This window comes from Mesorhizobium sp. M1217 (assembly GCF_040318275.1).
In the GTDB taxonomy this organism is placed as follows: domain Bacteria; phylum Pseudomonadota; class Alphaproteobacteria; order Rhizobiales; family Rhizobiaceae; genus Mesorhizobium.
Genome location: NZ_JAMYMA010000002.1, coordinates 446,094 through 501,513 on the forward strand (window position 1 = coordinate 446,094; position 55,420 = coordinate 501,513).

57 protein-coding genes (2 of these 57 only partly in view) are annotated in these 55,420 nt (G+C 63.3%); 18 read left to right on the plus strand and 39 right to left on the minus strand.

Going from position 1 to position 55,420, the window contains the following annotated elements; genetic code table 11:
- The 6 genes from NKH37_RS04900 to NKH37_RS04925 form a co-directional block, all read right to left on the minus strand.
- Positions 1 to 441, minus strand: the 5' portion of a protein-coding gene (locus NKH37_RS04900; RefSeq protein ID WP_023722699.1) for a succinate dehydrogenase iron-sulfur subunit. The gene continues 339 nt to the left of window position 1, outside the view; 441 of the gene's 780 nt are visible here — the first part of the coding sequence; its start codon is at positions 439 to 441; the stop codon falls past the left edge of the window.
- A 9-nt stretch (positions 442 to 450) separates the two neighbouring features.
- Positions 451 to 1,212 carry a suppressor of fused domain protein gene (locus NKH37_RS04905; protein WP_353004056.1) on the minus strand — a complete coding sequence of 254 codons (762 nt, stop codon included), beginning with the start codon at positions 1,210 to 1,212 and terminating at the stop codon, positions 451 to 453.
- Positions 1,212 to 3,050, minus strand: a complete 1,839-nt coding sequence (gene sdhA / locus NKH37_RS04910; RefSeq protein WP_353004057.1) for a succinate dehydrogenase flavoprotein subunit — start codon at positions 3,048 to 3,050, stop codon at positions 1,212 to 1,214. The genes NKH37_RS04905 and sdhA overlap by 1 nt, the downstream gene beginning before the upstream one ends.
- 3 nt (positions 3,051 to 3,053) lie before the next feature.
- Positions 3,054 to 3,449, minus strand: coding sequence for a succinate dehydrogenase, hydrophobic membrane anchor protein (gene sdhD, locus NKH37_RS04915; RefSeq protein WP_352845345.1), 396 nt, complete (start codon positions 3,447 to 3,449; stop codon positions 3,054 to 3,056).
- Positions 3,446 to 3,871, minus strand: coding sequence for a succinate dehydrogenase, cytochrome b556 subunit (gene sdhC / locus NKH37_RS04920; protein ID WP_023722703.1), 426 nt, complete (start codon positions 3,869 to 3,871; stop codon positions 3,446 to 3,448). Before sdhC ends, sdhD begins: the two co-directional genes overlap by 4 nt.
- A 242-nt stretch (positions 3,872 to 4,113) precedes the next feature.
- Complete coding sequence (locus tag NKH37_RS04925) at positions 4,114 to 4,485, minus strand: hypothetical protein (protein ID WP_353004059.1); 372 nt, start codon at positions 4,483 to 4,485, stop codon at positions 4,114 to 4,116.
- 252 nt (positions 4,486 to 4,737) lie between these two features.
- On the opposite strand from NKH37_RS04925, the gene NKH37_RS04930 reads away from it, so the two are divergent.
- Positions 4,738 to 5,097, plus strand: a complete 360-nt coding sequence (locus NKH37_RS04930) for a hypothetical protein (RefSeq protein ID WP_353004062.1) — start codon at positions 4,738 to 4,740, stop codon at positions 5,095 to 5,097.
- Here the strand turns inward: NKH37_RS04930 and NKH37_RS04935 are convergent.
- Positions 5,081 to 6,301: a GGDEF domain-containing protein gene (locus tag NKH37_RS04935; protein ID WP_353004065.1), complete on the minus strand. Its 1,221-nt coding sequence runs from the start codon at positions 6,299 to 6,301 to the stop codon at positions 5,081 to 5,083. The two genes, NKH37_RS04930 and NKH37_RS04935, sit on opposite strands and share 17 nt — an antisense overlap.
- Positions 6,274 to 7,569 (minus strand): GGDEF domain-containing protein, encoded by a 1,296-nt coding sequence (locus tag NKH37_RS04940; protein WP_353040828.1) that lies wholly within the window; start codon positions 7,567 to 7,569, stop codon positions 6,274 to 6,276. The genes NKH37_RS04935 and NKH37_RS04940 overlap by 28 nt, the downstream gene beginning before the upstream one ends.
- A gap of 161 nt (positions 7,570 to 7,730) precedes the next feature.
- On the opposite strand from NKH37_RS04940, the gene NKH37_RS04945 reads away from it, so the two are divergent.
- Positions 7,731 to 8,042 carry a hypothetical protein gene (locus NKH37_RS04945; protein ID WP_353004070.1) on the plus strand — a complete coding sequence of 104 codons (312 nt, stop codon included), beginning with the start codon at positions 7,731 to 7,733 and terminating at the stop codon, positions 8,040 to 8,042.
- 58 nt (positions 8,043 to 8,100) lie between these two features.
- Here the strand turns inward: NKH37_RS04945 and leuC are convergent, their stop codons facing one another.
- From leuC to rplS, 5 genes are all read right to left on the minus strand, one after another.
- Complete coding sequence (leuC, locus tag NKH37_RS04950; protein WP_352468076.1) at positions 8,101 to 9,510, minus strand: 3-isopropylmalate dehydratase large subunit; 1,410 nt, start codon at positions 9,508 to 9,510, stop codon at positions 8,101 to 8,103.
- 263 nt (positions 9,511 to 9,773) lie between these two features.
- The gene (locus NKH37_RS04955; protein ID WP_353004072.1) at positions 9,774 to 10,409 is read right to left on the minus strand and encodes a class I SAM-dependent DNA methyltransferase; all 636 of its coding nucleotides are present in this window, start codon (positions 10,407 to 10,409) and stop codon (positions 9,774 to 9,776) included.
- Between the two features lie 51 nt (positions 10,410 to 10,460).
- On the minus strand, positions 10,461 to 11,276 hold the full coding sequence (locus NKH37_RS04960) for an amino acid ABC transporter permease (protein WP_023722712.1): 816 nt from the start codon (positions 11,274 to 11,276) through the stop codon (positions 10,461 to 10,463).
- A 76-nt stretch (positions 11,277 to 11,352) separates the two neighbouring features.
- A complete protein-coding gene (locus tag NKH37_RS04965) occupies positions 11,353 to 12,150 on the minus strand; it encodes a transporter substrate-binding domain-containing protein (protein WP_031195240.1) in 798 nt (265 codons plus the stop codon).
- Between the two features lie 258 nt (positions 12,151 to 12,408).
- Complete coding sequence (gene rplS / locus NKH37_RS04970) at positions 12,409 to 12,948, minus strand: 50S ribosomal protein L19 (protein ID WP_352494058.1); 540 nt, start codon at positions 12,946 to 12,948, stop codon at positions 12,409 to 12,411.
- A gap of 367 nt (positions 12,949 to 13,315) precedes the next feature.
- Here rplS and NKH37_RS04975 point away from each other — a divergent pair, with 367 nt between their 5' ends.
- Positions 13,316 to 14,068 (plus strand): sulfite exporter TauE/SafE family protein, encoded by a 753-nt coding sequence (locus NKH37_RS04975; RefSeq protein WP_352481045.1) that lies wholly within the window; start codon positions 13,316 to 13,318, stop codon positions 14,066 to 14,068.
- Here NKH37_RS04975 and trmD read toward each other — a convergent pair.
- Complete coding sequence (trmD, locus tag NKH37_RS04980) at positions 14,050 to 14,748, minus strand: tRNA (guanosine(37)-N1)-methyltransferase TrmD (RefSeq protein WP_031195242.1); 699 nt, start codon at positions 14,746 to 14,748, stop codon at positions 14,050 to 14,052. The two genes, NKH37_RS04975 and trmD, sit on opposite strands and share 19 nt — an antisense overlap.
- On the minus strand, positions 14,745 to 15,344 hold the full coding sequence (gene rimM / locus NKH37_RS04985; protein ID WP_023722717.1) for a ribosome maturation factor RimM: 600 nt from the start codon (positions 15,342 to 15,344) through the stop codon (positions 14,745 to 14,747). Before rimM ends, trmD begins: the two co-directional genes overlap by 4 nt.
- A gap of 115 nt (positions 15,345 to 15,459) precedes the next feature.
- Between rimM and NKH37_RS04990 the strand changes: the two genes are divergently transcribed.
- Both NKH37_RS04990 and NKH37_RS04995 read left to right on the plus strand, forming a co-directional pair.
- On the plus strand, positions 15,460 to 16,398 hold the full coding sequence (locus tag NKH37_RS04990; protein ID WP_036245843.1) for a tyrosine recombinase XerC: 939 nt from the start codon (positions 15,460 to 15,462) through the stop codon (positions 16,396 to 16,398).
- A gap of 84 nt (positions 16,399 to 16,482) precedes the next feature.
- Positions 16,483 to 17,550 carry a TraB/GumN family protein gene (locus tag NKH37_RS04995; RefSeq protein ID WP_023722719.1) on the plus strand — a complete coding sequence of 356 codons (1,068 nt, stop codon included), beginning with the start codon at positions 16,483 to 16,485 and terminating at the stop codon, positions 17,548 to 17,550.
- Positions 17,551 to 18,485: 935 nt separating this feature from the next.
- Here the strand turns inward: NKH37_RS04995 and lpdA are convergent.
- The 9 genes from lpdA to mdh all read right to left on the minus strand — a co-directional run bounded on the left by lpdA (position 18,486) and on the right by mdh (position 29,197).
- Complete coding sequence (lpdA, locus tag NKH37_RS05000; RefSeq protein WP_352910344.1) at positions 18,486 to 19,892, minus strand: dihydrolipoyl dehydrogenase; 1,407 nt, start codon at positions 19,890 to 19,892, stop codon at positions 18,486 to 18,488.
- Between the two features lie 17 nt (positions 19,893 to 19,909).
- Positions 19,910 to 20,659 carry an SDR family oxidoreductase gene (locus NKH37_RS05005; protein ID WP_023722722.1) on the minus strand — a complete coding sequence of 250 codons (750 nt, stop codon included), beginning with the start codon at positions 20,657 to 20,659 and terminating at the stop codon, positions 19,910 to 19,912.
- Positions 20,656 to 21,183, minus strand: a complete 528-nt coding sequence (locus tag NKH37_RS05010; protein WP_352481048.1) for a hypothetical protein — start codon at positions 21,181 to 21,183, stop codon at positions 20,656 to 20,658. The genes NKH37_RS05005 and NKH37_RS05010 overlap by 4 nt, the downstream gene beginning before the upstream one ends.
- Positions 21,184 to 21,206: 23 nt before the next feature.
- Complete coding sequence (gene odhB / locus NKH37_RS05015; protein WP_353004074.1) at positions 21,207 to 22,505, minus strand: 2-oxoglutarate dehydrogenase complex dihydrolipoyllysine-residue succinyltransferase; 1,299 nt, start codon at positions 22,503 to 22,505, stop codon at positions 21,207 to 21,209.
- A gap of 48 nt (positions 22,506 to 22,553) precedes the next feature.
- The gene (locus NKH37_RS05020) at positions 22,554 to 25,541 is read right to left on the minus strand and encodes a 2-oxoglutarate dehydrogenase E1 component (protein WP_353004077.1); all 2,988 of its coding nucleotides are present in this window, start codon (positions 25,539 to 25,541) and stop codon (positions 22,554 to 22,556) included.
- Positions 25,542 to 25,665: 124 nt separating this feature from the next.
- Positions 25,666 to 26,568, minus strand: a complete 903-nt coding sequence (gene sucD, locus NKH37_RS05025; protein WP_352719356.1) for a succinate--CoA ligase subunit alpha — start codon at positions 26,566 to 26,568, stop codon at positions 25,666 to 25,668.
- A gap of 49 nt (positions 26,569 to 26,617) precedes the next feature.
- A complete protein-coding gene (locus NKH37_RS05030) occupies positions 26,618 to 26,989 on the minus strand; it encodes a cupin domain-containing protein (RefSeq protein WP_023723110.1) in 372 nt (123 codons plus the stop codon).
- A 4-nt stretch (positions 26,990 to 26,993) separates the two neighbouring features.
- A complete protein-coding gene (sucC, locus tag NKH37_RS05035) occupies positions 26,994 to 28,187 on the minus strand; it encodes an ADP-forming succinate--CoA ligase subunit beta (RefSeq protein WP_352481052.1) in 1,194 nt (397 codons plus the stop codon).
- Between the two features lie 41 nt (positions 28,188 to 28,228).
- Positions 28,229 to 29,197 carry a malate dehydrogenase gene (gene mdh, locus NKH37_RS05040; protein WP_023723107.1) on the minus strand — a complete coding sequence of 323 codons (969 nt, stop codon included), beginning with the start codon at positions 29,195 to 29,197 and terminating at the stop codon, positions 28,229 to 28,231.
- Between the two features lie 232 nt (positions 29,198 to 29,429).
- On the opposite strand from mdh, the gene NKH37_RS05045 reads away from it, so the two are divergent.
- The gene (locus tag NKH37_RS05045) at positions 29,430 to 29,858 is read left to right on the plus strand and encodes a GNAT family N-acetyltransferase (RefSeq protein WP_352817272.1); all 429 of its coding nucleotides are present in this window, start codon (positions 29,430 to 29,432) and stop codon (positions 29,856 to 29,858) included.
- An 87-nt stretch (positions 29,859 to 29,945) separates the two neighbouring features.
- On the opposite strand, the gene zapE is transcribed toward NKH37_RS05045, so the two are convergent.
- Both zapE and NKH37_RS05055 read right to left on the minus strand, forming a co-directional pair.
- A complete protein-coding gene (gene zapE / locus NKH37_RS05050) occupies positions 29,946 to 31,142 on the minus strand; it encodes a cell division protein ZapE (RefSeq protein WP_353004080.1) in 1,197 nt (398 codons plus the stop codon).
- 82 nt (positions 31,143 to 31,224) lie between these two features.
- Complete coding sequence (locus NKH37_RS05055) at positions 31,225 to 31,764, minus strand: protease inhibitor Inh/omp19 family protein (RefSeq protein ID WP_023723103.1); 540 nt, start codon at positions 31,762 to 31,764, stop codon at positions 31,225 to 31,227.
- A gap of 281 nt (positions 31,765 to 32,045) precedes the next feature.
- Here NKH37_RS05055 and NKH37_RS05060 point away from each other — a divergent pair, with 281 nt between their 5' ends.
- Positions 32,046 to 33,056 (plus strand): MBL fold metallo-hydrolase, encoded by a 1,011-nt coding sequence (locus NKH37_RS05060; protein ID WP_353040830.1) that lies wholly within the window; start codon positions 32,046 to 32,048, stop codon positions 33,054 to 33,056.
- Here NKH37_RS05060 and NKH37_RS05065 read toward each other — a convergent pair.
- Positions 33,053 to 34,312: a flavin-containing monooxygenase gene (locus tag NKH37_RS05065; RefSeq protein ID WP_353004085.1), complete on the minus strand. Its 1,260-nt coding sequence runs from the start codon at positions 34,310 to 34,312 to the stop codon at positions 33,053 to 33,055. The genes NKH37_RS05060 and NKH37_RS05065 overlap by 4 nt on opposite strands.
- Before the next feature lie 289 nt (positions 34,313 to 34,601).
- Between NKH37_RS05065 and NKH37_RS05070 the strand changes: the two genes are divergently transcribed.
- The 7 genes from NKH37_RS05070 (at position 34,602) to NKH37_RS05100 (ending at position 40,786) form a co-directional block, all read left to right on the plus strand.
- Positions 34,602 to 34,763, plus strand: a complete 162-nt coding sequence (locus tag NKH37_RS05070; RefSeq protein WP_031195454.1) for a DUF1328 family protein — start codon at positions 34,602 to 34,604, stop codon at positions 34,761 to 34,763.
- A gap of 74 nt (positions 34,764 to 34,837) precedes the next feature.
- The gene (gene dapF / locus NKH37_RS05075) at positions 34,838 to 35,722 is read left to right on the plus strand and encodes a diaminopimelate epimerase (RefSeq protein ID WP_352588012.1); all 885 of its coding nucleotides are present in this window, start codon (positions 34,838 to 34,840) and stop codon (positions 35,720 to 35,722) included.
- Positions 35,722 to 37,023 (plus strand): tRNA (N(6)-L-threonylcarbamoyladenosine(37)-C(2))-methylthiotransferase MtaB, encoded by a 1,302-nt coding sequence (mtaB, locus tag NKH37_RS05080; RefSeq protein WP_353004087.1) that lies wholly within the window; start codon positions 35,722 to 35,724, stop codon positions 37,021 to 37,023. Before dapF ends, mtaB begins: the two co-directional genes overlap by 1 nt.
- 11 nt (positions 37,024 to 37,034) lie before the next feature.
- Positions 37,035 to 38,798 carry a signal recognition particle-docking protein FtsY gene (ftsY, locus tag NKH37_RS05085; RefSeq protein WP_352588007.1) on the plus strand — a complete coding sequence of 588 codons (1,764 nt, stop codon included), beginning with the start codon at positions 37,035 to 37,037 and terminating at the stop codon, positions 38,796 to 38,798.
- Between the two features lie 60 nt (positions 38,799 to 38,858).
- Complete coding sequence (locus tag NKH37_RS05090) at positions 38,859 to 39,524, plus strand: septation protein A (protein ID WP_352817258.1); 666 nt, start codon at positions 38,859 to 38,861, stop codon at positions 39,522 to 39,524.
- A 67-nt stretch (positions 39,525 to 39,591) separates the two neighbouring features.
- The gene (locus NKH37_RS05095; protein WP_352494042.1) at positions 39,592 to 40,212 is read left to right on the plus strand and encodes a pyridoxamine 5'-phosphate oxidase family protein; all 621 of its coding nucleotides are present in this window, start codon (positions 39,592 to 39,594) and stop codon (positions 40,210 to 40,212) included.
- A gap of 40 nt (positions 40,213 to 40,252) precedes the next feature.
- Positions 40,253 to 40,786 (plus strand): NADPH-dependent FMN reductase, encoded by a 534-nt coding sequence (locus NKH37_RS05100; RefSeq protein ID WP_353004164.1) that lies wholly within the window; start codon positions 40,253 to 40,255, stop codon positions 40,784 to 40,786.
- A gap of 282 nt (positions 40,787 to 41,068) precedes the next feature.
- On the opposite strand, the gene NKH37_RS05105 is transcribed toward NKH37_RS05100, so the two are convergent.
- Both NKH37_RS05105 and NKH37_RS05110 read right to left on the minus strand, forming a co-directional pair.
- Entirely contained in the window at positions 41,069 to 41,278 is a 210-nt protein-coding gene (locus NKH37_RS05105) for a tautomerase family protein (RefSeq protein WP_353004090.1), read from the minus strand.
- Between the two features lie 32 nt (positions 41,279 to 41,310).
- The gene (locus NKH37_RS05110; protein WP_352494040.1) at positions 41,311 to 42,228 is read right to left on the minus strand and encodes an SMP-30/gluconolactonase/LRE family protein; all 918 of its coding nucleotides are present in this window, start codon (positions 42,226 to 42,228) and stop codon (positions 41,311 to 41,313) included.
- 256 nt (positions 42,229 to 42,484) lie between these two features.
- Between NKH37_RS05110 and NKH37_RS05115 the strand changes: the two genes are divergently transcribed.
- On the plus strand, positions 42,485 to 42,652 hold the full coding sequence (locus NKH37_RS05115) for a hypothetical protein (protein WP_023721879.1): 168 nt from the start codon (positions 42,485 to 42,487) through the stop codon (positions 42,650 to 42,652).
- A gap of 32 nt (positions 42,653 to 42,684) precedes the next feature.
- Here the strand turns inward: NKH37_RS05115 and NKH37_RS05120 are convergent, their stop codons facing one another.
- From NKH37_RS05120 to ccmA, 5 genes are all read right to left on the minus strand, one after another.
- A complete protein-coding gene (locus NKH37_RS05120) occupies positions 42,685 to 43,260 on the minus strand; it encodes a DsbE family thiol:disulfide interchange protein (RefSeq protein ID WP_353004093.1) in 576 nt (191 codons plus the stop codon).
- On the minus strand, positions 43,257 to 43,424 hold the full coding sequence (gene ccmD, locus NKH37_RS05125; protein ID WP_352494038.1) for a heme exporter protein CcmD: 168 nt from the start codon (positions 43,422 to 43,424) through the stop codon (positions 43,257 to 43,259). The genes NKH37_RS05120 and ccmD overlap by 4 nt, the downstream gene beginning before the upstream one ends.
- Before the next feature lie 102 nt (positions 43,425 to 43,526).
- On the minus strand, positions 43,527 to 43,904 hold the full coding sequence (locus NKH37_RS05130; protein WP_352481064.1) for an Imm50 family immunity protein: 378 nt from the start codon (positions 43,902 to 43,904) through the stop codon (positions 43,527 to 43,529).
- Positions 43,904 to 44,569, minus strand: coding sequence for a heme exporter protein CcmB (gene ccmB, locus NKH37_RS05135; protein ID WP_352481065.1), 666 nt, complete (start codon positions 44,567 to 44,569; stop codon positions 43,904 to 43,906). The genes NKH37_RS05130 and ccmB overlap by 1 nt, the downstream gene beginning before the upstream one ends.
- A gap of 196 nt (positions 44,570 to 44,765) precedes the next feature.
- A complete protein-coding gene (ccmA, locus tag NKH37_RS05140; RefSeq protein WP_353004095.1) occupies positions 44,766 to 45,374 on the minus strand; it encodes a heme ABC exporter ATP-binding protein CcmA in 609 nt (202 codons plus the stop codon).
- Positions 45,375 to 45,657: 283 nt separating this feature from the next.
- Between ccmA and acnA the strand changes: the two genes are divergently transcribed.
- Positions 45,658 to 48,348, plus strand: coding sequence for an aconitate hydratase AcnA (gene acnA / locus NKH37_RS05145; protein ID WP_353004098.1), 2,691 nt, complete (start codon positions 45,658 to 45,660; stop codon positions 48,346 to 48,348).
- A gap of 75 nt (positions 48,349 to 48,423) precedes the next feature.
- Here the strand turns inward: acnA and NKH37_RS05150 are convergent, their stop codons facing one another.
- The gene (locus NKH37_RS05150) at positions 48,424 to 49,086 is read right to left on the minus strand and encodes a ceramidase domain-containing protein (protein WP_023721887.1); all 663 of its coding nucleotides are present in this window, start codon (positions 49,084 to 49,086) and stop codon (positions 48,424 to 48,426) included.
- Between the two features lie 175 nt (positions 49,087 to 49,261).
- Between NKH37_RS05150 and NKH37_RS05155 the strand changes: the two genes are divergently transcribed.
- Complete coding sequence (locus NKH37_RS05155) at positions 49,262 to 50,011, plus strand: DUF1223 domain-containing protein (protein ID WP_023721888.1); 750 nt, start codon at positions 49,262 to 49,264, stop codon at positions 50,009 to 50,011.
- A gap of 598 nt (positions 50,012 to 50,609) precedes the next feature.
- Positions 50,610 to 50,996: a DUF2794 domain-containing protein gene (locus NKH37_RS05160; RefSeq protein ID WP_353004100.1), complete on the plus strand. Its 387-nt coding sequence runs from the start codon at positions 50,610 to 50,612 to the stop codon at positions 50,994 to 50,996.
- A 4-nt stretch (positions 50,997 to 51,000) separates the two neighbouring features.
- Here the strand turns inward: NKH37_RS05160 and NKH37_RS05165 are convergent, their stop codons facing one another.
- The 4 genes from NKH37_RS05165 to NKH37_RS05180 form a co-directional block, all read right to left on the minus strand.
- Complete coding sequence (locus tag NKH37_RS05165; RefSeq protein ID WP_352494036.1) at positions 51,001 to 51,570, minus strand: GNAT family N-acetyltransferase; 570 nt, start codon at positions 51,568 to 51,570, stop codon at positions 51,001 to 51,003.
- 167 nt (positions 51,571 to 51,737) lie between these two features.
- Positions 51,738 to 52,517, minus strand: coding sequence for a Bax inhibitor-1/YccA family protein (locus NKH37_RS05170; RefSeq protein ID WP_254817871.1), 780 nt, complete (start codon positions 52,515 to 52,517; stop codon positions 51,738 to 51,740).
- 219 nt (positions 52,518 to 52,736) lie between these two features.
- Positions 52,737 to 55,286, minus strand: coding sequence for an ABC transporter permease (locus NKH37_RS05175; protein WP_352481069.1), 2,550 nt, complete (start codon positions 55,284 to 55,286; stop codon positions 52,737 to 52,739).
- Positions 55,286 to 55,420, minus strand: partial view of an ABC transporter ATP-binding protein gene (locus tag NKH37_RS05180; RefSeq protein ID WP_023721893.1) — the 3' portion only. 576 nt of this gene lie beyond the right edge of the window; 135 of the gene's 711 nt are visible here — the last part of the coding sequence; the start codon falls outside the window, past its right edge — the gene reads right to left on this strand; its stop codon occupies positions 55,286 to 55,288. The genes NKH37_RS05175 and NKH37_RS05180 overlap by 1 nt, the downstream gene beginning before the upstream one ends.

Sequence of the window (55,420 nt, forward strand, 5' to 3'; positions counted from 1 at the left end):
CGACACCGTCTTCAACCACGGCTCGATCGAGGCGTGCTGGGCGTAGAAATTGGTGAGGTCGGGCACAAGGTCCTTGACCACTTGCATGTGCGGCAGCGGGTAGACCTTGATCGCGCCGGAAATGTCGTCGCAGCCCTTGGTGCAGGCCAGCGTGTTCGACCCGTCGATGTTCATGGCGCAGGAGCCGCAAATGCCTTCGCGGCAGGAACGGCGCAGCGTCAGCGTCGGGTCGATCTTGTTCTTGATCCAGAGCAGCGCGTCGAGCACCATCGGCCCGCAATCGTCCATGTCGACGAAATACGTGTCCATGCGCGGGTTCTCGTCATCGTCCGGCGACCAGCGATAGATGCGGTATTCTCGCAGATTGGTCGCGCCCTCCGGCTTCGGCCAGGTTTTTCCGGCCATGATCTTCGAGTTTTTCGGAAGCGTGAGTTCGACCATTGGGGACCTCTAGAAAAGCCCGAGAAATCTCTTGCGCGGAACGACGCTAGGACGATTTGGCGCAATGACCTCGTTCACACCGGCGCGATCAAGAAGCGGGGCAAGCGACTCCACTCCCTTGTTCAGAGCAATCATAAGTTCGTCCGCGTAGAGCGGCAGGATGCAAAAGAAGTTGATCTTGTTGCCGTCCTTTGTCGGAAGGGTGTTCGATCCGGAAATCCAGCAGATGTTCGCGTCAACTAGCAAAGATGCGCAAAGCCTGGTGCTGGAATGGTACGGTTCCCGCGACTCTGCCGACACGAATGTATGCGACGCCCAAACCCATGAGCCATACTCATGCGGCAGACGAGCCAGGAACTTGAGAAGGCGAATCGGCCAATACTTCGCTCCCTCCTTCAGTTGATCTTCCGGAACCATCCCATCTTCGGATGCTTTAAACCAATCGGCTGGCAGCACGATGAACAGTTCGGCGAACTCGAAGTCAGATCGCGGTTGAAGGCCCTCGGGAACATTCATCGGCAGATCGCTCATGCCGCTGGTAACGAAGGTCCAGTTGTTGCGATTGTCGTTCGGAGGAAAAATCAAAATATCGAGATGAATCTTGTCCGACAATATCTCGTGGAATACCCCGGCTTGCTGACCCAGGAAACCTCCCAGAAAGGGCTCGATCTCTTCAATGTACCGACCAGCGTAAAGAGGCGCGTGCCAATCGCCGGCATCATCGGCCTTGTGCCTATAAATGCGAGCACCGCTGGGCAACTGCTCGCCCATCAATACACCCTGGCCTTCGGCGCGATCTTGGCCGGATTGATGCCGCCGTCTGCTTCCTTGAGCAGCGTCTCGGTGTGCACGGGCCGGTAGGTGAGCGCCACCTCGCCGGCCTCGTTGAGCCGGGCCAGCGTATGCTTGCGCCAGTTCGCGTCGTCGCGCGCCGAAAAGTCCTCCCGCGCGTGCGCCCCGCGGCTTTCCTTGCGCGCTTCGGCGCCGTAGACGGTGGTGATGGCGTTGGCCATCAGGTTTTCCAGCTCCAGCGTCTCGACCAGGTCGGAGTTCCAGATCATCGAGCGGTCGAACACCTTGACGTCGCCGAGTTCACCCCAGATCTGCGAAATGCGCCTGCAGCCGCTTTCCAACGATTCCTGGGTGCGGAACACCGCCGCGTCCTCCTGCATCGCCTTCTGCATCTTTTCGCGCAAAACCGCTGTCGGCGTCGAACCGTTGGCGTGGCGCAGCCGGTCGAAGCGGTCCATGATCTTTTCGACCGAGGCTTCGTTGGGCGACGGGATCGCGACGTTGCGGTCGATCACCTTGCCGGCCCGGATCGCCGCCGCACGGCCGAACACCACCAGGTCGATCAGCGAATTCGAACCCAGCCGGTTGGCGCCGTGCACCGAGGCGCAGCCGGCCTCGCCGACGGCCATCAGCCCGGGCAACACCTGGTCCGGGTTCAGAGCGGTCGGGTTGAGCACCTCGCCCCAGTAATTGGTCGGCACGCCGCCCATATTGTAATGGACGGTCGGCAGCACCGGGATCGGTTCCTTGGTCAGGTCGACGCCGGCAAAAATCTTTGCCGACTCTGAAATACCCGGGAGCCTTTCGTGCAAAACGGCCGGATCGAGATGGTCGAGGTGGAGAAAAATATGGTCCTTCTTCGGGCCGACGCCACGGCCTTCGCGGATCTCCAGCGTCATGCAGCGCGAGACCACGTCACGCGAAGCCAGATCCTTGGCTGACGGCGCGTAGCGTTCCATGAAGCGCTCGCCCTCGGAATTGACGAGATAGCCGCCCTCGCCGCGCGCGCCCTCGGTAATCAGGCAGCCGGCGCCGTAGATGCCGGTCGGGTGGAACTGCACGAACTCCATGTCCTGCAGCGCCAGGCCGGCGCGTGCGGCCATGCCGCCGCCATCGCCGGTGCAGGTATGCGCCGAGGTGGCCGAGAAATAGGCGCGGCCATAGCCGCCGGTCGCCAGCACCACCATCTTGGCCGAAAAACGGTGGATGGTGCCGTCGTCGAGGTTCCAGGTGACGACGCCGGTGCAGGTGCCGTCCGGCTCCATGATCAGGTCGAGCGCGAAATACTCGATGAAGAACTGCGCATTGTGCTTCAGCGACTGACCGTACAGCGTATGCAGCATGGCGTGGCCGGTGCGGTCGGCGGCAGCGCAGGTGCGCTGCACCGGCGGCCCTTCGCCGAAATTCATCATCATGCCGCCGAACGGCCGCTGGTAGATTTTCCCGTCCTCGGTGCGGCTGAAGGGAACGCCGTAATGCTCGAGTTCATAGACCGCCGCCGGCGCCTCGCGCACCATGTATTCCTGCGCGTCGGTATCACCCAGCCAATCCGAGCCCTTGACCGTGTCGAAGAGATGCCACTGCCAGTTGTCGGGGCCCATATTGGCGAGCGAGGCGGCGATGCCGCCCTGAGCGGCGACCGTGTGCGAGCGCGTCGGGAAAACCTTGGTGATGCAGGCGGTGCGCAGGCCCTGCTCGGCCATGCCGAGCGTGGCACGCAGGCCAGCACCGCCGGCGCCGACGACCACGACGTCGAATTTGTGGTCGACATAGCTATAGGCGGAAGCCGTATTGGCGTTCTTCGCGTCCTTGGCCAAAAATCAGCCTCCAAATGCCAGTTTAAGCAGGGCGAAGACCGAAGCGACGCCGACGACTACGGGAAAGAATGTGTTGAGCGCGAGCAGCGCCAACCTGGTGCCCTCGCCATGCACATAGTCTTCGATGATCGCCTGCATGCCGAGCCGCATGTGGTAGAGCACCGACAACAGCACCAGCGCCAGCACCAGTGCCACGAACGGATTGGCAAGTGCGGCGCGCACCTCGAGATAGCTGGCGCCGTTGAGTGCGATCAGGAAGCCGACGAAGAACAGGACCAGCGGGATGTTAGAGATCGCCGTCAGCCGCTGGCGCCAGAAATGACCGGTGCCCTCGCGGGCCGAACCCAGGCCGCGGACCTTGGCCAGCGGCGTGCGCATATCGGTGTTTTTGCCTGTCATGTCAGGCTCCCCCGCGCCATGTAGCCGGCGATCCAGATCAGCAGCGTCAGCGTGACCGAGCCGGCCAGCGTCGCCCAGGCGATCCTCGAGGCCGTATGCTTTTCCAGCCCTGCCCCAGTGTCCCAGATAAGATGGCGCACGCCGCCCAGCATGTGGTGCATCAGCGCCCAGCTGTAGCCGAACAGCACCAGCCTTCCCAGCCACGAGCCGAAGGCCCAGTTGACGGCATTGAAGGTCGCCTCCGAGCTCGCCGCCGCCATCAGCCACAGCGCGACGAGAAGCGTGCCGAAATAGAGCGCCCCGCCGGTGATGCGGTGGACGATCGACATGGTCATGGTGATCGGCGGCCGATAGACGGTCAGGTGCGGCGAAAGCGGCCGTTCACGTCTGGTAAATTCGCGGGTGGCTGGTGATTTGCTCATGGCTCCCCCAGTTCGGCGTCTCTGGAGCCTCAGGTGGAAATGCGGCATTGCCGCTTCCGGTTGCGACTTCGGACAGCCGGTTTCTAATGCTCTTTTTGCACCGCGTCAAAGCCGGAAAACCGTTTTGAAAACGTAATTTAGTCTGATGAAAGCGAAGGTTTCAGCTTCAATCGATTAGGGCTGTGGCCTTGAGCCGGCACAATGTCGCTGCACTGCAAAATATGGCTGCCGCACCGGGTCGATCAGCGTTTACAGGCCAGCGGTGAGGCAGCGCCCTTCATCACCAGCGCGTCACGCCCGTCGATCACGATTGCGTCATGCGCCTCGCCGTAACGGCTGGTCTGATTGGCCGGTGAGGCCGGCAGCTCGGCGCTGGTGCCGTCCGGGCTGAGCACACGCACCGACGTGCCGAGATTCTCGATGGTCATCATGCTCCCGTCGGCGCATTTGTAGGTCGCCGTGCGCGGCTGCGGTGTCGATTCGGTTGGAGCGATCGCGACAGAAGCGGCCACTGTATTCCCGAGCTTGGGCGCACTGGTCTGCGGCGTGCAGGCGGCGGCAGCCAGCAGCGAGGAGACGGCCAGCGCTATCCGAAACGTGCGGCGTAATCTCATATGCTGCTTCCCCGCGCCTCGAAACCGGCCGCGATGCCCCGGCAAGCCGCCGGATTTCATGCTTTTTAAGTCGCGCTCGATGCCGGCGATGGTGGGAACAAGCATGGCCGAATGATGGCCGGGTGGCCGTTCGAATATTAACCATGTTTTCCGAGACCTCGCGGCAGCGGCGGTTGCCCTCTTAACAAAGGTTAATAAAAGGTTAATTTCTGATTCGAGGAGGCTTGCCTCTCAGCAATGGAGCAGCTCGCCATGCATTCGAATTCAGCAGGATCGCGCCTTCCCTGGTTCCTATTGGCGGCGCTCGCCGTCGGCGTCGTCGCACCGGCATTCGCCGGAACGCGCCATCATGACCGCGTCTATGCCGATTCCTTCGGCAATCTCGTCATCGACAGCGCCGCCGGCTACAAGCGTATCCTCGTTGGCGAGGGCAAGCTGGCCAAGGAATTGTCCGACTACACCAGCGCCGGCCAGCCCGACGTGATCTACGAAAACGAATCGGACGATGTCCGCGACGGCGACTGCTACAGGCCGCCGGTTTTCGTCAAGGGCCGCAGCTATATGTACGGCCTCTCCGACGGCGAAATGCCGGAGCTCAGCCCCTGCCGCTGACGGCCACGTCGCCTTTTGCCACCGCTGCCGGCTGGGCAACAGCCGACCCCACCGAGACACGCACACAATCGCGGCCGCTGCCCTTCGCCTGATAGAGCGCTTTGTCGGCGCGCCGCAGCAGGTCGGAAAAGCTTTCGCCCGAACCAAGCTCGGCAACGCCGAAACTGGCGCTGCAGCGATGATCCGCCGGCAGGCAGTCGATGGGCGTGGCACCGAAGGCGGTACGCGTGCCCTCGGCGAAGAGCCGGGCGGCGGCGAGGTTGGTCCCCGGCAGGAAAATAGCGAATTCCTCGCCGCCGATCCGGCCGGCGACATGATGGTCGGCCGCGGCATCGCGGAGAAAACCGGCAAAGGTCTCGATGACCCGATCGCCGGACGCGTGGCCGTACGTATCGTTGATGCGCTTGAAATGGTCGAGATCGGCAATGACCAGTGCCGCCGAGACAGCCCGCCGCATGGCGTCGCGCAGTGCGATCTCGGCATGGCGCTCGAAGCCGCCACGGTTGAGCAGCCGTGAAAGCGTATCGGTTTCCGATTTCGACGTCGCCTCGGCGAGCACGTCGCGGACCAGGATAGCCAACGTCACCAGCGCAAGCGCCAGGCCGAACACGGTGCCGATAGACTGCGACACCAACGCGTAGCTGGTCTGCGCATAAGATTGCGGGTTGGCGCCCCAGCCGCCAAGCGTATGGGCGATGAAGGGTTTGCTGGCGAACTGCAAGGTGCTGGCTGCCAGGACAGCCATCAGCATATAGTCGAGCCGCTCGCGTCTTTGCTTGGACGACAAGACGATCGTCAGCCCGGTGAATTGCATGGCCGCATAGGGAAACTGGTAGGCCGCCATGCGCACAAAGGATTGACGTTGCAGGTCCTGTACGACGTAGACCGCCACGGTGGCGAAGACCAGGAAGAAGAGCATCGGCGGCCAAGAGCGCGAAACGCCGTATTTATGGGCAAGCCCGCCATTGAAGGCGACGGTAGCGCCAAGGAAAGCGGCAAAGGCTGCAACAACCAGCGGTCGTGCATTGTCGAAGGCAGGGATGCTGAATTCGATGGCGAAATAGGCCATGCCCAGTACATAGCCGAACGCAAGCCAGCGCCCCGACACCCGTCCTGCGTCATAGACGGCGATCGTCATGAAGGCCGCCGCCAGCAGCCCGGCAACGAACAGGTTGATCACCAGGATGAAATTGGCGCTGCCCATTGCGTTTTTGGCACTCCCCGCCGAACAGCAAACCACCGAGGCGCGAAAAAGACGTTAATTCGAGGCCGCCGCTGACGCTCACTGGTCCGATCGGGAAAGAACACCGTTTCAGGCCGCTGATAGGACAGGCACACGCTGTCGCGGCCATTTCTCTTGGCTTTGTAGAGCGCTTCGTCGGCACGGCGCATCAGCGGGTCCAGCCCTTCGTCGCCCGTACGGGCGGCCACGCCGAAGCTCGCGGTCACTCTTGTGTCGGGCGGAAGCCCGTCGATTCTGCCCGCCGAATAGAGCGTGCGAATGGCTTCGGCAAACAGTCTTGCCGCGCCAAGGTCACTGAGCGGCAAGAGCACGGCGAACTCCTCGCCGCCGATGCGGCCGGCAACGCCGCGCGTGCCTGCAGCCGATAGAAGCTTGGCGGCGAAGTCGGCGATGACGCGATCCCCGGCCGCGTGGCCATGCTGAGCATTGAGCGCCTTGAAATGATCGAGATCGGCCAACACCAGCGCAACCGGCAATCGCGCCGTGGCACAGTGCTGCAGGACAAGCATGGCGCGCTCCTCGAAGCCACGGCGGTTGAGCAGGCCCGACAGCGGGTCCGTCAGGGTTTCGGTCTTCAGGGCCTTCATCACATCGAGCGCGGCGGCGCCGAACAGGCAAAGCGCGATAAGCAGCGACAGCAGCGCATGCGACAGCAGTGCCGTCGTCCAATAGGACGAGGAGTAAAGCCCTTCATAGCTGGCAAATGGACCATGCGCGATGACGACGGCAAGGGTCCGCACCAGGAAGTTCAGGCCGGAAAGCAGCGACAGCACGAACAGGATCATTTCCGTCGGGCCGTTGTTGCGCACCACGCGCAGCTCGGCGGCGACAACCAGGCTGATGCCGCCGAAGCTGAAATTGATGGCAAGGATCCGCCAGGTGATATCCGGCCGGGCAAAGAGAAACCATGAGACCGCGGCAAGGCCGCCGGCCGCCAGAATGCCGATCGCTGGATACGGCACGCGCCGCCCGTAGCGCGCGATGACCGCGCCGGCGAGACAGCAGGTCGCGAAGGTGAAGCATAGGATGGACATGAGCTTGGTCGGCGCCATTCCGACCGGCAGCGTGAAATACTGGAGCAGGAAGCCTGCGGCCGAGGCCGAGTAGCCCGCCGCCAGCACGATCAGATATGGACGGTGGCGCTGATAGAACCACAGCACGACAAATGCCGCGCCGAGTGTGAGGGCGATGCCTGGATTAAGCAGCGCTATGAGCAGGCCGGTGTCCAAGCGCTATAACTTCCCCTCGCTTCCCCTCAGGAGACCTTAGAGCGGAAGCCCAAACAAGCGGTTAAGCGAAGGCGAATATACGACGGATGCGTCGACAAAGCCGCTGGACGGAACCGGAAACGGCGGGCGGCGTTTCACGACGGCAACCAGGAGACGCTCTGATGGCCGACACGATCATGCTGACCGATCACGATGCAATTCGCTCATGGGCCGCGGCGCGCGCCGGCTTTCCGGCGATCGTCGACGTGTCGCCTGAAGCCGGAACCCAGGCCATGCTGAGGCTGGTCTTCGGCCAGCACGCCTACCAGGATCAGGACGAGGCCGAACGCCCGATCAATGCCCGCGGCTATGAACTGGTCGAATGGGTCGAATGGTTCAAGCTCTTCGACGAGCGCCAACTGGCGCTGGTCGTCGCAAAGGACCAACCCGGCCGCCGTGAGGGATTCCACGAATTCGTCAGGCGCCCCGGCTGAAGAAATGCCCGAACCTCACTGCGGCTCGGGCAACTCATATCCGACTGCGCGCCCTGCGCTATTTCCACTCGCGGATGTCGACGAAATGGCCGGCGATCGCCGCCGCCGCCGCCATTGCCGGCGACACCAGATGGGTGCGCCCCTTGAAGCCTTGGCGGCCCTCGAAATTGCGGTTCGAGGTCGAGGCGCAGCGCTCATGCGGCTTCAGTCGGTCGTCGTTCATGGCAAGGCACATCGAGCAGCCCGGCTCGCGCCAGTCGAAACCGGCCGCGACAAAGATCTTGTCGAGGCCTTCGGCCTCGGCCTGTTCCTTGACCAGGCCGGAACCGGGCACGATCATCGCGCTGACCCGCGGATTGACCTTCTTGCCCTCGATCACCTTGGCGGCGGCGCGCAGATCCTCGATGCGGCCATTGGTGCAGGAGCCGATGAAGACGCGGTCAAGTTCGATATCGGTGATCTTGGTGCCCGGCGTCAGGCCCATATAGTCGAGCGCGCGTTGCTTGGAGGTGCGCTTGTTCTCATCAGTGATGTCGTCCGGGTTCGGCACGATGCCCTGGACCGAAACGACGTCCTCGGGCGAGGAGCCCCAGGAGACGATCGGCGGCAGCTTTGCCGCGTCGAGCACGACCACCTTGTCGAAATGCGCGCCTTCGTCGGACTGCAGCGTCTTCCAATAGGCGAGCGCGGCATCCCAGGCTTCGCCCTTGGGGGCGCGCGGCTTGTCCTTGACATAGGCGAAGGTAGTCTCGTCGGGCGCGATCAGGCCGGCGCGGGCGCCGGCTTCGATCGACATGTTGCAGATCGTCATGCGGCCTTCCATCGACAGCGCACGGATCGCCTCGCCGGCATATTCGATGACATAGCCGGTGCCGCCGGCCGTGCCGATCTCGCCGATGATGGCGAGGATGATGTCCTTGGCGGTGACGCCTTCCGGCAGCGCGCCGTCGACTCGCACCAGCATGTTCTTGGCCTTGCGCTGGATCAGCGTCTGCGTCGCCAGCACATGCTCGACTTCCGAGGTGCCGATGCCATGCGCCAGCGCGCCGAACGCGCCATGCGTCGAGGTGTGGCTGTCGCCGCAGACGATGGTCATGCCGGGCAGCGTAAAGCCCTGCTCGGGACCGATGATGTGGACGATGCCCTGGCGGATATCCTTCTCGGAATAATATTCGACGCCGAAATCCTTGGCGTTCTTGGCCAGTGCCTCGACCTGGATGCGGCTTTCCTCGTTCTTGATGCCGAACTTGCGCTCCGGTGAGGTCGACACATTGTGGTCGACCACGGCCAGCGTCTTTTCCGGATGCCGAACCTTGCGGCCGGTCATGCGCAGGCCTTCGAAAGCCTGTGGGCTGGTGACTTCGTGGACGAGGTGGCGATCGATATAGAGCAGGCAGGTGCCGTCGTCCTGGCGGTCGACGACATGGTCGTCGAAAATCTTGTCGTAGAGGGTGCGCGGTGCGCTCATGTGCGTAAATCCGTCGATTTAAAAAAAGGAAAGGACGCCGGTCGGCCCGGCGAGACAGCCTGGCGAGTCTGCCTTAGCTAAGTCGGCTGGTCAGCGCCCCGCAGACGCGCGCCGAAAATCGCGACGGCAGGCGTTTTCTGTCCTGCAGCACGAGACCCTTATAGGCCGGATCGCCAAAAAGCTCTTCCATGGCGCTGCTCTTATCAATGTTTTGGCTTTTCAGCAATCGTGGCTGCCTTCGCAGGACCTGGGGTCCTCCGCGTTCACAGCACCTCGAACACAAAGGTCTTCACCAGCGCGTCGGGCTCGGCGATCGCATAGCAGCGGAACCATGGGCTCTCCTCGACCGGCCGCCATTTTTTCGCCTGCTCCAGTTCGTCAAACACGGCTTGAAACCCGCCGCTTTCAAATACCTGGTCACGGACGGTGAAGATGGCGTGGCCGCCCGTCCTGGTGATGCGTACCAGTTCATGCAGGCCCGACGCCGGCGCGTGGCTGATGGTGAACACGCCGGTCGAGAAAAAGGCGCGGAAATACCCGTCCGGCCAAGGCAATGGCCCGCCGAGCATCGCCTGTTTCAGCTCGCTGTAGGCCTGCCGGCTGCCGGCGATTTTCAGCATGTCCTGCGACAGGTCGAGCCCGGCAATGTCGTGGTAGCCGAGTGCCTTGAGCGACGGCCCCGACAGGCCGGTGCCGCAGCCGGCGTCCAGCAGCGGCCCTTCGCCTGACGGCACGTGGCGCGTCACCCAGGCGGCGATCAGGAACGGCAGGAGATAGCCGAGCGCCGCGGTTTCGCCGTCATAGGTCGCAGCCCATTGCGCATAGGCCTTGGCGAGCGCCTCAGGCGTGTCGGCCGTGTAGACTGCTTCTAGCGCCGCATTGGCTTTGTCGATGATCATGGTTCTCCCCGGTCGCATTCGTTCGATGGTAGCGCCGTTTTCGCCTGCCTTCTATTCCCCATGCTGGTGCCGCAGCCGCTTCTCCAGCGCCCGCAACGCCAGCGACAGACCGACGGTCAGGATGAGATAGATATAGGCGACGATCGAATAGGTTTCGAAGAAGCGGAACGAACCGGCGGCGTAGATCTTGCCCATCTGGGTGATGTCGGCGACGCCGAGCACCGAGACCAGCGAGGAATCCTTGACCATGGCGACGAAATCATTGCCGAGCGGCGGCAGGATGGTGCGGATCGCCTGCGGAAAGACGATCAGCCGGAAGCGCTGCGTGCGCGTCAGCCCGAGCGCCTTCGCCGCCTCGATCTGACCCTTCTCGACCGCCTGGATGCCGGCGCGGAAGACCTCCGAGATGAAAGCGGAATAGCCGATGGTCAGCGCCATGATGGCGCGCCATAGCAGCGACACGTCGCGTACCAGCAGCTCACCGAACAGGCCGGCGCTTTGCAGCGGCGCCGTCAGCGCGTTCCATGCCGCGACGAAGGCCGGCGCGCCAGCAAAGGCGATCCAGAACAACAGCACCAGGATCGGCACGCCGCGGATGATCTCGACGTAGAAGCGGGCGATCTGGCTGAGCCAGCGTGAGCCCGACAGCCCCATCAGCGCCACGCCAAGCCCGATGGCGCAAGCCAGCGTGAAGGCGACCACGGTGACGAAGATGGTGACGCCGATGCCCTTGGCGACGGTCGCGAACACCTGGGCATAGAGGTCGCTGGCGGCGATGAAGATGGCGGCGGCCAAGGCGATCGTCACGGCCACGGCAAGCCACCACGGGAAGTCGGATTTGGCGGAGGCTGGGGGCGCCGGCGGCATCAAGCAATACCGGTGACAGAGTCGCCCAGAGTCAGCACGAGTTCCCGCGCATCACCCGGCACCCGCGACAAAAGTCCTACTGCCCCATCTTGTAGTCGAGGAACCACTTCTTGTTGAGCGCGTCGAGCGTGCCGTCGGCCTTGAGCGCGGCGATTGCCGCGTTGACCGGCTTCACCAGGTCGGAGCCCTTGGGGAAAATGAAGCCGAAATCCTCGGTGCCGAGTGGGCCGCCGATCAGCTTAAGGCCGCCATTGGACGCATCGACATAGCCCTTGCCGGCAGTGCCGTCGGTGAGCACGACGTCGACGTCGCCGGACTTCAGCGCCTGCACCGTCGCGCCGAATGTCTCGAACAGCTTGATGCGCGGATTCTGTTCATTGCCGTCGAGGACGCTGTAGACCGCGGTGTAGAACGGCGTGGTACCGGCCTGCGCGCCGATCAGCCCGTCCTTGAAGGCAGCGAACGTCTTGGCATCGCTGAAGCGCTTCTCGTCGCCGCGCACCAGCATGAACTGTTCCGAGCGCATATACGGGTCGGAGAAATCGACCTTCTGCTTGCGGTCGTCCTTGATGGTGATGCCGGTCATGCCAATGTTGTACTGGTTGTCGGAAACCGCCTGGATCATCGCGTCCCAGGAAGTATTCTGGTACTCGACCTTGAAATTCAGCCGCTTGGCGATCTCGTTCATCGCGTCATATTCCCAGCCGATCTGCTTGCCGGTCTTGGCATCGATGAACTGCAGCGGCGGATAGGCGTTTTCCGTCACCACCACCACTTTCTTGCCGCCGAGGTCGGGCAACACCTGCGCCATAGCCGCGACAGGCACAAGAAGGCAAGCCAGCAGGCCGGCCAGCAGCAGTTTCGAATTGATCATGACTATGCTCCCCAGGAACTGAACCGCCTCGATCGGCCGAGGCATGCAGGAAAATCCGGCGCCGACTTTAGCTTTCCGCAGGCGCCTTGCAAGCCGCTCCGATGCGCCGCTCGGCACGAAAATGGATTTCCGATGCTTTCAACGGCGGCATTACGGAACGATCCGTATCGATTGCGGGACTGGCAAAATCGAATCCACCTCGCGAAACAAAAAGGCGGCCGAAGCCGCCTTTCCGAAAACATGGGTTTTGAAGACGCCTTATTCGGCGGCAGCTGTTTCCGCGGCCTTGGCTGCCTCGTCGGCGGCCTTCTTCTCGGCGGCGTCCTGCGCTGTCTTCTCGGCGGCCAGCGCCTGGGCGGCGGCCACCTTCTCGGCCTCGATGCGCGCCTTCTCGGCGTTCAGCGCATCGCGCTCTTCGTCGTTCAGCTTGCGGGCGCGCACGCCGGTGTTTTCCGAAATACGGGCCGATTTGCCGCGACGATCGCGCAGGTAATACAGCTTGGCGCGACGCACCTTGCCGCGGCGCACGATCTCGACGCCCTCGACCATCGGCGAATAGACCGGGAACACACGCTCCACGCCTTCGCCGTAGGAGATCTTGCGAACGGTGAAGCTCTCCTGGAAACCGGCGCCGGCGCGGGCGATGACGACGCCCTCATAGGCCTGGACACGGGTGCGGGTGCCTTCGGTCACGCGGACCTGGACGCGCACGGTGTCGCCGGGCTGGAATTCGGGAAGCTTGCGCTTGGCTTCGATCTTGGCGGCCTGCTCGGCCTCGAGCTGACGGAGGATATCCATCTCATAAATCCACTTCTTGTTCTTCCGACAGTCAGAGCGTCCGACACTCGCCTTGCAGTCGCATCGACCGCTCGGCTATGCCCTTCGTTCGAGAACGTCTGTTCGAGAACATCGGGCAGGGGCGACTACACCGTCATTGTTGACGGGCCAGAAGATCGCTCTTGGCAGATTTTCTTCCGGTTCGGCGCGCACATACAGCTATTTCGGCGCTTTGTCACGCCTTCGCTGTTTCTTTTTTGGCGCTGCTTCTTTTGACTGGCGCCCGCTGTGGCAATCCCATGATCGCTTGTGGTCCAGGGGGTTGCGCCCGCGCGTCAAGCTTTCTAAGCCGGAAGATAAGCATTTTCCTCCAGCGACGACACCCCTCATGCCAATCTTGGACGCGGTTCTGCTCTTTCTCGCCGGCTTTCTATCAGGCGCGGTCAACGCAGTTGCCGGCGGCGGCACGTTCATAACCTTTGGCGCCATGACCCTGGCCGGCCTGCCGCCGATCGTCGCCAATGCGACATCGTCGGTGACGCAATTTCCTGGCTACATCACCTCGACGCTCGCCTATTGGCACGACATCAAGCATTTCTGGCGCGGCGCACTGCTGCTCAGCCTCATTTCGGCTTTCGGTGCGCTGTCTGGCGCGCTCATCCTTCTAGGGCTCGACAACCCGGCGTTCCGCGCCTTGGTGCCGTGGCTGCTGCTGGCGGCGACGGCGTTGTTCGCTGCCGGGCCATGGCTGAAGCCGGCGCCCAAGCCGGAGCATGAGGCCGCGGTGGGTTCGCTGGTCGGATCGCTGGCGCAGTTCGCCACCGCCGTCTATGGCGGCTTCTTCGGCGCCGGCATGGGCGTCATGATGCTGGCGACGCTCGGCCTCACCCAGTCCGGCGACTATCACCGGCTGAACGCACTGAAGAACATGCTGGCCGTTGTCATAGCTGCGGTCGCCATCCTGGTCTTTGTCTCCGGCGGCGTCATCGCCTGGCTGCAGGCGATCATCATGATCCCAGGCGGCGCGCTGGGCGGCTATGCCGGCGTCTGGATCGCCAGGCGCGTGCCACAGAACGCGGTGCGCGGCTTCGTCATCGCGGTCGGCCTGTTCCTGGCGTTTTACTATTTCGACAAGGGCTGAGCGGCCAAAAGATCCGGCCTTCGCTCTTTCGTCAGCTTTTCCGCCTCGGCCCGCCGCCAGGCGGCGATCTTCTTGTGATTGCCCGAAATCAGCACTTCGGGGATCGGCCGGCCCTCGAACTCCTGCGGCCGCGTGTAGTGCGGATGTTCGAGCAGGCCGTTCTCAAAGCTCTCTTCGTCGCCCGACACCGCATTGCCCATGACACCGGGCAGCAGCCGCACCACGGCGTCTAACAGCACAAGTGCCGCCGGCTCGCCGCCGGACAGGATGAAGTCGCCGATCGAGACTTCCTCGAGGCCTCGCGATTCGATGACCCGCTGGTCGACGCCTTCGAAGCGGCCGCAGACAATCACCGCACCCGGCCCGCCGGCGAGCTCGCGCACACGGCGCTGCGTCAGCGGCTTGCCGCGCGGGCTCATTAGCAGTTTTGGACGCAGATCGCCCGGCGGCGAGGCATGGTCGATGGCGCTGGCCAGCACGTCCGCCCGCATCACCATCCCGGCGCCACCGCCGGCCGGTGTGTCATCGACAGTACGGTGACGATCGCTGGCAAAGTCGCGGATCTGGATCGCCTTGAGCGACCAAATGCCGGTCTCCAGCGCGCGTCCGGCCAGCGACAGGCCGAGCGCGCCGGGAAACATCTCGGGATAGAGCGTCAGCACCGAAGCGGAAAAACTCACCGGTTGCCTCCGGCGTCCCGCGGCCCGCGCGGCCTGCCTTTGGGGTCGAAGCTGTCGCGGCCGGCAGGCTCGCCGTCCTCGTCCTCGACCAACCCTGCGGCGGCCGGATCGATGCGGACAAAGCCGCCGGCGATCGACACTTCCGGAACGGCGGCCTGCGTGAACGGGATGAGCACGCCTTTGCGCCCCGCCAGCGTCACGTCGAGAATGTCGCCGCCGCCGAAATTATGCACGGCGACGACCTTTCCGATGACCGCACCAGTGTCATCCTTGACCTCCAGCCCGACGAGGTCGGCATGGTAGAATTCATCCTCTTCGCCCTCATCCGGCAACACCGAACGGTCGACGAACAATTCGGTGCCGGCAAGCGCCTCCGCGGCATTGCGATCGCTGACGCCTTTGAAACGCACCACCACCACCGTGTTGGCAGGCCTGATATCGACGATCTGGAAGGCGCGGCCATCCCTGGCGTAGAGCGGACCGTAATCGGCCAGCGCCAGCGGGTCGCCGGTAAAGCTCTTGACGCGCAATTCGCCCTTGATGCCATGCGCGGCACCGATCACGGCCATCTGGACGGGGTTTTGCGGCTTGCTCATCTGCGGAAAATCCTTTGCCTTGCTCTAACCCCAGCCCGTCGTCATTTCAATGATGCCGCTCTTCACCGCTTCCTAACCCGCGTGCCGGAAGATGGCGGAGAACTGGAAGAGCGCAATGCAGGAATTCCTCATACCGGCAAAACCCGATCTACAGGCGGCGCGCGAGGCCTGGCTGAAGATGCTGGCGCGCGAACGACGGCTGTCGCCCGAAACCGTCGAGGCCTATGAGCGCGACACGCGCCAGTTCCTGCATTTCCTGACCGGCCATTGCGGCGGCTCGCCCGGCATTTCCGACATCGCCGATCTGCGCCCCGCCGATCTGCGCGGCTTTCTCGCTGCCCGCCGTACCGAGGGCGCCGGCGCCCGCACGCTCGGGCGCGGCCTAGCCGGCATCCGCTCGCTGCTGCGTTTCCTGGAACGGCGCGGCCTCGCCAATGCGGCAGGTGCGGCAGCCTTGCGCGCGCCGCGGCAGCCGAAATCGCTGCCCAAGCCGCTGACCGCAAGCGATGCAAAACACGTCGTCTCGGTGGAAGGCCAACTGGCGGAGGAGCCGTGGATCGCCGCGCGCAACGCCGCCGTGCTGACCCTGCTCTATGGGTCCGGCTTGCGCATTTCCGAGGCGCTCGGCCTGTCGGGCGCCGATCTGTCCTCGCCTGGTGAGACCGTGCTGCGCGTCACCGGCAAGGGCGGCAAGACGCGGTTGGTGCCGGTGCTGCCGGTGGCGCTGCGGGCGATTGCCGAATACCGCCGCTTGTGTCCCTATCATCTCGATCCCAAGGGCGTGCTGTTTCGCGGTGCCCGCGGCGGCCCGCTGAACCCGGCAATCGTTCAGCGCGACATGGCCAAGCTGCGCTCGGCGCTCAACCTGCCCGACACGGCGACGCCGCATGCGCTGCGCCATTCCTTTGCAACGCATCTGCTTGGGCGCGGCGGCGACCTGCGCACCATCCAGGAGTTGCTCGGCCACGCCAGCCTGTCGACAACCCAGATATACACCGGTGTCGACACCGCCAGGCTGCTCGAGATTTACGAAGCAGCTCATCCGCGTGCGTGATGGATGCTTGATTGGTGGCCATCTCGCAACAATTTTGATGCGCCGATTAACCGTTTTGCCGCTTTTTGCGCCTAGAACCGCAGCATGAAACGCCTCATCGCCATCGCCGACCGCGCGACCCATGTGTCGCTGAAGCTGCTTGTCGCGCTCAACGCCCTGTTTTTCCTCTCCTTCCTCATCATCGCGCTGCTCGCCGCAGGCAAGGCACGCGCCGAGATCCCGGTCTGCGCCGGTACCGATATGCTGGGCGCGCTGCAAAAGGACGACCCGGCCACCTACCGCAAGATCGAGGCGGACGCGGCAGTGACGCCGAACGGCAAGGGCCTGCTGTGGAAGCTCGAAAAATCAGGCGAAAAACCGTCTTTCCTGTTCGGCACCATGCACGTTACCGACCCGCGCGTCACCACGCTGCCGCCCGCCGCGCAGAAGGCATTCGATGCGGCTGGCACCGTCATCATCGAGACCACCGAAGTGCTCGACAAGCAGAAGATGATGGCCGCACTGCTGAAAGAGCCGGATCTGATGATGTTCACCGACAAGACGACGCTTTCGTCGCTGCTGTCGCCGCAGGATGCGGCGGTGGTCAACAAGGCGCTCGATGCGCGTGGCATCCCGCCAGCGACCGTCGCCAAGATGAAGCCCTGGTTGCTGTCGGCGATGGTGGCGCTGCCTGCATGCGAAGTCGCCCGCCAAGCTGGCGGCGCACCGGTGCTCGACGTCAAGCTTGCCAAGGACGCCGAGGCTTCGGGCAAATCAGTCGAGGGGCTGGAGACAATCGCCGACCAGTTGCGCGCCATGGCTTCGCTGCCGATCGCCTTTCACCTGAAGGGGCTGGTCGATACGCTGAAGCTTGGCGACAAGGTGAACGACGTCAACGAAACCATGATCGTGCTTTACCGGCGTGGCGACACTGGCATGTACGTACCGCTGTTTCGGACCGTCATTCCCGAACAGGTCGACGACCAATCGGGTTACGCCGAATTCGAGCAGACCATGATCACCAGCCGCAACAAGGTGATGGTCGATCGGGCAGCGCCGATCCTCGCCCACGGCAATGTCTTCATGGCGGTAGGCGCCATGCACCTTCCCGGAGCGCAAGGCTTGGTCGAGGGTTTCCGCAAGACCGGCTACACGGTGACCGCCGTCAACTGAACAACACGGCGGAGTTGCACACCGAATCATTGCCGTGGCGCGACGGCGGACCACCCGCGCTTCGTGCCAAGAAACTGAAAAAGGTTCGGTTTGGCTCGATCGAACCCATTTTGCGGTGGAAATGCATGCCTGCAAGCGATTCCGGATCAGAATTGCCCTGTTTTCGGCGTTTTCAACGCCTAATGTGAAACCGATTCAACGATTGTACGTTGATGGCTATTACTTGATGTTTTTCATCCACGGAGGACACTTTTATGGCGAACACACCCAATCCGAACGACCCATTCACCTCACCGGGTACCGCACGGCCACGCGGCGGCGGCAGCGGCTGGCTGATTGCCCTGGTCGTCGTTATCCTGGCAATTGTCGCCTATTATGTTTTTGGAAGACGTAGCGAAGCACCTGCGCCTGCCGAACCGCCCGCAGCCAGCACACCGGCTCCGGCTCCAGCACCTGCCGAGCCGATGAAGCCAGCCGAACCGGCTCCTGCGCCAGCTCCGGCAACACCCGCTCCGGCTCCCGCTCCGTCAGAACCTGCACCCGCGCCAGCCCCGGCCCCGGCCCCGGCACCAGCACCGGCCCCTCAGTAATCAGACTGCCGACTTAATATATGAACGGCCCGCTGAAAGGCGGGCCGTTTTGTTTTTGGGAACAGCCGTCGATGGCTTCGTCATCCCAGGGCGGAGCGAACGCGAAGCGGAGCGCAGACCCTGGGATCCATGCCGTGACATCCGCCGAAGAATGCAGTGGTGCAGAATCACCGGTTACCAGCCGATGCGAAGAGGCACTCGATTCTGGTTCGCCGGAACACTGCCGCTTAGGTAACGGCATGGATCCCAGGGTCTCCGCGACATCGCTCCGCTCCTGCTCCGCCCTGGGATGACGAATCGCGGATGTTTCAGCCAATCTCTAAGCTTTGCGATTCACCGCGTTGCTCAGATATGGATGGGCTTGAAGAACGTCGCCAATGCCGCCTCCTTGACCGCCTCCGACATTGTCGGATGGGCGTGACAGGTGCGGGCTAGGTCTTCCGACGAGCCGCCAAATTCCATCAGCACCGCCGCCTCGTGGATCATCTCGCCGGCGCCGAAGCCGACGATGTGGACGCCGAGCACGCGGTCGCTGGCCTTGTCGGCCAGGATTTTCACAAAGCCGTCGGTGTGCAGCATGGCGCGCGCCCGGCCATTGGCGCTGAACGGGAATTTTCCCGCCTTGTAGTCGACGCCGGCCTTCTTCAATTCTTCTTCGGTCTTGCCGACCGAAGCGATTTCCGGCGTGGTGTAGACGACGCTCGGAATCACGTCATAGTTCACATGCCCGGCCTGGCCGGCAATGGTTTCGGCCACCGCCACGCCCTCGTCCTCGGCCTTGTGGGCGAGCATCGGGCCGGCGATGACATCGCCGATGGCGTAGATACCGGGGACGTTGGTCCTGAGATGGCCGTCGGTCTTGACCCAGCCGCGCTCGTCGACGTCGACGCCTGCCTCCTTAAGCCCGAGAGCGTCCGAATAGGCCCGTCGTCCCGTCGCGATCAGCACGGCGTCGGCCTCGATCGTCTCGGCCGCCCCGCCTTTGACTGGCTCGAAGGTGACCGTCGCTCCCTTCTTGGCCTTGGCGACGCCGGTCACCTTGGCGCCCAGCCTGAACTCAAAGCCCTGCTTCGACAGCAGGCGCTGGAACTGCTTGGAGACCTCGCCATCCATGCCGCCCAGGATGGTGTCGAGGAACTCGACCACGGTGACCTTGGCGCCGAGCCGCGCCCATACCGAGCCGAGCTCCAGCCCGATGACACCGCCGCCGACCACCACCAGATGGCCCGGCACCTTGTCCAGCGACAGCGCGCCGGTCGACGAGATGATCACCTTCTCGTCGAAATCGACCTTGACGCCGGGAATGCCGGCGACGTCGGAGCCGGTGGCGATGACGATGTTCTTGGTCTCGATCTCCTCGACCTTGCCGTCATCGGAGGTCACCGACACCTTGCCGGCCGCAACTACCTTGCCGGTGCCACGAAAACTGTCGATCTTGTTCTTCTTGAACAGGAAGGCGACGCCATTGACGTTGGCCGTCACCGTCGCATCCTTGTGTGCCATCATCTTGCCGAGATTGAGCTTGGGCGCGCCGATCTCGACGCCGAGCGCGTCGAAGGAATGGCCGGCCTCGGCAAACATCTCGGACGCATGCAGCAGCGCCTTTGACGGGATGCAGCCGATGTTGAGGCAGGTACCGCCGAAGGTCGGGTTCTTTTCGACCACCGCCGTCTTCAGGCCGAGCTGTGCCGCCTTGATGGCGCAGACATAGCCGCCCGGTCCCGATCCGATGATAACGACGTCATAGGCCATGATACTGTCCCTTTGCTTTAGCGGCCGCCGCCGACTTCCAGATTGGCGCCTGTCGTATAGGAGGCCTCGTCCGACAGCAGCCAGAGAATTGCGGCCGCGACTTCCTCGGCAGTGCCTGCGCGCTGCATCGGCACCACCCGGCCCATTTTCTCGGCGCGATCCGGCTGCCCGCCGGAGGCATGAATTTCCGTGTCGATGATGCCCGGGCTGACCGCGTTGACACGGACGCCTTCCTCGGCCACTTCCCGCGCCAGGCCGACAGTGAAGGCGTTGATCGCGTTCTTGGAGGCTGCGTAGTCGATATATTGACCTGCCCCGCCAAGCCTTGCCGCGATCGAAGACAAATTGACGATGGCGCCGCCCTTGCCGCCATTTCTGGTCGACATGCGCTTCACCGCTTCGCGTGCGCAAAGCATCGGCCCAATCACATTGATCCGCATCATGCGCTCGAGCCGCGCGAACGACATCTCGTCGACCCGTGACAGGCTGTCGACGACACCGGCATTGTTGACCAGCGCATCAAGCCCGCCGAAGCGGTCTTCGACCGCCTCGAACATGGCCAGCACATCCGTCTCGCTGCCGACATCGGCCTTGAGGGCAAAGGCTTCTCCGCCGCCGGCCTCGATGTCGGCGACCACCGTTTCGGCCGCTTTTGCATTCGACGCGTAATTGACCGCAACGCGGTAGCCGGCCTCGGCGGCAAGCCTGCATGTAGCGGCGCCAATGCCGCGGCTGCCGCCGGTCACCAGCAGGATTTTTCCGCTCATTCCTGACATCCTTTCAGGGCAAAGACGTCCCAGGGCACCTTGGAAAAGCCGTTGGCGCCATAGGCCGCCGACATCTGCAACGACGCCCCCAGATCGGGCAGGATCAGCTTCTTCGGCGCATCCTTTCCTTCGCCCGGCAGCAACGCGATATTGCCCTGGTCGTCGGCCGTATAGATGACCCCCTCCCACACAGTGCAGGCGGCGAGCTCGTCGCCGGTGACGTCGCCGGCCGGGCATTTGTACATCAGTGAGCCATGCGGCCGCGCCACGCCCTCCGTCCACATGACGATTCCGTCGAGAACGACGCCCTTGTCGAGCACCATCTTGAAACTGTTGGTGACGGCGGCCGATTCGCCGGTTGGCCTGAAATCGATCTCGGCTGCGTTTTCAGTGTCGCCGTAGACGGCCAGTTCGAGCGGGCAGGCGGCAAGCGCAGCGGAGACCGTCTGCACGCCGAGTGCGGAGATCGTGACAAACAAACCGGACCGGAAACGAGAGGAACCAATCCGGTGGCGCAGATCCATTCTCCGGCTCACTCGGGCCGCCCCTAGAGGTCGAGCACCAGCCGCTCGGGATCCTCCAGGCTTTCCTTGACCCGCACCAGGAACGTCACCGCTTCCTTGCCGTCGACGATGCGGTGATCGTAGGACAGCGCCAGATACATCATCGGCCGGATGACGATCTGGCCGCCGACCACCACCGGCCGCTCCTGGATCTTGTGCATGCCCAAAATGCCCGACTGCGGCGCATTGAGGATCGGCGTCGACATCAGCGACCCGTAAACGCCACCGTTGGAAATCGTAAACGTGCCGCCTTGCATATCCGCAACCGATAGCTTGCCGTCGCGCGCCGCAAGCCCGAGCCTGCCGATGTCCTTCTCGATTTCGGCGATGGACATCTGGTCGGCATTGCGCACGACCGGCACGACAAGGCCTTTTTCGGTACCAACGGCGACGCCGATATGGGCGTAGTTCTTGAAGATGATGTCGGTGCCGTCGATCTCGGCGTTGACGGACGGGATCTCCTTCAGCGCATGGGTGACGGCCTTGGTGAAGAAACCCATGAAGCCGAGCTTCACGCCGTGCTTCTTCTCGAACACGTCCTTGTATTTGCTCCTCAGCGCCATCACCGCGCTCATGTCGACCTCGTTGAAGGTGGTCAGCATCGCGGCGGTCGATTGCGCTTCCTTGAGGCGGCGCGCGATGGTCTGGCGCAGCTTGGTCATGCGCACGCGCTCCTCGCGCGACGCATCGTCGGCCGAGGACGGCGCGCGCGCGGCGACAGGTGCCGACACAGGTGCTGCCTTTGGCATTTCGGCCGGCTGCGACGGCGCGCCCCTGGCGATCAGGTCGAGCACGTCGCCTTTCAGCACCTGGCCGCGCTTGCCCGAGCCCGAGACCTGGTCGACCGCAAGATTGTGCTCGGCCAGCAGCTTTGCCGCCGACGGCGCCGGCGGCATTGTGCGTGTCTCAATCGCGCCGGCGTCGCCGGCGATCTTGGCCGTCTCGGCCGCGGCCTGCTGGACGCTCGAGGCCGCGGTCGGAGCCGAGGCCTGCGACACCGCGTCCGGCTTCGCTGCCGGAGCGGCGGCAGCATTGGCTGCGCCGGCGCCTGCCGAAATCGTGCCGAGCAGCGCCCCGACGCCAACCGTCTCGCCTTCCTTGACGGCGATCTCGCTGAGCGTGCCCGCGGCGGCGGCCGGCACTTCCACCGTCACCTTGTCGGTTTCGAGTTCGACCAGCGGCTCATCGGCGGCGATCGCGTCGCCGACCTTCTTGAACCATTTGCCGATGGTCGCCTCGGTGACGGATTCACCAAGTGTCGGGACGCGGATTTCGGTTGCCATTGTGCCTGTCCGTTTCTTTCGGTTCTATTTTATCCGCCCAGTTCTGTTCTATTCACCAAGCGCGTCGTCGAGCAAGGCGGCAAGCTGGGCGAGATGCTTCGACATCAATCCGGTCGCCGGCGAGGCGGCGGCCGGCCGGCCGGTATAGCGCACCCGCTGGTGCTTGGCGTCGATATGCGCCAGCACCCATTCGAGATACGGATCGATGAACGACCAGGCGCCCATGTTCTTGGGCTCCTCCTGGCACCACACCATCTCGGCATTGCGGAAGCGCGACAGTTCGGTGATCAGCGCCTTGGCCGGGAACGGATAGAGCTGCTCGACGCGCAGCAGGTAGATGTCGTTGATGCCGCGCTTCTCGCGCTCTTCGTAGAGGTCGTAGTAGACCTTGCCCGAACAGAGCACGACACGGCGGATCTTCGAATCCTTGGTGAGCTTGATGGCCTGGCCCGACAGCAGCTGGGCGTCGTCCCACAACAGCCGGTGAAAGGCGCTTTCGCCCGACATTTCCGGCAGCGTCGACACCGCCCGCTTGTGGCGCAGCAGCGACTTCGGCGTCATCAGGATCAGCGGCTTGCGGAAGTCCCGCTTCAATTGCCGGCGCAAGATGTGGAAGTAGTTGGCCGGCGTCGTGACGTTGGCGACCTGCATGTTGTCTTCGGCGCAAAGCTGCAGGAAGCGCTCGAGCCGGGCCGACGAATGCTCCGGCCCCTGGCCTTCATAGCCGTGCGGCAGCAGGCAGACGAGGCCCGACATTCTGAGCCACTTGCGCTCGCCCGACGAGATGAACTGGTCGAACACCACCTGGGCGCCATTGGCGAAGTCGCCGAACTGCGCTTCCCACAGCGTCAGCGCCTTCGGCTCAGCCAGCGAGTAGCCATATTCAAAGCCGAGCACGGCCTCTTCCGACAGCATCGAGTTGATGACCTCGAACCCGGCCTGCGCCGCCGACAGATTGTTGAGCGGGATGTAGCGGGTCTCGTCGCGCTGGTCGTAGAGCACGGAATGGCGCTGCGAGAAGGTGCCGCGCTCCGAATCCTGTCCGGACAGCCGGATCGGATTGCCGTCGAGCAGGATGGCGCCGAAGGCCAGCGCCTCGGCCGTCGACCAGTCGATGCCTTCGCCCGATTCGATCGCCTGGCGGCGGTTGTCGAGGAAGCGGATGATCGTCTTGTGTGCCTCGAAATCCTTCGGCACCTCGGTCAGCTTCTTGCCGATCTCCTTCAGCGTCTTGACCGGTACCGCGGTCTTGCCGCGCCGCTGTTCGTCCTGGTTGTCGGCCGAGCGCAGGCCGGACCAGGCGCCGTCCAGCCAGTCCGCCTTGTTCGGCTTATAGTGCTGGCCGACCTCGAATTCCTGCTCGAGATGCGCCCGCCAGTCGGCCTTCATCTTTTCGAGCTCGGCCTGGCTGATATGGCCTTCGGCGATCAGCCGGTCGGCATAGATCTGCATGGTCGTCTTCTGGTTGCGGATCTTGCGGTACATAATCGGCTGGGTGAAGGCCGGCTCATCGCCCTCATTGTGGCCGAAGCGGCGGTAGCAGAACATGTCCACCACGACAGGCTTGTGGAACTTCATGCGGAATTCGATCGCCACCTTGGTGGCATGGACCACGGCTTCCGGATCGTCGCCATTGACGTGGAAGATCGGCGCCTCGATCATCTTGGCCACGTCGGACGGATAGGGCGACGAACGCGAAAAGCGCGGGTTGGTGGTGAAGCCGATCTGGTTGTTGATGATGAAATGCAGCGTGCCGGCGACGCGGTGGCCGCGCAGGCCGGACAGGCCAAGGATTTCGGCAATCACGCCCTGGCCGGCAAAGGCGGCGTCGCCATGCAACAGCAACGGCAGCACCTTGGCGCGCTCTTCCAGCGGCACGATCTCCTCGCGGCTGCGGCCGAACAGATAGTCCTGCTTGGCGCGCGCCTTGCCCATCACCACCGGATCGACGATTTCCAGATGCGAGGGATTGGCGGTCAGCGACAGATGCACCTTGTTGCCGTCGAATTCGCGGTCCGACGAGGCGCCGAGATGATACTTCACGTCGCCCGAGCCTTCGACCTCGTCGGGCGCGGCCGATCCACCTTTGAACTCGTGGAAAATGGCGCGGTGCGGCTTGGCCATCACCTGCGACAACACGTTCAGCCGGCCGCGATGCGCCATGCCGAGCACGATCTCCTTCATGCCGAGCTGGCCGCCGCGCTTGACGATCTGCTCCAGCGCCGGGATCAGCGACTCGCCGCCGTCGAGGCCGAAGCGCTTGGTTCCCTTGTACTTGACGTCGATGAACTGCTCGAAGCCTTCGGCCTCGACCAACTTTTGCAGGATCGCCTTCTTGCCGGTGGCGGTGAAGGAGATCTCCTTGTCGGCGCCCTCGATACGCGCCTGGATCCAGGCCTTCTCCTCGGGATCGGAAATATGCATGAATTCGACGCCGAGCGTCGAGCAATAGGTCCGGGTCAGGATGTCGAGCATCTGCCGGATGGTGCCGAATTCCAGCCCGAGCACATTGTCGAGGAAGATCGGCCGGTCGTAATCGGCTTCGGTGAAGCCGTAATTCTCCGGCGACAGCTCGTTATAATCCTCGAGCGGCTTGGCAATGCCGAGCGGATCGAGATTGGCATGCAGGTGGCCGCGCATGCGGAAGGCGCGGATCATCATGATGGCGCGGACGGAATCGCGCGTTGCCTGATGCACGTCGGCGTCGGAAAGCGCTGCGCCGTTGCCGGCTGCTCGGTCCTTGACCTTCTTTTCGATGTGCTTTTCGACCAGGCCCCAATTGCCGTCCAGCGCCGAGACAAGCTCGCCATTGACCTGCATCGGCCAGGAGGGCTTGGCCCATGAGGCGCCCTTGGCATTCTTGCGCACGTCGCCGGCGTCGTCCTTCAGCGCCGCGAAGAAGTCCTGCCATTCGGGATCGACCGACGCGGGATCGTCCTCATAAGCGGCATAGAGCGCGTCGATATAATCGGCATTGCCGCCATAGAGGAAAGAGGTAAGCGAAAACTGGTCGTTGGCCTGATCTTGTCTTGCCATTTTTTTCCGCGGAGCGCCTGCTCCGTCTCCTTTTCAGAGCGAACAGAGAGTAGCGGGTAGGGATTTCCCTGGTTCGCGCCGTTACTCTGTTTTTCCTATTCGCTATTCACTACTCGCTACTCACTTATCCTTTGATCGCCTCGACCAGCGTCGTACCGAGCCGTGCTGGCGACGGCGATACCTTGATGCCGGCCGATTCCATCGCCGCGATCTTGTCTTCCGCGCCGCCCTTGCCGCCCGAGATGACCGCGCCCGCATGGCCCATGGTGCGGCCCGCCGGCGCCGTGCGCCCGGCGATGAAGCCGGCCATCGGCTTGCTGCGGCCACGCTTTGCCTCATCCTTGAGGAACTGCGCGGCGTCTTCCTCGGCCGAGCCGCCGATCTCACCGATCATGATGATCGACTTGGTCTCGTCGTCGGCGAGGAACATCTCCAGCACGTCGATGAACTCCGTGCCTTTGACCGGGTCGCCGCCAATGCCGACGGCGGTGGTCTGGCCGAGACCGACATTGGTGGTCTGGAACACCGCCTCATAGGTAAGCGTTCCCGAGCGCGAAACAACGCCGACCGAGCCCTTGCGGAAGATGTTGCCGGGCATGATGCCGATCTTGCATTGGTCGGGGGTCAGCACGCCGGGGCAGTTCGGCCCGATCAGCCGCGATTTCGAGCGGTCGAGCCTCGCCTTGACCTTGATCATGTCCATCACCGGTATGCCCTCGGTGATGCAGACGATCAGCGGGATCTCGGCCTCGATCGCTTCCAGGATCGCTTCGGCAGCACCCGCCGGCGGCACGTAGACGACCGAAGCGTTGGCGCCGGTCTTCGCCTTGCCTTCGGCTACGGTGGCGAAGATCGGCAGTGCCTCGCCCTTGGCGCCGGTCCAGGTCTCGCCGCCCTTCTTGGGATGGATGCCGCCGACCATTTTCGTGCCGTGATAAGCCAGCGCCTGTTCGGTGTGGAACGTGCCGGTCTTGCCGGTCAGGCCTTGCACCAGCACCTTGGTGTTCTTGTCGACGAGGATGGACATGGTGGTCCTTTTCAAAAACCGTTGATCGGGGAAGGCCGCGCGCTCATCGTCACAACCGCTTCAGCTCGGCGACGGTCAGGTCGCTCTTGGCGTTGCCGGTGTTGAGCGTCGTCGCCGGCTCGAACATCAGCACCACAGGTTCTTCGCTCAGCGAGCGCGGCCGGTGCTCGACGGCGCGCGGCACGACGATGAACTCGCCGCTGGAAAGCTCCACCGTGCCGTCGCGGAAATCGATGGCGATGCGGCCGCGCAGCACCAGGAAGGCCTCGTCTTCATTGTCGTGCGCGTGCCAATCGAAGACGTCGCCGAACTTGGCGATCTTGACCTGGGAATCGTTGACGTCGCCGGCAATATGCGGATCGAAGACCTTCTTGATCTTCGTATCCGCCGCCTCGACGAGGTTTATCTTGTGCGGAGGCACAGACTCAGCCCTTCACCGCCGCGACAATCTTCTTGGCTGCGTCATCGAGGTCATCGGCCGACACCACGTTCAGCCCGCTGTCGTTGATGATCTTTTTGCCGAGCTCGGCATTGGTCCCTTCCAGCCGCACAACCAGCGGCACTTGCAGGCCGACCTCCTTGACTGCGGCGATGACGCCCTCGGCGATGATGTCGCACTTCATGATGCCGCCGAAGATGTTGATCAGAATGCCTTTGACCGCCGGATCCTTGGTGATGATCTTGAACGCCGCCGTCACTTTTTCCTTAGACGCGCCGCCGCCGACATCGAGGAAGTTGGCCGGCTCGGCGCCGTAGAGCTTGATGATATCCATCGTCGCCATGGCAAGGCCGGCGCCGTTGACCATGCAGCCGATATTACCGTCGAGCGCGACATAGGCCAGGTCGTATTTCGACGCCTCGATCTCCTTCTCGTCCTCTTCGGTGGTGTCGCGCAATTCGAGCACGTCCGGGTGGCGGAACAGCGCATTGTTGTCGAACGACACTTTTGCGTCGAGCACGCGCAGCCGGCCGCTCTTCATGACGATCAGCGGGTTGATCTCGAGCAGGCTCATGTCCTTCTCGACAAATGCCTTGTAGAGGATCGGAAACAGCGTGCCACCATCTTTGGCGGCGTCGCCGTCGAGCCTCAGTGCGGCGTTGAGCGTGTTCACATCGTCGGCCGTCACGCCCTTTTCCGGGTCGATGGCGACGGTGATGATCTTTTCCGGCGTGTCGTGGGCGACCGCCTCGATGTCCATGCCGCCCTCGGTCGAGACGACGAAGGCGACGCGCCCGACCGAGCGGTCGACCAGGATCGACAGATAGAGCTCGCGCTCGATGTCAGCGCCGTCCTCGATGTAGAGCCGGTTGACCTGCTTGCCGGCCGGGCCGGTCTGCTTGGTGACCAGCGTATGGCCGAGCATCTCCTTGGCGTTGGCGACGACCTCGGCCACCGACTTCGCCAGCCTGACGCCGCCCTTCGCATCGGCGCCGAGCTCCGTGAACTTGCCCTTGCCGCGGCCGCCGGCATGGATCTGGCTCTTGACCACATAGAGCGGGCCGGGCAGCGCCTTGGCGGCGGCTTCCGCCTCGCTCGCCTTGAACACCGGCACGCCCTCGGCCACCGGTGCGCCAAAACCTTTCAGCAGCGCCTTGCCCTGATACTCATGGATGTTCATGCGCTATGTCTCCAGCTTGTTTGGCGGGCTTGGTTGCCGGCTTATTTGGCCGCGAGATGCGGAGCGATCTTGACGCAGGCGTCGCACAGACCCTGCACCGCGGCGACCGAACTGTCGAACATCTTCTGTTCGCTTTTCGCCAGTTCGATCTCGATGATACGCTCGACGCCGCCGGCGCCGATCACCACGGGAACGCCGACATAGGTGTTCTTGACGCCATATTGGCCGGAAAGAAAGGCAGCACAGGGCAGCACCCGCTTCTTGTCCTTGAGATAGGCTTCGGCCATGGCGATGGCCGAGGCGGCGGGCGCGTAGAAGGCCGAACCGGTCTTGAGCAGGCCGACGATCTCGGCGCCGCCGTCGCGGGTGCGCTGCACGATCTGGTCGAGCCGCTCCTTCGAGGTCCAGCCCATCTTGATGAGGTCGGGCAGCGGGATGCCGGCAACGGTGGAATAGCGGATCATCGGCACCATGGAATCGCCGTGGCCACCGAGCACGAAGGCGGTGACATCCTCGACCGAGACCTTGAATTCCTCGGCCAGGAAATAACGGAAGCGCGAACTGTCGAGCACGCCGGCCATGCCGACGACATGGCTCTTCGGCAGGCCGGAAAACTTCTGCAGCGCCCAGACCATGGCGTCGAGCGGATTGGTGATGCAGATGACGAAGGCCTTCGGCGCGTATTTCTTGAGGCCGGCGCCGACCTGCTCCATCACCTTCAGATTGATGCCCAGAAGATCGTCGCGGCTCATGCCGGGCTTGCGCGGCACGCCGGCGGTGACGATGCAGACGTCGGCGCCCTCGATGCCGGCATAGTCGTTGACGCCGGTCAGCCTGGAGTCGAACCCATCGACCGGCGACGACTGCGCGATGTCCAGCCCCTTGCCTTGCGGGATGCCTTCGGCGATATCGAACAGCACGACGTCGCCGAGATCCTTGAGGCCGACCATGTGGGCGAGGGTGCCGCCGATCATGCCCGAGCCGATGAGCGCTATCTTGTTGCGTGCCATGTCAGGATGTTTTCCCTTTGACTATGACGGCGCCCAAATCCTTGACGATTTGATGACGGCGTCGGAGGAAGAGGCCGGAATGCTGCGGAACCGCGAAATTCGCCGCACGCAATAGCCCCGGCCGTGCAAAAATTCAAACGATTATTTTGGAGTGAGTAATTTCAATCGGTTAGAAACAATGGGACTTACGTAAACGTAAAAGTTCTGAAGCCGGCTAGAGGAATTCTACACAATGGCATTTGAAATCAGAAGGCTATTTCCGGGCGATGACGCCCTTGTGATGCGGGTTGCCGACGAGGTTTTCGATGAGCCGGTCAGGCCGGATCGACTCTCTGCCTATCTCGCGGCGCCCGGCCATTTCATGATCGTGGCCCTCGCCGACGGCGTCGTTATCGGCCAATGCGCCGCGATCGTCCACCGGCACCCGGACAAGGTGAGCGAACTCTACATAGACGAGGTCGGCGTGGCGCCGGCCTTTCAACGCCAGGGCATTGCGACGAGGATGCTCGACGCCATGTTCGCACTCGGTCGCGAGCATGGTTGTGAGGAGGCCTGGGTCGGCACCGAGCCGGACAATGTTGCTGCTCGCGCACTTTACGAGTCGCGAAAGGTGCCGCATGGGCCGGCGGAGGATTTTGTGATGTATGTTTATCGATTATAGACGCGGCGGGACGGACCCTTTTAACGATGGCTGGACAGGTGTGAAGGAGCGCTGCAGATCAGCCTGCTGGGCATCGGGCTCCTAGCCCTAAGCCTGCCGCGCCTCTGTCGATGATCCCCGCGCCTTCTGCCTTTCCGCCCAATCCTCCAGCCAGTCGTGGCTCTGCATCTCGATCAGCCGCGATGCGGTGCGCTCGAACTCGAAGACCTCGTTGCCGCGCTTGGCCGTATAGAGCTGCGGCGGCGGTGCTGCGGCGCTCATCACCAGCCGCACATGATGATCGTAGAGCGTATCGGCCAGCAGGATGAAGCGCTTGGCTTCGTTGCGCTTGCCTTCGCCGAGCACCGGCACATGGTCGATGAAGATGGTCGAGAAACGGCCGGCGATGGCAAGATAGTCACGGGCGCCGAGCGGCCTCTCGCAGAGATCAGCGAAGGAAAACCGCGCCGCCTCGCCGGCAGCACGCGGCACTACGACATGCCGGCCCTTCACCATCAGCATCGTCTCGGCCGTCGGCCTGCCATGCGTCATCACCGCCCAGGCGTCGTCGAGCGCATGGTCGGCGGCGGCATCGGCCGGGGTGACGTAGACCGGCATGCGGCTGAGCTTGTCGAGGCGGTAATCCTTGTCGGCGTCCAGCGCCAGCACCTGCGCGTGGCGCTCCAAGATAGCAACAAACGGCAAGAACAACTGACGGTTCAGGCCGTCACGGTAGAGCTCCTGCGGCGCGACATTGGAAGTGGCGACCAGCACCACGCCATTGGCAAACAACGCCGAAAACAACCTGGACAGGATCATCGCATCGGCGATGTCGGTGACCGAAAACTCGTCGAAGCACAGCACCCAGGCTTCCTCGGCCAGCGCGCGCGCCACCGGTGGGATCGGATCGTCCTCCTTGGCCGTGCCGTTCTTGCGAGCCTGCCGGTGCTTCTGGATGCGATCCTGCACGTCGGCCATGAAATCGTTGAAATGCACGCGGCGCTTGCGCCGCACCGGCAGCAGCTCGAAGAACATATCCATCAGCATGGTTTTGCCGCGGCCGACGCCGCCATGGATGTAGAGGCCCTTGACTGCCTCGTGCACTTCGCGCTTGCGGGCGAACAGCCACCCAAGTGCGCTTGATTTATGCGCCAGCCGCTTTGCCGATATTTCGTCGATCAGCCGGTCGAGCGCAGCGGCGATCCGCTCCTGCGCCGGGTCGCGCCCGATGGCGCCCGTCTCGACCAGATGGTCGTAGCGCTGCTTGACGGTCGCATGGGTCTGGAGGCCGTCACGCAGATGCATCGGTCACGTCGTTCTGCAGCAATTCCAGGAAAGTGTATAACGGTTTTCCGTCCGGAATTGCGTAACAATAGGGGCGGTTCGATTACCTTGTAAGCGAGATCGGCAGGCCGTTGGAAGTCTGGCCGTCGAATTTCTCGCCGCCCGAGGAATACAGCCGTGCCAGCGTGCCGCCGTTCTCGTCAAAGAGCGTCAGCTGTTTGCCGGCGACGTTCCAGGATTTGATGCCGTCGAGCGGCGCCGGGCAATGCAGCGGTCCGGCGCGATAGCCCGAGCCGAATTTGGTCTGCGGCGTCGCCACCTGACAGCTCTGGCCGGACACGCTTGCCTTCCACACGCCGGCGACGCTGGAGGCGGTCAGGTCGGCCGCGCCGGCCGGCGCCGTCCCGTCGGGCGGCAACGAGGCGACCTGGGTGTTCTGCGGCGCGGTTGGAAATTTCGACGGATCGGCCGGGCCGGGTGTCGCCGGGGGCGGCAGCTGGTTTGCAGTCACCTTGCCGGCGGGCGCAGCTTCCAGCGGCGCCGGCTGCTGCTCGTCCATTGATGAGAACCGCGAGGTTGAACAGCCGCTCGCAACGAGCGCGGCCAGCGATACGGCCAGCAGGCCGGTTTTCGAAAATCTCATTCTTCAACCTCCGTCGGATCCGGCTGGGGGGTGCCGTCCGCGCAATGTCCCTCTCACCAAGATGGAGAAGGTGGCGAAATTTCAACCCGATATGGTTAAAATACGGTTTGCGCCGCTAATGTTGCAAATTTATCGCAAAATGCACATTGCCTGGCTGATACCTCCGGGTCGGTGCGATACGGCGCGCCGGCTCCAAATCCTTGACGTTCACCTCAAATGCTTGCGCCAGCTGGCTCCGGCATTATCTCTTGGCAATCAGCAAACTGCAGGGAGCCGATTTCTTGGCCGCGAGAAAGAGAGCCGCCAACCGCTATTACAGCGGCCCGCCCAGCGATCATTTCGACGGCACCTTGTTCTTCAATCCCGACGGCCGGCCGCCGGGTCGCTTTGCCGATCTGTTGAAATGGCAATTGAGCGGCGAGCGCTCGAAATGGCCGGCGGCGAATCCGAGTCCGTTTCCACCGGCAAGACCGGTCGAGCGGATCGATGGTGCAGCGCTCCGCCTCACCATGGTCGGCCATTCCTCGCTGCTCGTCCAGACAGCCGGCCTGAACATCCTTACCGATCCGGTCTGGTCGCGGCGTGTCTCGCCAATCTCGTTCGCCGGGCCGAAACGCGTCAATCCGCCGGGCATCGCCTTTTCCCATCTGCCGCCGATCGACCTCGTGCTGATCAGCCACAACCATTACGACCATCTCGACCTCGCCACGCTGAAGCGCCTGAAGGCAAGGCACGACCCGCTGCTGCTGACGCCGCTCGGCAACGACGCCATCATCGGCGCTGCCGTTCCCGGTATGCGGCTTTCCGCGCATGACTGGGGCGATCGGGTCGATATCGGCAATGGGGTTGCCGTCTATGTCGAGCCGGTGCACCACTGGTCGGCCCGCGGCACCCGCGACCGGCGCATGGCGCTGTGGGCGGGTTTCGTCGTCGAAACGCCAAGTGCAAAGATCTATTTTGCCGGCGATACCGGCTTCCACGGCGGTATCAACTACCGGCTGATGGCTGAAAAGCATGGCGGCTTCCGCCTCGCCATCCTGCCGATCGGCGCCTACAAGCCGCGCTGGTTCATGGCGCCGCATCACCAGGATCCGGAGGAGGCGGTGCAAGGCATGCTTTTGTGCAACGCTGCCTATTCCACCGGCTGCCACTGGGGCACGTTCCGACTCACCAACGAGCCAATCGACGAGCCGGCCAGAAAGCTCGGCGAAGCGCTTGGAGCCGCCGGTCTGCCGCGGGATCGTTTCCGTGCCTTGCAGCCGGGCGAAGTCTGGGACGTGCCGGCGGTTTAGCGCGGCGACCGGCCTGACGGCGAAGGCGGCTGCAAAGCTTCCATATGCCTGGCTATATGGGCGGCGTCGCGGCCCACATATGAAAGAAGGCCGGAGCCGAAGGTATGCATCCAATGAAGGCCAAGAAAGTACAGGCCGGGAAAGGCTGTCACGCCACGCTGTTGAATAGGTGCGTTGCGCGAATCGAAAATTGGTAAATCGATCCAGTTATAGTCGAAGCGATATCCCGTTCCCCAGATGACCGAGCCGACGTTCTCACCGGAGATATCCACTGACCGGGCGCCGCCAACTTCCGCCAGGATTGGCGTTGCTGAGCGTTCATTGCCATCGCTGATGTGGTCCGCGACTTCAGGTTTCTCTGCCAGCGCCTCTGCCGCGGAGACAAAATCGTCATAGGACCTATCGGCTTCAGCCAATATCTGCGAGGCATCCCCGGCCACCAACAGTTTTCCATCGGCGCATCCGAGTACACGTCCCAGCACCACTCCACCATCGCGTGCAAAACGGCGGACGTTCATATCGTAACCGCCGTTGACACCGGTTACGACGGTCGAGGGGGGATACCGCCGCTCCGGGAAACTATCGATAGTGATCTCGAAACGTCCCATTTTGTCGAACCACCACAAGACATCCTGGCCGCGATAGCGCCGCGGCACCCGACGATGCGGACTGACCGAAAGATAGACATCGCGCCCGGATTGCTGGAGTTCATCCGCAATCTGGCTACCGGATGCACCACTGCCCACCACCAGCACCACTCCGGGGGGAAGCTCGTCGGGGTTGCGGTACCTCGAAGCGTGAACCTGGTAAACGGATCGAGGCAAATCCTTGGCCGCCGCCGGTACCATCGAACGCTGGAAAGGGCCCCTCGCCACAACGACATTGCGGGCCGTCATGCTGCCGGCGTTTGTCTCCAACGCATAATCGCCGGTATCCCTGTGTCGGAGCTTCGTGACCTCCACACCCTCGCGAACCGGAGCTGCAATTTTTGCCGCATAGTGCTCGATGAACCGCGTGATGGCGGTGTGGTGGGCGAATCCTTCCGGTTCAGGGTCCTGATAAGAAACCCCAGGAAGCTCTATTGCCTGGTTGATGAATTGAAACCGAAGCGAATCCCAACGCTCAGTCCGCCAGCGTCCGGCAATACGCGCGCGTTCCAACACGACATGCTCACGTTCATGTTGGTGAAGATAGTAACTCATGGCGAGCCCCGCCTGGCCGCCACCAATAATGATCGTGTCCCAACGCTCAGTCATTGGAAAACTCTATCGCCGGCCCGCCAAACACGTCGTCAGCTTACGGTCTCGGTGCGGTGAAGATCTTGGGTAAGACGAAAAAAGGGATCCAAGATTGCTTAGCAGCGAAATATCCATTCCCGGACGTCAAATCGACACAACGGTAGCGTTCATTCAACACTATGACAACATTGCATCCGTAGCTGCATATCACAGCCGGGTCCTCGACCCGCCCAGCCACCGCAGGGAACCCAAGCCCTCGCAGAAGCGTTTGTAGGTGTTCAAACCTGCCGGCTGCGAGGTGTCTCTCATGATCAGGTGGATCATCATTCTTTTGATTATCGCGGCCGCGGCAAGCCTGCTCGGCATGCCGGCACTGGCTGGAGCCGCCGCAACCGGCGCCCGCATCCTCATCGGCATCGTGCTGATCATCTTCCTGCTGATCGTGCTTGGCGTATTCGCGGTGACCTGAAAAGCATGCCGCACTGGTAATTTCGGCCGGTATCCGCCATATAGGCGCCAAATCGGCAAGAGACCTTTCGATCCATGGCAAGCGCGGCCCCTTTCGCCAAGATGAACGGTATCGGCAACGAAATCATCGTTGCCGATATGCGTGGCCGTGCCGATCGCGTAACGCCTGCGGCAGCCGTCGCGCTTAATGCCGACGCCGCGACCAGGTTCGACCAGATCATGGCGATCCACGATCCCAGGACGCCGGGCACCGCCTTTTTCATCGACATCTTGAATTCCGACGGAACCAGTGCGCAAGCCTGCGGCAACGGCATGCGCTGTGTCGTCCAGGCGCTCGCCGCCGAGACCGGCCAGAAGACATTTGCCTTTGAAACAGTCGCCGGCATCCTCAATGCCGAGGAACATGCCGACGGAATGATCTCGGTCGACATGGGCAAGCCGCGCTTTGGCTGGCGGGACATCCCGCTGGCCGAGGAGTTTCGCGACACCCGCATGATCGAACTGCAGATCGGCCCGATCGATGCGCCGGTACTGCATTCGCCGTCGGTCGTCTCGATGGGCAATCCGCACGCCATCTTCTGGGTCGACCGCGACGTCTGGTCCTATGAACTCGAGCGCTTCGGCCCGCTGCTCGAAAACCACCCGATCTTCCCTGAGCGCGCCAACATCACCATCGCGCAAGTGACTTCGCCGGAGACCATGGCCATCCGCACCTGGGAGCGCGGCGCCGGCCTGACCAAGGCCTGCGGCTCGGCTGCTTGCGCCGCCGTGGTCGCCGCGGCCCGCACCCGGCGCACCGGCCGCAGCGTCACGCTGATGACGCCCGGCGGCGGCTCGCTGCACGTCCTGTGGCGCGACGACGACCACGTCATCCTGACCGGTGCCGCCGAATGGGAATTTTCCGGCAGCTTCGATCCGTCGACCGGGGCGTGGGCGCGCGACACCGAAAGCGCCGCCTGATGGCTCCTCGTGGCAACAGGGGTATCGACGTCGTCACCTTCGGCTGCCGGCTGAACACCTATGAATCCGAGGTGATGCGGCGTGAAGCCGAAAGTGCGGGCCTCGGCGGGCTCGAAGGCGGCGCTATCATCTTCAACACCTGCGCCGTCACCGGCGAGGCGGTGCGCCAGGCCAAGCAGTCGATCAGAAAAGCCCGCCGTGAGAACCCGGCCGCCCGCATCATCGTCACCGGCTGCGCCGCGCAGACCGGCCCGCAGGATTTCGTCGCCATGGACGAGGTCGATCTCGTCCTCGGCAATGAGGAGAAGCTGAAGGCGCATTCATATCGCGCGCTGCCGGATTTCGGCGTCAACGACACCGAAAAGGCGCGCGTCAACGATATCTTTTCGGTGCGCGAAACGGCCACCCACATGGTCGACGCCATCGAGGGCCGGGCGCGCGCTTTTGTCCAGGTGCAGAACGGCTGCGACCACCGCTGCACCTTCTGCATCATTCCCTACGGTCGCGGAAATTCGCGCTCGGTCCCGATGGGCGCCGTGGTTGAGCAGGTCAAGCGACTCGCCGGCAATGGTTATGCCGAGATCGTGCTGACGGGCGTCGACATGACCAGTTTTGGCGCCGATCTGCCGGGCGCACCGAAGCTCGGCAAATTGGTCAAGACCATCCTGAAGCAGGTGCCAGACGTGAAACGCCTGCGGCTTTCTTCCATCGATTCGATCGAGGCCGGCGACGATCTGCTGGACGCCATCGCCACCGAGCCGAGGCTGATGCCGCATCTGCACCTGTCGCTGCAATCGGGTGACGACATGATCCTGAAGCGGATGAAGCGCCGGCACAGCCGCGACCAGTCGATCCGCTTTTGCGAGGATGTGCGCAAACTGCGCCCCGGCATCGTTTTCGGCGCCGACATCATCGCCGGCTTCCCGACGGAGACGGATGCCATGTTCGAAAACTCGCTGGAGATCGTCGAGGAATGCGGCCTGACGCATCTCCATGTCTTCCCGTTTTCGCCGCGCCAGGGCACGCCCGCCGCGCGCATGCCGCAGCTTCGCCGCGAAATGGTCAAGCAGCGCGCCGCACGGTTGCGCGCCGCCGGCGAGGTCGCCTACCGCCGTCACCTTTCCTCGCTCGCTGGCACACGCCAGTCGATCCTGGTCGAGCGCGATGGGCTCGGCCGCACCGAAGGGTTTACGCTGGCCGTGTTGTCAGCCGGGGCGCCGGGCGACATCGTCGAGGCTGATATCGCCGGCAATGACGGTATCAGACTGATCGCCGCGCCGCTTGCCGCCCGCGCCGCCTGAGAGCGCAAGACATGGCCGGGTTTTTCAAGAAGATATTTTCGTTCGGCAAGAAGGAAGTTGTCGAGGAGCGGCCCGACGAGACCGCACCGCTGCCGCCGATCAAATGGGACGAACTGGAGGCGCTGAAGCCGGCGGCCGAGCAGGCCGTCCCGGAGTTTTTGAAACGCGAAGAGTCGCGGCCCGAGGCAGACACTGCGCCTCCGCCGTCTGTCGAGACGGAAGCGCCGCCCGCGCCGCAGCCACCGCTCGAACCCGCACCAACCATTCCGCCCGAGCCAGAGATCCAGCCGGAGTCGGAAACGCCTGCTGAGGAGCCGGAAGAAATCCCGGCCGAGCTTGTTATTCCCGAGCCGGAGCAGCCGGAGATTGTCCAGACTGAGCCTCGGTCATCGGAAGCTGGCGCTGCCCCTCATCCGCCTGCCGGCACCTTCTCCCCGTATGGTGACGGGGAGAAGGGGGCTGATCGGCAGGCCGAGCCTCCTTTTGAAAGCGATGAAGAAGAAGCTGCAACGCTGACGTCCCCCTCTCTCCGTCCTTCACGGGGGTCCGAAGGACCGGCGAGACAAGCGGCTCGCCCCGGAACGGGAAAGGGTGAGGGGCAGCGCGAACCTCTGCAAGATACCGCACCGCCCGCCGAGAGCCCCTCCGCAGCGCCCGAAGCGCCGCCGGCCGAAATCCCGCCTCCGCTCCGCCAGCCCGCCCCGGTCGAAACGAAACCGGTCTTGACCGAGATTGCGCCCGAACCAGAGGCCATTCCGCAACCATCGCCGGAGCCAAAACCTGCCCCCGGCAAGGTGACCGTAACCAAGAAGGTCGAGCAGAAGGCCGAGCCGCAAAGAGCGCCCGAACCGGCGCCGAGGCGCTCCTGGTTCCAGCGCATGCGAGACGGGCTTGCCCGCTCTTCCAGGGAGTTGTCCGGCAACATCGCCGGCGTCTTCACCAAGCGCAAGCTCGACGAGGACACGCTGCAGGACCTGGAGGATGTGCTGATCCGCGCCGATCTCGGCATGGAGACGGCTTTGCGCGTTACCGACGCGCTCTCCGCCAGCCGCTACGGCAAGGATGTCTCCGAGACGGAAGTCCGCGCCATCATGGCGGCGGAGGTGGAGAAGGTGCTGACCCATGTCGCCATGCCGCTGGAACTCGACCTCAGCCACAAGCCGCATGTCATCCTGGTCGTCGGCGTCAACGGCACGGGGAAAACCACGACCATCGGCAAGCTCGCCGCAAAGCTGACCGATGGCGGCCTCTCGGTGATGCTCGCCGCCGGCGACACTTTCCGCGCCGCCGCGATCGAGCAGTTGAAGATCTGGGGCGAGCGCACCAACTCGCCGGTCATTGCCTCGAAGCTCGGCGCCGACGCCGCCGGCCTCGCTTACGACGCCTTCGAGCGGGCGAAGGAGGCCGGCTCCGACGTGCTGATCATCGACACCGCCGGGCGGCTGCAGAACAAGACCGAACTGATGGCGGAACTGGAAAAGATCGTCCGCGTGCTGGGCAAGCTCGATCCGGAAGCGCCGCACACCGTGCTGCAGACGGTCGATGCCACCACCGGCCAGAATGCGCTCAACCAGGTCGAGATCTTCCGCAATGTCGCCGGCGTCAACGGCCTGGTGATGACCAAGCTGGACGGCACGGCGCGCGGCGGTATTCTGGTGGCGATCGCGGCAAAGCACAAATTGCCGGTCTACTTCATCGGCGTCGGCGAACAGGTCGACGACCTCGAACCCTTTTCCGCAAGCGAGTTCGCCAGGGCGATCGCTGGCGTGGCTTGACGAGCATGATCCCGAAAAGTTGCAGACTTTTTGGATTGGATCGTGCGTAAGAAGGATCCCATGAACCCACCCATCCTCGAACGCGACCTGTCCGATCCGCGACGCAAGGCGTTGAACCCCGGCCTGAAATTCCTGCTCGAACTCGGGCCTGGTCTGGTGTTCTTTTTCACCACCATCCGCGGCGCGTGGCTTGTCGGGAAATTCCCGATCCTCAGCCATATCGGCGAGCCTATCCTGATTGCCACAGCGTTCTTTATGGTGGCGACGGCGCTGTCGCTCAGCGTTTCGTGGATTTTGACGCGCAGCTGGCCGATCATGCCGCTGGTCTCGGCCATCGTCGTGTTTGTGTTTGGTGCGCTGGCGCTGTGGCTGCAGGACAAGACCTTCGCTTTCATGAAGCCGACAATCATCAACAGCCTGTTCGGCATCACGCTGCTTGGCGGGTTGGCGTTTGGCAGATCGCTGTTGGGCTATGTCTTTGATTCCGCCTTCAATCTCGACGCCGAAGGCTGGCGCAAGCTCACTTTCCGATGGGGGCTTTTCTTCCTTTTTCTGGCTGTGCTGAACGAGGTCGTGTGGCGCAATTTTTCTGAGGAAACCTGGCTTTATTTCAAGGTCTGGGGCACGATTCCCATTACCCTTGTCTTCACGTTAAGCCAAATGCCATTGATCCTGCGCCACTCGCTCGAGGACAAGGCCGCCAAGGAAGAGAAAGCCGGCAAATAGAGCAATTCCAGGAAAAGTGTGTAGCGGTTTTCCGTCCGGAATTGCGTCAGAATAGGAGGAGAGGGGCATGGAATTCATCACCACGCGCGACGAGTTGAGGACGATCTACAAGACGCCTCGGCCGACCGACGGTTCGATCCGCAAGGAACTGAAGGCATTGGACGGCCACTGCCGTTCCTTCATCGGCAAGAGCCCCTTCGTGCTGATCGGCTCGTCCGACGGCGCCGGCAATGCCGACGTGACGCCGAAGGGCGACAGGCCGGGCTTCGTAACAGTGCTCGACGAGAAGACCATCGCCATCCCCGACCGGCCCGGCAACAACCGCCTCGACACGCTGGAGAACATCCTTCTCAATCCCTCGATCGGGCTGCTCTTCCTCATTCCCGGCATGAACGAAACGCTGCGTGTCAATGGCGATGCCCGCATCACGGTCGATGCGTCATTGCGTGAGCGGCTGGCGGTCGACGGCAAGGCACCGCAAAGCGTCGTCGTGGTGACGGTCAAGGCCGCCTACATGCATTGCGCCAAGGCCTTCATGCGCTCCGAATTGTGGAAGCCGGAGAGCTGGTACGACCGCGCGACGCTGCCGACGCTCGGCCAGATCCTGCGCGACCAGTTGGCGCTCGCCGATTCGGCCGAGGCGACCGACCGCTGGCTGGAAGAGGAATACAGAGAGACCATGTGGTAGTGTGCCCGGCGACGAATCGCTCAAGCCGGTTTCCATTCCTTTGCTCAGCATCCTCGCCATCTCCGGCAGCCTGCGCGCCGCCTCGACCAATTCGGCCCTGGTCGCGGCACTCGCGCAAAACGCGCCGCTGGACTGTCACGTCTCCGTCTACGATGGGCTTGCCCGGCTGCCGATTTTCAACCCCGACGACGAGGGCGAGCGGACGCCGCCGCAAGCAGCGGCGCTGATCGACGCGGTCACCGCCGCCGACGGCGTCATCGTCTCCTGCCCGGAATATGCCCATGGTGTGCCAGGCGGCCTGAAGAACGCGCTCGACTGGCTGGTGTCGCGCGATGCAGCCGTCGGCAAACCGGCCATGCTGGTACATGCCTCGCCGCGCTCGCTGTTTGCCCGCGCCGCACTGGCCGAGATCATGCGGACAATGTCTTTCGCGCTCTATGAGGAAGCAGCGCTCGAAATCGCGTTGCTCGGCAAGAAGCCGCCGGAGGTGGAGAAAATCCTGGCGGAACCGGCAAGTAGGCAGACAATGCGCGATGCCCTATCCGCCTTCGCGGAGTTCATCCGCTCGCGGTGAACGTCGGGCCGTGCTTTCGTCATCCTAGGGCGGAGCAAGGAGCGAAGCGACGCGGCGCAGACCCTAGGATCCATGCCGTGACATTCGTCGGAGATGCAGCGGTTCGGGAAGGCCGCCGGAGGCCTGACGTTGGACATTACACCGGCGCGCTGCACAACAGAACCGCACCGCTGTTCTACTGGTAGGTCACGGCATGGATCCCAGGGTCTCCGCGACGGAGCTTCGCTCCTGCTCCGCCCTGGGATGACGACGCTAGGGGCTGCGGCCAATCTGAGCCGGGAACTAGCCCTTCCGTCTCCGCGTCTCGACGTCGGTCTCGCCGACGAACCAGTCGCGTGCAGCGACTTCCTCGAACACCACCCAGACATCGTTGCTGGTCAGGCCGGTGGCGCCGGTGATGGCCGCCGTCACCTGGGCGGCGATCGCGGCCTTTTTTCCGGCCGGGTCGTCGGCAATCACCTCCTTGACCAGGCGGATGTTTACGAATAGCATGGTGCCCTCCCTTGGATATGCTTGGCGGCAGCTCAAAATGTCTTGGCGCCGTTGACCATGAGCCGGACCATGTAGAGCGAGGTCGTGCCGGCGATGTAGAGGCAGTTCAGCTTGTTGCCGCCGAACACGCAATTGGCGACTACTTCCGGTACCTTGACCTTGCCGATCAGCGTCCCGTCTGGATCGTAGCAATGGACCCCGTCGGCGGCACTGGTCCAGATGCGGCCGTCCGCATCCAGCCTGAAACCGTCGAACAGGCCGGCGGTGCAGTCGGCAAAGACCTTTTCGCCGGACACCGTCTTGCCGCCCTGGCCGACATTGAACACCCGGATGTGCGCCGGGTTTTGGGCGCCATGCGTGCGGCCGGTGTCGGCGACATAGAGCTTGCTCTCGTCGAGCGAGAAGGCGAGCCCGTTTGGCCTGACCATGTCGGTGATCACCGCCTCGGTCTCGCCGGTGCCGGGATCGACCCGGTAGACATGGCAGGCCCCGATCTCGCTTTCGGCCTTGTCGCCCTCGTAATCGGTATCGATGCCGTAGCTCGGATCGGTGAACCAGATCGAGCCGTCGGACTTGACCACCGCGTCATTGGGCGAGTTCAGCCGCTTGCCGCGCCATTTGTCGGTTATGGTGATGACCGAGCCGTCATGCTCGGTGCGGCTGACGCGGCGGCCGGAATGCTCGCAAGTAACCAGCCGTCCTTGCCGGTCGACGGTGTTGCCGTTGGAATTGCCGGATGGCTGACGGAACACGCTGACGCTGCCGTCGGTCTCGTCGTAGCGCAGCATGCGATTGTTCGGGATGTCGGACCAGACCACATAGCGCCCGGCCGCAAACCAGGCCGGCCCCTCCGCCCATCGGCAGCCGGTAAACAGCCTGTCCACCTGTGCGTTGCCGTTGAACAGCCGCGAAAAGCGCGGATCGAGAACTTCGTAGAATTCGCTGGCCATGGTTCCTCCCGGTATCAGTCGCTTGGCGAGCCGCGATCAAGCCAGCCTGCGATCGATATGGCAAGATCGATGATGCGTCAGAAGCAAGCGAATCCTGGGCCGGACGGCAGGTCACATCCCGTTAACCGGCTATGCGCCCAGCGCAATGGTGCATTGCAACATCTTATTTTTGCAACGCACCATAACTATGTCATGCTTCGTATCGATCAAGGGAGGAACAACTGGCCGCGAAATGCGGCGCAAAAGGAAACTCGCTATGATCATCGACAGCCTTATGAGCCGCGCTCGCGCCAGCATCGCCAAGCGCCGGCATTACAACCGCCTCGTCGCCGAAATCGACAGCTTCAGCAGCCGCGACCTCGCCGACATGCGCGCCGACCGCTCAGAAATGCTCTATCAGGTCCACAAGCAGATCTACGGCTGAGTCTTCGGTCGACCTATCACGATCGGCGGGCATCAGCCCGGTGCCGTCAGCGCCTTCTCGATCTCCGGCAGCAGCAGCGTCTGCGCCGAGTCCGGCGTCAGCGGCCCGACATGCTTGTAGGCGATCTTGCCATCCTTGCCGATAACGAAGGTCTCCGGCACGCCGTAGACACCCCAGTCGATCGCCGTGCGCCCAGCGTGGTCGACGCCGATCGCCTGGAACGGATTGCCGAGATCGCCAAGGAACCGACGAGCGTTTTCCGGCTGGTCCTTGTAGTTCAGCGCGGCCATGACGAAGCGTCTGTCCTGCGACAGCGCCAGCAGCACAGGATGCTCTTCCCGGCACGGCGCGCACCAGGACGCGAAGACGTTGACCAGTGTCACCTTGCCGGCGAACTGTTTTGAATCGAGGCCCGGCAAATTGGTGCCTTCGAGCGCCGGCAGATTGGTCTGCGGCGCCGGCAGGCCGATCAGTGCCGACGGCACTTCCGAAACGTCGCGCCCGGACAACAGCTGCGCCAGGAACAATCCCGCCAGCCCGAGAAAGACCAGCAGCGGCAGCAGCACGATCAGGCGGCGGCGCGCCGGAGTTTCCGTTTCCGTGCTCATGATTTTGCTGCCTTGTCGGAGCGCCGGCGCACGCCGGACGCCTCCAGCTCGGCGAGCTCTCGCTTGCGGCCGCGCTGGTCGAGCAGGATCCAGCCAACCAGCCCGGCCAGCACCACGGCCGTAATGGCATAGGCGGCGGTGACATAAAGGGCGTGCACGCTCATTTTCCCGATCCAAGGCTTCTCACGGCGAAATTCATAGCCTCACCGGCTGTTTGCCGCAATGAACGGGTCTGCGGCAGATTTGCGGTTATCGCAAGCCGAAGGTCACTGCGAAAGCAAAACACCTGATATGTTTTTGATACGCATGTATTGGCACGTCAGGGACAGCCTGACAGCTCCTTCGCAGGTAAGCAGGATTCTACCGGCGTCATCCCACATCCTGATTGCACTGGAGCCATGGCTCTGGAACTTGCGAAGGCTAATGGATTCGACCGCGATGAACTCAAGCCCGAAAGACACGGCATTGAACGCCGCCCATTTGGCGGGAGGCCGGTAGGGGAGGACGGTCGAGATGAAGGAAAGGTGCATGCTAGGCCCGTTGCGGTCCATCTTGGCCCCGGTAACCTCGACGGAGGACAGATCGGGGTAGTTGCCGTAGATGGTCTGGAGAAAGATCGGGTTCTCTATGCGCAGCGGCCACATCAATCCGTTCCGTGCCGCAGCGCCAGCGCCGCTGCCACCGGCCCGAGCACGGCAAGAAACAGGGTCAGCGCGGTAAGAATGAGGAAGGGCTGCAGGAAGGGATCGGGGTCCGCCACCGCGCCATAGCTTGCCGATACGCCGAAGATCAGCACGGGAATGGTCAGCGGCAGCACCAGCACCGAGATCAGCAGCCCGCCGCGCGGCAATGCTACCGCCACCGCGGCACCGGCGGCACCGATGAAGGTGATCGCCGGCGTGCCTACCAGAAGCGTCAGCGCCGTGGCACCGATGCCGATGGGCTCCATGTTCATGAACAGGCCGAGCAGGGGAGCGGCGATGACCAGCGGCAACACGCTACCCGCCCAATGCGCCAGGCATTTCGTCAGCACGGTCAGGGCCAGCATGTGCCGGTCGTTGCCAAGCACCAGAAGATCGAGCGAGCCGTCCTCGCGGTCAGCCTGGAACAGCCGGTCGAGGCCGAGCAGGCAGGCCAGCAAGGCGGCGATCCACAGGATCGCCGGGCCGATGCGGGCCAGCAGCTTCAGGTCGGGACCGACGCCGAAGGGGATGGTCGCGATAACGGCGAGAAAGAAAATCACGCCGGTAAGCGCCCCGCCGCCGGCGCGGATACTTAAGCGGATGTCGCGCAGGAAGAGGGCTAGCATGATGTGAGATGCTTTCGCCCAGGCACCCCCCTCTGTCCTGCCGGACATCTCCCCCGCAAGGGGGGAGATTGGATGTCGCCTCGGCTTTCGTCAGTCTTCAACGTGAAAGAGAGGGCGAGTCGTTGAAACCGCCAATCTCCCCCCTTGCGGGGGAGATGTCCGGCAGGACAGAGGGGGGTGCGACAGAGCGCCGGCATCATCCAACCATCCCCATCACAAGCTCCCTCGCCCCCTCCAGCCCCAGCGGCAAATGCGTGGCCACAACCACGATCCCCCCACCATCGAGATGCTTCCGCATTAGCCCGCCGAATCTCTCCTCCGAAGCCTTGTCCAGTCCCGCCGTCGGCTCATCGAGCAGCCACAATGGCCGATGACTGACCAGCAGTTTTGCGATCGCGGCGCGGCGGCGCTGGCCGGTCGAGAGATAGCCGAACGGCAGATGGCCGATGCCGCCCAACCCGACGGTCTCCAGCGCCTCTTCAACACCCCTGGAACCCGCGCCCGAAAAATCGCGCCAGAAGCACAGATTCTCCTTAACGGTGAGTGCGCTCTTCATTGCGTCGAGGTGGCCGAGATAGTGACAGGCCGAGGCGGCCGACGGAAAGTCTTCGCCACCACCTTCGAACCGCACACGGCCTGCCGCCACCGGCAACAGTCCGGCGATGATCCTGAGCAGCGTCGATTTGCCGGCGCCGTTCGCCCCGATGACGACCAGCGCCTGGCCATCCCCCAGCGCGAATTCGATGCCGGAAAATACCGTCTCGCCGCCGCGTTCGCCGCCCAGATTTTCGGCGATCAGCCGCATCCGTTCCCCTTCGCCGAAAGTTCAAGCGCGGCTTCGGTGCGCCGCAGCAAAAATGGCAATTCCGTGTCTAGAACTATTCCAGAAAATTCTCTATATCCGCATCATCCGTGCCAGCGGTCGGCACGGGAACCGAATTTGCGCCGAACCAGCGCGCGTGCCGCCTTGAACGGCCCGGACGCTTGGGAACGGATAGCGGAAATGGCCGTACCCGCACCTTTGCGCGTGATTTGCATGCCCACTGGCGTCCGTTCCCTCCCCGGCAACCGACAGTTAGGGATCGCACGTGTCCAAATCACTCGACAGCTTCAATTGCCGCCGCACGCTGACCGCCGGCGGCACCGAGTACATCTACTATGACCTTGTCGAGGCCGAAAAGAACGGCCTCACCGGCATCGCTCAATTGCCCTATTCGATGAAGGTGCTGCTGGAGAACCTGCTGCGCAACGAGGACGGCCGTTCCGTCACCAAGGAGAGCATCCAGGCGGTCGCCGGCTGGCTGACCGACCGGGGCACTGCCGGCGTCGAGATCGCCTATCGCCCGGCCCGCGTGCTGATGCAGGATTTCACCGGCGTTCCGGCTGTGGTCGACCTTGCCGCCATGCGCGACGCCATGGCCTCGCTCGGCGGCGACCCGCAAAAGATCAACCCGCTGGTGCCGGTCGATCTGGTCATCGACCATTCGGTCATCGTCGACGAATTCGGCACGCCGCTGGCTTTCGCCCGCAATGTCGAGCTTGAGTATGAGCGCAATGAGGAACGCTACAAATTCCTGAAATGGGGCCAGCAGGCGTTCCGCAATTTCCGCGTCGTGCCGCCCGGCACTGGCATCTGCCATCAGGTCAACCTTGAGTACCTCGGCCAGGTCGTGTGGACCAACAGCGAAGATGGCGAGACCACCGCCTATCCCGACACCTGCGTCGGCACCGATTCGCACACCACCATGATCAACGGCCTTGGTGTTCTCGGCTGGGGCGTCGGTGGCATCGAGGCCGAGGCCGCGATGCTCGGCCAGCCCGTCTCCATGCTGTTGCCCGAAGTGATCGGCTTTCGCCTCACCGGCAGGCTGAGGGAGGGCGTCACCGCCACCGACCTGGTGCTCACCGTCACGCAGATGCTGCGCAAGAAGGGCGTCGTCGGCAAGTTCGTCGAATTCTTCGGTCCGGGCCTGTCCAACATGACGCTGGCCGATCGTGCCACCATCGGCAACATGGCGCCGGAATATGGCGCCACCTGCGGCTTCTTCCCGGTCGACAGCGAAACCATCCGCTACCTCACCATGTCTGGCCGTGACGAAAGCCGCATCGCCCTGGTCGAGGCTTATTCGAAGGCGCAAGGCCTATGGCGCGACGTCGGCTCGGCCGATCCGGTCTTCACCGATCTGCTCGAGCTCGATCTCGGCAGTGTCGTCCCGTCGATGGCCGGCCCGAAGCGGCCGGAAGGCCGCGTGGCACTTGAAGACATTCCGGCCGGCTTCGACAAGTCCATGGAGACCGAATACAAGAAGGCCGCCGAAATCGACAAGCGCTATGCCGTCGAGGGCACGGACTACGATCTTGGCCATGGCGATGTCGTCATCGCCGCCATTACCTCCTGCACCAACACCTCGAACCCGAGCGTGCTGATCGGCGCCGGGCTGTTGGCGCGCAACGCCAACCGGCTCGGCCTCAAGCAGAAGCCGTGGGTCAAGACCTCACTGGCGCCGGGCAGCCAGGTCGTCGCCGAATATCTGGAGAAATCCGGTCTGCAGAAGGAGCTCGACCAGATCGGCTTCAACCTGGTCGGCTTCGGCTGCACCACCTGTATCGGCAATTCCGGCCCGCTGCCGGCGCCGATCTCCAAGACCATCAACGATAAGGGCTTGATTGCTGCGGCAGTCTTGTCCGGCAACCGCAATTTCGAAGGCCGCGTCTCGCCCGACGTGCAGGCGAACTATCTCGCCTCGCCGCCGCTGGTCGTCGCCCACGCGCTGGCCGGGACCGTGACCAAGGATCTGACCACCGAGCCGCTCGGCGAGGATCGCAACGGCAATCCGGTCTATCTCAAGGACATCTGGCCGAGTTCGGTCGAGATCCAGGAATTCATCGAGAAGAATGTCACGCGCGAATTGTTCGCCCGCAAATATGCCGACGTCTTCAAGGGCGACGAGTACTGGCAGAACGTCAAGGCGCCGGAAGGCCAGACCTATGCCTGGGACGACAATTCGACCTATGTGCAGAACCCACCCTATTTCGCCGGCATGACATCAGGCTTCGGCAAGATCGGCGATATCAAGGGCGCGCGTGTGCTCGGTCTGTTCGGCGATAAGATCACCACCGACCACATTTCGCCGGCCGGTTCGATCAAGGCGGCCTCCCCGGCCGGCAAGTACCTCACCGACCACGGCGTCGGCGTCGCCGATTTCAACCAGTATGGCACGCGCCGCGGCAACCACGAGGTGATGATGCGCGGCACCTTCGCCAACATCCGCATCCGCAACCACATGCTGGGCGAGAACGGCCGCGAGGGCGGCTACACCATCCATTACCCGTCGAAGGAAGAGGAATCGATCTACGACGCCGCCATGCACTACAAGAAGGAGGGCGTGCCGCTGGTCATCTTCGCCGGCGTCGAATATGGCAACGGCTCGTCGCGCGACTGGGCGGCCAAGGGTACGAATCTGCTCGGTGTCCGCGCGGTCATCGCCCAGTCCTTCGAGCGCATCCACCGCTCCAACCTGGTCGGCATGGGCGTAATCCCCTTCGTCTTCGAGGAAGGCACCTCGTGGGCCTCGCTCAACCTCAAGGGCGACGAACTGGTCGAGATCGACGGACTGAGCAACATCAAGCCGCGGCAGAAGATGATCGCCAGGATCACCTATGGCGACAACAGCGTCAAAGAGGTTCCGATCATCTGCCGCATCGATACGCTGGACGAGCTCGACTACTTCAAGAATGGCGGCATCCTGCAATACGTGCTGCGCGATCTTGCGGCTTAAGGGAGTAGGGCAATAAGGGAGTAGGGCAGTAGGGGAAGCAAGGACAAGCACCTACTGCCCTACTGCCCTACTGCCCTACTTTGGCTTTCCAAACCGCGCTGTCGCCGCCAGCAGCACGCCGAGCATCAGCCCGTTGAGGATGTGCCACAGGAAATGCGTGCCGAGCGGAAAGCCGCCGCAGACCAGCGGATCGATCATCCGGCAGACGACCGACACGACGAAGATCGCCGAACCCGCCAGATTGTACCAGCCGGCACGATTGCCGCTGGCCGCCACCCAGGCGCCGAAGAAGGCAAGCGCCAGGAAGGGCGGCAGGTAGCCGGTCGTGCCGTTCGACGCTTGGCGCAGCCAGTCCGGCACGGCAAAGGTCACCAGCCCGGCAACGGCGTAAAAGGCGACGAAGATGACGATCGCCTTGCCCCATTTCATGCCGAGAAAACGTCGCAGGTTGAACAGCGTGTAGGCCAGCGTGAACCCTGCAATCGGCAGCACGTCGGCCAGGATCATTCCCCTTGTGGCAAAGGTGTGGAACAGCGACGAGCCGACGCCGATCGCCACCACCCACCAGGCCAACACTTCGGCGAAGGCGCCGGTGCCGCGCTTGCGCACCTGCCAGACACCCCATAGCCCGGCGGCAAAAAAAGCCAGATTGCTCAGCGCATTGAGCGGTTCAGCCCAGAATTCCGGCCCCGTCCGTTCGCAATAGAGGTCGACCGGCGCCAGGAGAGATTGCCACATGCTGATTGCCGCCCGAATCGCTTCCATCGTGAAGTGCGCGTCCACCTATTGCGCCCTTGCCAGCGGTTGCAACGGCAAAATTTCACCGCAACGTGACTTCCCGTTGACTGCCGCTTCTGCCACATATTTCGACAATCAGAACAAAGCCGGCATCACCGGCGGGATCGGAACGGCCATGTCATCTCGAAGACCATTGCGGCTTGCGGCCGTTGCGCTGGCTCTCTCGGCGTTTGCCGGAAGCGCCTTCGCCGAGCAGGCCGACAAGCCATTAGGCGTCGTCGAGCTCTTCACCAGCCAGGGATGTAATTCCTGTCCGCCGGCCGACGAATTCTTCGCTGAGCTCGCCGCCAAGGAGAACATCGTCGCGCTCGCCTATCATGTCGACTATTGGGATTACCTCGGCTGGCAGGATACGCTGAGCCGCAAGGAAAATACCGAGCGGCAATATGAGTATATGCGCGCCTTCGGCAGCCGTTCCGTCTACACCCCGCAAGCCGTCATCAACGGCCGCAGCCATGTCAATGGCGCCAGCCGCAAGGAAGTCGACGGCGCGCTGGCCCGCATGGAGAGGGTCGGCGAAGGCATGCGCGTCGGCATCAAGGTCAGCCGGACCAGCGATCGCGTCATGATCGATGCCGGCGACGCCGTGACCGGCCCCGCCGACGCGCATGTCGTCATCGTCTATTTCAACCCGCCGCAGACGATCAAGATCGGCAAGGGTGAAAACACCGGCCGCAGCATGACCTACTGGAACGCCGTCTCCAGCATCCAGACCGCCGGCATGTGGCACGGCAAGGCGCAGCGCTACGAACTGCCGATGAGCGAGATCGCCAAGAAGGGCGGCTGCGCCGTGCTGCTGCAGTCGGTCGGCAAGGACGGCGTGCCCGGTCCGATCCTGGGTGCAGCCTTTATCCGCAAGCCTTAGATGGAGCGCTCTCCCTTCTCCCTTGTGGGAGAAGGTGTCGCCGAAGGCGACGGATGAGGGTGTTCCAGGGAACGCCAACGCCTCACTCCGTCCAACACCCCTCATCTGTCTCGGCGCTGCGCGCCGATCCACCTTCTCCCACAACAAGGGGAGAAGGGATAGCCGCGCTCAAGCCTCCGACGACAGCCTATCCGGATGGATCGCGCCGCCACGGCTCAGCCAATAAAAAACCGGCGTCAGCTTGCTTCTGACGCCGGTCATTTAGGTTTTGGGATCGTCGCACCCGATCTTTCCAAGGAAAGACCGAGGTTGGTTCGATCCGACGCAGACCCGTGGGCGGGGGGCTTGGGGTTTACGAGCCGGTGCCGGACCGAACCGTCTCAGGCAACGCCGGTAAATTCGTCGGACATTGGGGCATGAGCACGGATAAAAAAAGGCAGGATTGTGGCGAAGCATCACCAATTCCAACAGGCGTTTCGCAAACGTGACTGGACGTTGGAGAAACCGCACGGTGCTGCCGTTGCCCGGCCGGGCCTTGCAATTCGGCAACGAAAGCGCCAACTTTGGTCGGCGTACGATTCATTGCGAGGATCCAGGCATGACTGATCGCAGCAGCGGGACGGAGGATGGGGACGCATCCGCAATATTGATCCCGCTGCACGAGGCAAGACACCAACGCCTCGACCAGCCGGTGCGGTTCGACCGCCGCGAGCTGGACCAGATCCTCAGGCTCTACGGCCGTATGGTCGCCGCCAATGAATGGCGCGACTATGCTATTGACCATCTCACCGACCGCGCCGTTTTTTCCGTCTTCCGTCGCACCAGCGAAGTGCCGCTTTTCCAGATCGTCAAGGATCCGAAGCTGGCGCGCCGGCAAGGCGCATTCGCCGTCATCGCCGCCGGCGGACGCATCCTCAAGCGTGGCCAGGAACTCGGCCGGGTGCTTGGCGTGTTCGACCGAACGCTGAAGCTGGTCGAGGCGTAACCCCTTATTTTTGTTTGCGGAACTTCCGCTCGGGCAGCGATTGCGGATCGGGCGGGACCGACGCTCCACCGTTGATCGGCAGTTGCATGAACACCGTGTCCAGCCAGCGTCCGTGCTTGTAGCCGGAGCCTTCCAGGCGGCCGGAATGGTGAAAGCCGAGCTTCTCGTGCAACCGCACCGAGGCGCTGTCGGGCCGGCCATCGCCAATCACCGCGATGATCTGGCGAAAGCCCGCCGCCTTGGCTGCCTCGATCAGCCTTTGCATCAGGAGCAGCCCGACGCCCTGCCCCTTGGCGTCGGGCGCGACATAGACGGAATCCTCAACCACGAAGCGGTATGCCGGGCGCGGCCGGAAAGCGCCGGCATAGGCATAGCCGAGCACAATGCCGCCTTTTTCCGCCACGAGATAGGGAAAGCCACCCGCTACCAAACTGTCGAAGCGCGCTCCCATCTCGATACGACTTGGCGGGTCGAGTTCATAGCTCGCCGTGCCGTTTGTCACCGCGTCGGCATAGATTTCCGTGATCCGGTCGAGATCGGCCGACGTCGCGGCCCGCAAGGTGATGCTGCTCATAATTTATGCACGTCGTTCATCTGCCCTATATCACAGCAAAAGCCGGCACAAAAGAAAAGGGCGGCCATTGGGCCGCCCTTTCCAAACTCGCTGGTCCAGTCAGACCATGATCCCGAAAAGTGGAAACCGGTTTTCGGAACAGATCATGGTCAACAAAGAACGCCGTACTAGCGACGGTCGCCCATGAACTGCAGCAGGAACATGAACAGGTTGATGAAGTCGAGATAGAGCCTCAGTGCGCCCATGATCGCCTTGCGGCCGGCGACATCAGTCTCGTCACCCTCGAAATACATCTCCTTGATGTTCTGCGTGTCATAGGCGGTGAGGCCTGCGAAGATCAGCACGCCGATCGCCGAAACGGCGAAGGAAAGCGCCGACGACTGCAGGAAGATGTTGATCACCATCGCGATGATCAGGCCGACCAGGCCCATGACCAGGAACGAGCCGAACGCGGAAAGGTCGCGCTTGGTCGTGTAGCCGTAGAGCGACAGCCCGCCAAACGCGGCGGCGGTGGCGAAGAAGGTCTGCGAGATACTGGCGGTGGTGTAGACCAGGAAGATCGACGACAGCGACAGGCCGACAAGGCCGGCGTAAACCCAGAACGTCGTCTGCGCCGCCGAAACGCTCATCGATTGGACCCGGAACGACAGGAACATCACCGCTGCCAGCGGGGCAAAGATCACCAGCCATTTCAGCGGCGAGCCGAAGATCGCGTAGCCGAACGAGGTCAGCATCTCGCCGCTTGGCAACGTGGCAACCGCCGAGGCGGGATCGCTGGTGGTGGCCAGCATGATTGTGCCGACCGCGGCAAGGCCGGTGATGAGGAGGCCAAGCCCCATCAGGTTGTAGACTTTGATCATGTAGGCGCGCAGGCCCTGGTCGATGGCAGCATCGACGCCGGCGCCGGGCACGGCGCGCGTCTGATAATTGCGAACGGGATCAGCCATGGAAATCCTCATATTGCTTCTGCCCCGTCCGGTGTCAGGTCCTTTTGAACCCAGGCGCCGCTGGCGGGGCTCCAGCATGCCTGCGCCGAAATATGATGGTTCTTGGCGTAAAGGACAAGACCGTAACCGGACGTAATGCTCCGTGAAGTGCCGGAGATCCGGTTTTATTGGCCTTGCCGGTCGAAACATTAACGAGATTTAATCAAAACCGGCTCTGGCTCAAAGATTCCGCAGCACCGGCGCCGCCTTGTGGCCCAGCACCCGCCACGTGCCGGCCAGGCCGATACCCACCGTGACCACCAGTGAAAAGCCGATGGTCGCCACGGCTACCTCGGGCATGAAGTGCGATGGCAGCGTCATGATGCGCGCGACGACGTACCACGCCGCCACACCGCCCGCCGCCAGCGCGAAGATCGCGGTCGCAAGGCCGATCAGCATGTATTCCAGCGAAAAGGCCGCGATCAGCGTTTTCCTGGTCGCACCCAGGGTCTTCAGCACCACCGCGTCGTGGATGCGGGCCCGGTTGCCGGCGGCGAGCGCCCCGGCCAGCACCAGCACCGAGGCGATCAACGCCACGCCCGCCGCGGCCCTGATCGCGGTGCCGAGCTGCACCACCAGCCGGTTGACGATGTCGAGCGCGTCCTTGACCCTGACCGTCGTCACCGCGGGAAAAGCCCGGGTGACGGCATTGAGAAGATGCGCGTCGTCGGCCGCCGACGCATTCGTCTCGGTCAGCGTCGCCAACCAGCCATGCGGCGCCCCGGCGAATGTGTTGGGCGAGAACACCATGACGAAATTGATGCCCATGGTTTCCCATTCGACCTGGCGGAAATTGGCGATCTTGGCCGTGATATTGCGGCCGAGCACGTTGACGGTGATGGTGTCGCCGAGCTTCAGCCCGATCTCCTTGCCCTCCTCGGCGGAAAACGAGACCAGCGGTTCGCCGGAATAATTCCCCGGCCACCAGCTGCCCTCGGTCAGCGTTGCATTCTCCGGCAATTGTGCGTCATAGGTCAGCCCACGGTCGCCGCGCAGCACCCAGGCGCCTTCGGCCGGAACCTTGACCTTGTCGACATCGACGCCGTTGAGCGCCATCACCCGGCCGCGCAGCATCGGCACCTTGATCAGCGTGCCCTGCGGCGCCTCTTTGCCGACCAGCGCGGAGAAGGCATCGACGTCGCCGCTCTGGATATCGACGAAGAAGAAGTTCGGCGCCCGTTCCGGCAGGCTGCCGGAAATCTGCCGCCTGAGATTGCCATCGATCAGCGCCAGCGTCACCAGGAGCGTCAGCCCGAGACCCAGCGACAGCACCACGGACGGCGTCAAGGCGCCAGGCCGATGGATGTTGCCGATGGCGAGCCTGAGCGCCGTCGAGCGCACACGCGGACTTCTCTTCGCCGCCCACTGCACCAGCGTACCGACGACACGCAGCACCAGGAACGAAAAGACCGTGGCGCCGACGAAGATCGAGGCAATACGGCGGTCGCCGGAAAACAGGATCGCCAGCACCGCGAGCAGCAGCGCGATGGCCATTGCCGCGGCGACATAGAGCGGGCGGGGAAAACCGCGGCCCTCAAAACCCATTTCGCGAAACAGCGCCGTCGCTGGCACGTCGCGAGCACGGCCGAGCGGCAGCAGGGCGAAGGCCAGCGTCACCAGCAGCCCGAACAGCGCTGCCATGCCGAGGGCGCCGGGATAGAACCCACCTTCCGCCGGCACCGGAATAACCGACTGGAGTGCCGCGCTGGCCGCGAACGGCATCAGCGCGCCAAGCACAAGGCCCAGCGTGATACCGAGGGCGGCAATCATCAGGATCTGCACCAGGTAGACGGCAAAGACGAACCCGCCCGAAGCCCCCAGGCTCTTGAAGGTGGCGATGACGCCGCGCTTGCCGTCGAGATAGGCACGCACCGCATTGGCCACGCCGACGCCGCCGACCACCAGCGCCGTCAGCCCGACCAACGTCAGGAATTGCGAGAACCGCTCGATGTTCGAGGACAGCGCCGGCGCTGCGTTGCTGCGCGTGCGGATCGACCAGCCGGCCTGCGGGAACTCTTTCGCGGCCTGCTCCTGGATCGCCTTGATCTGTACTTCAGTGGTGCCGCCGGGCAGGCGGACCTTATAGGCGTTCTCGACCAGGCTGCCCGGCTGGATCAGGCCTGAAGCGGCAAGCCCGTCGGTCGACACCATCAGCCGCGGCGCAAAACCGAAGCCATCCGACACCGCATCTGGCTCGTTGACCAGCTTGGCGCGCAGCTCGAATGTCGCGCTGCCGAGCTTCAACCGGTCACCGATGCCAAGGTTCAGCCGCTCGAACAGAAGGTCCGGGGCGGCGGCGCCGAAGACACCGGATTTTTCGCCGAACAAATCCTCTCGCGACAGCACCGGCTGGGTCTCCAGCGCGCCATAGAGCGGATAGGCGCCGTCGACCGCCTTGGCCTCGACCAGCGCCTGGTCGGAGCCGTCCTCGAGCCTCGCCATCGAGCGCATGTTGGCGCTGTGCGAAACCGTGCCAAGCCGGCCGAGGAAGCTGCGTTCGGCTCTGGTCGGATCGCGCTGGTTGATCTGGAAGCGGAGATCGCCGCCGAGCAGCGTCTGACCCTGGTCGGCAACACCGGCGGAAATCGCCTGCGCCACCGAATTGACGCCGCCGATTGCCGCGACGCCGAGCGCAATGCAGGCAAGGAAGATCAGGAAACCGGACAGCCCGCCGCGCATTTCGCGCAGCGAGAACTTGAAGGCCAGCCTCAGCGTTTGCGACAGCGGCATCAGGCGGTCACCTTGCCGGCCCTGGAGGCCGGCTTGGATGCGTCCTCGATCAGCCCCGACCGCATCGACACCTGGCGCGAGCAGCGCGCCGCGAGCACCGGGTCATGCGTGACCAGCACCAGCGTCATGCCGCG

Bases quoted from the DNA above. Each gene is read 5' to 3' on its own strand.
- NKH37_RS05110 (WP_352494040.1), bottom strand. From the start codon at position 42,228: ATGGCCAGCGAATTCTACGAAGTTCTCGATCCGCGCTTTTCGCGGCTG.
- NKH37_RS05160 (WP_353004100.1), top strand. From the start codon at position 50,610: ATGACTGATCGCAGCAGCGGGACGGAGGATGGGGACGCATCCGCAATA.
- ccmB (WP_352481065.1), bottom strand. From the start codon at position 44,569: ATGCTAGCCCTCTTCCTGCGCGACATCCGCTTAAGTATCCGCGCCGGC.
- NKH37_RS04955 (WP_353004072.1), bottom strand. From the start codon at position 10,409: ATGATCATCGACAAAGCCAATGCGGCGCTAGAAGCAGTCTACACGGCC.
- ccmD (WP_352494038.1), bottom strand. From the start codon at position 43,424: ATGAGCGTGCACGCCCTTTATGTCACCGCCGCCTATGCCATTACGGCC.
- NKH37_RS05065 (WP_353004085.1), bottom strand. From the start codon at position 34,312: ATGACTGAGCGTTGGGACACGATCATTATTGGTGGCGGCCAGGCGGGG.
- NKH37_RS05045 (WP_352817272.1), top strand. From the start codon at position 29,430: ATGGCATTTGAAATCAGAAGGCTATTTCCGGGCGATGACGCCCTTGTG.
- lpdA (WP_352910344.1), bottom strand. From the start codon at position 19,892: ATGGCCTATGACGTCGTTATCATCGGATCGGGACCGGGCGGCTATGTC.
- ftsY (WP_352588007.1), top strand. From the start codon at position 37,035: ATGGCCGGGTTTTTCAAGAAGATATTTTCGTTCGGCAAGAAGGAAGTT.
- leuC (WP_352468076.1), bottom strand. From the start codon at position 9,510: ATGAGCGCACCGCGCACCCTCTACGACAAGATTTTCGACGACCATGTC.
- NKH37_RS04995 (WP_023722719.1), top strand. From the start codon at position 16,483: ATGAAACGCCTCATCGCCATCGCCGACCGCGCGACCCATGTGTCGCTG.
- NKH37_RS05175 (WP_352481069.1), bottom strand. From the start codon at position 55,286: ATGCCGCTGTCGCAAACGCTGAGGCTGGCCTTCAAGTTCTCGCTGCGC.
- sucD (WP_352719356.1), bottom strand. From the start codon at position 26,568: ATGTCCATCCTCGTCGACAAGAACACCAAGGTGCTGGTGCAAGGCCTG.
- NKH37_RS05120 (WP_353004093.1), bottom strand. From the start codon at position 43,260: ATGAGCACGGAAACGGAAACTCCGGCGCGCCGCCGCCTGATCGTGCTG.
- NKH37_RS04975 (WP_352481045.1), top strand. From the start codon at position 13,316: ATGCCAATCTTGGACGCGGTTCTGCTCTTTCTCGCCGGCTTTCTATCA.
- mtaB (WP_353004087.1), top strand. From the start codon at position 35,722: ATGGCTCCTCGTGGCAACAGGGGTATCGACGTCGTCACCTTCGGCTGC.
- NKH37_RS04945 (WP_353004070.1), top strand. From the start codon at position 7,731: ATGGCCGACACGATCATGCTGACCGATCACGATGCAATTCGCTCATGG.
- NKH37_RS04965 (WP_031195240.1), bottom strand. From the start codon at position 12,150: ATGATCAATTCGAAACTGCTGCTGGCCGGCCTGCTGGCTTGCCTTCTT.
- zapE (WP_353004080.1), bottom strand. From the start codon at position 31,142: ATGCATCTGCGTGACGGCCTCCAGACCCATGCGACCGTCAAGCAGCGC.
- NKH37_RS05155 (WP_023721888.1), top strand. From the start codon at position 49,262: ATGTCATCTCGAAGACCATTGCGGCTTGCGGCCGTTGCGCTGGCTCTC.
- NKH37_RS05115 (WP_023721879.1), top strand. From the start codon at position 42,485: ATGATCATCGACAGCCTTATGAGCCGCGCTCGCGCCAGCATCGCCAAG.
- sucC (WP_352481052.1), bottom strand. From the start codon at position 28,187: ATGAACATCCATGAGTATCAGGGCAAGGCGCTGCTGAAAGGTTTTGGC.
- NKH37_RS05150 (WP_023721887.1), bottom strand. From the start codon at position 49,086: ATGTGGCAATCTCTCCTGGCGCCGGTCGACCTCTATTGCGAACGGACG.
- sdhD (WP_352845345.1), bottom strand. From the start codon at position 3,449: ATGACAGGCAAAAACACCGATATGCGCACGCCGCTGGCCAAGGTCCGC.
- NKH37_RS04960 (WP_023722712.1), bottom strand. From the start codon at position 11,276: ATGCCGCCGGCGCCCCCAGCCTCCGCCAAATCCGACTTCCCGTGGTGG.
- rimM (WP_023722717.1), bottom strand. From the start codon at position 15,344: ATGAGCAAGCCGCAAAACCCCGTCCAGATGGCCGTGATCGGTGCCGCG.
- NKH37_RS04930 (WP_353004062.1), top strand. From the start codon at position 4,738: ATGCATTCGAATTCAGCAGGATCGCGCCTTCCCTGGTTCCTATTGGCG.
- NKH37_RS05020 (WP_353004077.1), bottom strand. From the start codon at position 25,541: ATGGCAAGACAAGATCAGGCCAACGACCAGTTTTCGCTTACCTCTTTC.
- NKH37_RS05005 (WP_023722722.1), bottom strand. From the start codon at position 20,659: ATGAGCGGAAAAATCCTGCTGGTGACCGGCGGCAGCCGCGGCATTGGC.
- dapF (WP_352588012.1), top strand. From the start codon at position 34,838: ATGGCAAGCGCGGCCCCTTTCGCCAAGATGAACGGTATCGGCAACGAA.
- NKH37_RS05130 (WP_352481064.1), bottom strand. From the start codon at position 43,904: ATGTGGCCGCTGCGCATAGAGAACCCGATCTTTCTCCAGACCATCTAC.
- NKH37_RS05095 (WP_352494042.1), top strand. From the start codon at position 39,592: ATGGAATTCATCACCACGCGCGACGAGTTGAGGACGATCTACAAGACG.
- NKH37_RS05010 (WP_352481048.1), bottom strand. From the start codon at position 21,183: ATGGATCTGCGCCACCGGATTGGTTCCTCTCGTTTCCGGTCCGGTTTG.
- NKH37_RS05090 (WP_352817258.1), top strand. From the start codon at position 38,859: ATGAACCCACCCATCCTCGAACGCGACCTGTCCGATCCGCGACGCAAG.
- NKH37_RS05055 (WP_023723103.1), bottom strand. From the start codon at position 31,764: ATGAGATTTTCGAAAACCGGCCTGCTGGCCGTATCGCTGGCCGCGCTC.
- rplS (WP_352494058.1), bottom strand. From the start codon at position 12,948: ATGGATATCCTCCGTCAGCTCGAGGCCGAGCAGGCCGCCAAGATCGAA.
- NKH37_RS05165 (WP_352494036.1), bottom strand. From the start codon at position 51,570: ATGAGCAGCATCACCTTGCGGGCCGCGACGTCGGCCGATCTCGACCGG.
- NKH37_RS04905 (WP_353004056.1), bottom strand. From the start codon at position 1,212: ATGGGCGAGCAGTTGCCCAGCGGTGCTCGCATTTATAGGCACAAGGCC.
- odhB (WP_353004074.1), bottom strand. From the start codon at position 22,505: ATGGCAACCGAAATCCGCGTCCCGACACTTGGTGAATCCGTCACCGAG.
- NKH37_RS05105 (WP_353004090.1), bottom strand. From the start codon at position 41,278: ATGCTATTCGTAAACATCCGCCTGGTCAAGGAGGTGATTGCCGACGAC.
- NKH37_RS04935 (WP_353004065.1), bottom strand. From the start codon at position 6,301: ATGGGCAGCGCCAATTTCATCCTGGTGATCAACCTGTTCGTTGCCGGG.
- NKH37_RS05170 (WP_254817871.1), bottom strand. From the start codon at position 52,517: ATGGCTGATCCCGTTCGCAATTATCAGACGCGCGCCGTGCCCGGCGCC.
- mdh (WP_023723107.1), bottom strand. From the start codon at position 29,197: ATGGCACGCAACAAGATAGCGCTCATCGGCTCGGGCATGATCGGCGGC.
- NKH37_RS05070 (WP_031195454.1), top strand. From the start codon at position 34,602: ATGATCAGGTGGATCATCATTCTTTTGATTATCGCGGCCGCGGCAAGC.
- sdhC (WP_023722703.1), bottom strand. From the start codon at position 3,871: ATGAGCAAATCACCAGCCACCCGCGAATTTACCAGACGTGAACGGCCG.
- ccmA (WP_353004095.1), bottom strand. From the start codon at position 45,374: ATGCGGCTGATCGCCGAAAATCTGGGCGGCGAACGCGGCGGCGAGACG.
- NKH37_RS04925 (WP_353004059.1), bottom strand. From the start codon at position 4,485: ATGAGATTACGCCGCACGTTTCGGATAGCGCTGGCCGTCTCCTCGCTG.
- NKH37_RS04990 (WP_036245843.1), top strand. From the start codon at position 15,460: ATGCAGGAATTCCTCATACCGGCAAAACCCGATCTACAGGCGGCGCGC.